General features: G+C 46.7%; 52 protein-coding genes (2 of these 52 cut by a window edge). 11 read left to right on the top strand and 41 right to left on the bottom strand.

What is annotated here, in order from left to right:
- The 15 genes from ACQ4MX_RS20155 to ACQ4MX_RS20085 form a co-directional block, all read right to left on the bottom strand.
- Positions 1-68, bottom strand: partial view of a nucleotidyltransferase-like protein gene (locus tag ACQ4MX_RS20155; RefSeq protein WP_431086991.1) — the 5' end (the start) only. It extends 811 nt beyond the left edge of the window; 68 of the gene's 879 nt are visible here — the first part of the coding sequence; it begins with the start codon at positions 66-68; the stop codon falls past the left edge of the window.
- 107 nt (positions 69-175) lie between these two features.
- Positions 176-1,894 (bottom strand): glycosyl hydrolase family 18 protein, encoded by a 1,719-nt coding sequence (locus ACQ4MX_RS20150; protein WP_431086989.1) that lies wholly within the window; start codon positions 1,892-1,894, stop codon positions 176-178.
- Between the two features lie 165 nt (positions 1,895-2,059).
- Positions 2,060-2,506, bottom strand: coding sequence for a peroxide-responsive transcriptional repressor PerR (gene perR / locus ACQ4MX_RS20145; RefSeq protein WP_149095138.1), 447 nt, complete (start codon positions 2,504-2,506; stop codon positions 2,060-2,062).
- Positions 2,507-2,615: 109 nt separating this feature from the next.
- Positions 2,616-4,019 carry a DUF4097 family beta strand repeat-containing protein gene (locus tag ACQ4MX_RS20140; RefSeq protein ID WP_431086988.1) on the bottom strand — a complete coding sequence of 468 codons (1,404 nt, stop codon included), beginning with the start codon at positions 4,017-4,019 and terminating at the stop codon, positions 2,616-2,618.
- Positions 4,020-4,026: 7 nt separating this feature from the next.
- Positions 4,027-4,680, bottom strand: a complete 654-nt coding sequence (locus ACQ4MX_RS20135) for a hypothetical protein (RefSeq protein ID WP_431086987.1) — start codon at positions 4,678-4,680, stop codon at positions 4,027-4,029.
- Between the two features lie 82 nt (positions 4,681-4,762).
- Entirely contained in the window at positions 4,763-5,476 is a 714-nt protein-coding gene (locus ACQ4MX_RS20130; protein ID WP_431086985.1) for an MgtC/SapB family protein, read from the bottom strand.
- Positions 5,477-5,538: 62 nt separating this feature from the next.
- On the bottom strand, positions 5,539-6,000 hold the full coding sequence (locus ACQ4MX_RS20125; protein WP_192511460.1) for a GNAT family N-acetyltransferase: 462 nt from the start codon (positions 5,998-6,000) through the stop codon (positions 5,539-5,541).
- Between the two features lie 161 nt (positions 6,001-6,161).
- Positions 6,162-7,607 (bottom strand): Asp-tRNA(Asn)/Glu-tRNA(Gln) amidotransferase subunit GatB, encoded by a 1,446-nt coding sequence (gene gatB / locus ACQ4MX_RS20120; RefSeq protein ID WP_431086982.1) that lies wholly within the window; start codon positions 7,605-7,607, stop codon positions 6,162-6,164.
- A 25-nt stretch (positions 7,608-7,632) separates the two neighbouring features.
- Entirely contained in the window at positions 7,633-9,090 is a 1,458-nt protein-coding gene (gatA, locus tag ACQ4MX_RS20115; RefSeq protein ID WP_431086979.1) for an Asp-tRNA(Asn)/Glu-tRNA(Gln) amidotransferase subunit GatA, read from the bottom strand.
- Between the two features lie 27 nt (positions 9,091-9,117).
- Complete coding sequence (gene gatC, locus ACQ4MX_RS20110; protein WP_025684464.1) at positions 9,118-9,405, bottom strand: Asp-tRNA(Asn)/Glu-tRNA(Gln) amidotransferase subunit GatC; 288 nt, start codon at positions 9,403-9,405, stop codon at positions 9,118-9,120.
- A 364-nt stretch (positions 9,406-9,769) separates the two neighbouring features.
- Positions 9,770-10,156, bottom strand: a complete 387-nt coding sequence (locus ACQ4MX_RS20105) for a hypothetical protein (protein ID WP_025684465.1) — start codon at positions 10,154-10,156, stop codon at positions 9,770-9,772.
- Positions 10,157-10,236: 80 nt separating this feature from the next.
- Entirely contained in the window at positions 10,237-10,446 is a 210-nt protein-coding gene (locus ACQ4MX_RS20100; RefSeq protein WP_025684466.1) for a hypothetical protein, read from the bottom strand.
- Positions 10,447-10,690: 244 nt separating this feature from the next.
- Positions 10,691-11,320, bottom strand: a complete 630-nt coding sequence (locus ACQ4MX_RS20095; protein WP_431086977.1) for an MBL fold metallo-hydrolase — start codon at positions 11,318-11,320, stop codon at positions 10,691-10,693.
- Positions 11,321-11,323: 3 nt separating this feature from the next.
- Positions 11,324-11,893: a thioredoxin family protein gene (locus tag ACQ4MX_RS20090; RefSeq protein WP_013311914.1), complete on the bottom strand. Its 570-nt coding sequence runs from the start codon at positions 11,891-11,893 to the stop codon at positions 11,324-11,326.
- A gap of 1 nt (position 11,894) precedes the next feature.
- The gene (locus ACQ4MX_RS20085; RefSeq protein ID WP_431086974.1) at positions 11,895-12,509 is read right to left on the bottom strand and encodes a DedA family protein; all 615 of its coding nucleotides are present in this window, start codon (positions 12,507-12,509) and stop codon (positions 11,895-11,897) included.
- A gap of 144 nt (positions 12,510-12,653) precedes the next feature.
- Here ACQ4MX_RS20085 and ACQ4MX_RS20080 point away from each other — a divergent pair, with 144 nt between their 5' ends.
- Positions 12,654-12,977, top strand: coding sequence for a dehydrogenase (locus ACQ4MX_RS20080; RefSeq protein ID WP_431091371.1), 324 nt, complete (start codon positions 12,654-12,656; stop codon positions 12,975-12,977).
- 120 nt (positions 12,978-13,097) lie between these two features.
- Here ACQ4MX_RS20080 and ACQ4MX_RS20075 read toward each other — a convergent pair whose 3' ends face one another.
- The 4 genes from ACQ4MX_RS20075 to yyaC form a co-directional block, all read right to left on the bottom strand.
- Positions 13,098-14,312, bottom strand: coding sequence for a class I SAM-dependent methyltransferase (locus tag ACQ4MX_RS20075; RefSeq protein ID WP_431086973.1), 1,215 nt, complete (start codon positions 14,310-14,312; stop codon positions 13,098-13,100).
- Entirely contained in the window at positions 14,299-14,955 is a 657-nt protein-coding gene (locus ACQ4MX_RS20070; protein WP_431086972.1) for a DUF6483 family protein, read from the bottom strand. Before ACQ4MX_RS20070 ends, ACQ4MX_RS20075 begins: the two co-directional genes overlap by 14 nt.
- 206 nt (positions 14,956-15,161) lie before the next feature.
- Positions 15,162-15,956 (bottom strand): alpha/beta fold hydrolase, encoded by a 795-nt coding sequence (locus ACQ4MX_RS20065; protein WP_431086969.1) that lies wholly within the window; start codon positions 15,954-15,956, stop codon positions 15,162-15,164.
- An 86-nt stretch (positions 15,957-16,042) separates the two neighbouring features.
- Positions 16,043-16,633: a spore protease YyaC gene (gene yyaC, locus ACQ4MX_RS20060; protein ID WP_431086967.1), complete on the bottom strand. Its 591-nt coding sequence runs from the start codon at positions 16,631-16,633 to the stop codon at positions 16,043-16,045.
- Positions 16,634-16,753: 120 nt separating this feature from the next.
- Between yyaC and ACQ4MX_RS20055 the strand changes: the two genes are divergently transcribed.
- Entirely contained in the window at positions 16,754-16,981 is a 228-nt protein-coding gene (locus tag ACQ4MX_RS20055; protein ID WP_044644451.1) for a DUF1128 domain-containing protein, read from the top strand.
- Between the two features lie 175 nt (positions 16,982-17,156).
- On the opposite strand, the gene ACQ4MX_RS20050 is transcribed toward ACQ4MX_RS20055, so the two are convergent.
- Complete coding sequence (locus ACQ4MX_RS20050; RefSeq protein WP_431086965.1) at positions 17,157-17,876, bottom strand: pirin family protein; 720 nt, start codon at positions 17,874-17,876, stop codon at positions 17,157-17,159.
- A gap of 232 nt (positions 17,877-18,108) precedes the next feature.
- Between ACQ4MX_RS20050 and ACQ4MX_RS20045 the strand changes: the two genes are divergently transcribed.
- From ACQ4MX_RS20045 to ACQ4MX_RS20030, 4 genes are all read left to right on the top strand, one after another.
- The gene (locus ACQ4MX_RS20045; protein ID WP_431086963.1) at positions 18,109-18,792 is read left to right on the top strand and encodes a phosphatase PAP2 family protein; all 684 of its coding nucleotides are present in this window, start codon (positions 18,109-18,111) and stop codon (positions 18,790-18,792) included.
- A gap of 187 nt (positions 18,793-18,979) precedes the next feature.
- Positions 18,980-19,237 (top strand): GlsB/YeaQ/YmgE family stress response membrane protein, encoded by a 258-nt coding sequence (locus ACQ4MX_RS20040; protein ID WP_134912704.1) that lies wholly within the window; start codon positions 18,980-18,982, stop codon positions 19,235-19,237.
- A gap of 42 nt (positions 19,238-19,279) precedes the next feature.
- Positions 19,280-19,684 (top strand): YtxH domain-containing protein, encoded by a 405-nt coding sequence (locus ACQ4MX_RS20035; RefSeq protein WP_431086961.1) that lies wholly within the window; start codon positions 19,280-19,282, stop codon positions 19,682-19,684.
- A gap of 97 nt (positions 19,685-19,781) precedes the next feature.
- On the top strand, positions 19,782-20,195 hold the full coding sequence (locus ACQ4MX_RS20030; protein WP_431086960.1) for a DUF5665 domain-containing protein: 414 nt from the start codon (positions 19,782-19,784) through the stop codon (positions 20,193-20,195).
- A 91-nt stretch (positions 20,196-20,286) separates the two neighbouring features.
- On the opposite strand, the gene ACQ4MX_RS20025 is transcribed toward ACQ4MX_RS20030, so the two are convergent.
- The 11 genes from ACQ4MX_RS20025 to ACQ4MX_RS19975 form a co-directional block, all read right to left on the bottom strand.
- Positions 20,287-21,255: a magnesium transporter CorA family protein gene (locus ACQ4MX_RS20025; protein ID WP_431086959.1), complete on the bottom strand. Its 969-nt coding sequence runs from the start codon at positions 21,253-21,255 to the stop codon at positions 20,287-20,289.
- A gap of 110 nt (positions 21,256-21,365) precedes the next feature.
- Complete coding sequence (locus ACQ4MX_RS20020; protein ID WP_013373041.1) at positions 21,366-22,139, bottom strand: sigma-70 family RNA polymerase sigma factor; 774 nt, start codon at positions 22,137-22,139, stop codon at positions 21,366-21,368.
- A complete protein-coding gene (gene rsbW, locus ACQ4MX_RS20015; RefSeq protein ID WP_044644457.1) occupies positions 22,136-22,588 on the bottom strand; it encodes an anti-sigma B factor RsbW in 453 nt (150 codons plus the stop codon). The genes ACQ4MX_RS20020 and rsbW overlap by 4 nt, the downstream gene beginning before the upstream one ends.
- Before the next feature lie 18 nt (positions 22,589-22,606).
- Positions 22,607-22,945 (bottom strand): STAS domain-containing protein, encoded by a 339-nt coding sequence (locus ACQ4MX_RS20010; protein WP_149095152.1) that lies wholly within the window; start codon positions 22,943-22,945, stop codon positions 22,607-22,609.
- A gap of 112 nt (positions 22,946-23,057) precedes the next feature.
- Positions 23,058-24,728 (bottom strand): response regulator, encoded by a 1,671-nt coding sequence (locus tag ACQ4MX_RS20005; protein WP_431086958.1) that lies wholly within the window; start codon positions 24,726-24,728, stop codon positions 23,058-23,060.
- 19 nt (positions 24,729-24,747) lie between these two features.
- Positions 24,748-25,617 (bottom strand): CheR family methyltransferase, encoded by an 870-nt coding sequence (locus ACQ4MX_RS20000; RefSeq protein WP_431086957.1) that lies wholly within the window; start codon positions 25,615-25,617, stop codon positions 24,748-24,750.
- A 79-nt stretch (positions 25,618-25,696) separates the two neighbouring features.
- A complete protein-coding gene (locus tag ACQ4MX_RS19995; protein ID WP_431086956.1) occupies positions 25,697-29,377 on the bottom strand; it encodes a response regulator in 3,681 nt (1,226 codons plus the stop codon).
- Positions 29,361-30,542 (bottom strand): PP2C family protein-serine/threonine phosphatase, encoded by a 1,182-nt coding sequence (locus tag ACQ4MX_RS19990; RefSeq protein WP_431086955.1) that lies wholly within the window; start codon positions 30,540-30,542, stop codon positions 29,361-29,363. The genes ACQ4MX_RS19995 and ACQ4MX_RS19990 overlap by 17 nt, the downstream gene beginning before the upstream one ends.
- Before the next feature lie 242 nt (positions 30,543-30,784).
- The gene (locus tag ACQ4MX_RS19985) at positions 30,785-31,126 is read right to left on the bottom strand and encodes a general stress protein (protein ID WP_025684488.1); all 342 of its coding nucleotides are present in this window, start codon (positions 31,124-31,126) and stop codon (positions 30,785-30,787) included.
- A 100-nt stretch (positions 31,127-31,226) separates the two neighbouring features.
- A complete protein-coding gene (locus ACQ4MX_RS19980; protein ID WP_431086954.1) occupies positions 31,227-31,745 on the bottom strand; it encodes a hypothetical protein in 519 nt (172 codons plus the stop codon).
- A 51-nt stretch (positions 31,746-31,796) separates the two neighbouring features.
- Entirely contained in the window at positions 31,797-32,318 is a 522-nt protein-coding gene (locus ACQ4MX_RS19975) for a DUF948 domain-containing protein (protein WP_431086952.1), read from the bottom strand.
- 260 nt (positions 32,319-32,578) lie between these two features.
- Here ACQ4MX_RS19975 and ACQ4MX_RS19970 point away from each other — a divergent pair, with 260 nt between their 5' ends.
- A complete protein-coding gene (locus ACQ4MX_RS19970; protein ID WP_134912682.1) occupies positions 32,579-32,746 on the top strand; it encodes a DUF1328 domain-containing protein in 168 nt (55 codons plus the stop codon).
- Positions 32,747-32,885: 139 nt separating this feature from the next.
- Here the strand turns inward: ACQ4MX_RS19970 and ACQ4MX_RS19965 are convergent, their stop codons facing one another.
- A complete protein-coding gene (locus ACQ4MX_RS19965) occupies positions 32,886-34,055 on the bottom strand; it encodes an SH3 domain-containing protein (protein ID WP_431086951.1) in 1,170 nt (389 codons plus the stop codon).
- A 191-nt stretch (positions 34,056-34,246) separates the two neighbouring features.
- On the bottom strand, positions 34,247-35,116 hold the full coding sequence (locus ACQ4MX_RS19960) for a cation diffusion facilitator family transporter (protein ID WP_431086950.1): 870 nt from the start codon (positions 35,114-35,116) through the stop codon (positions 34,247-34,249).
- 470 nt (positions 35,117-35,586) lie between these two features.
- Between ACQ4MX_RS19960 and ACQ4MX_RS19955 the strand changes: the two genes are divergently transcribed.
- Positions 35,587-35,772 (top strand): hypothetical protein, encoded by a 186-nt coding sequence (locus ACQ4MX_RS19955; protein ID WP_013311941.1) that lies wholly within the window; start codon positions 35,587-35,589, stop codon positions 35,770-35,772.
- Positions 35,773-35,949: 177 nt separating this feature from the next.
- Here the strand turns inward: ACQ4MX_RS19955 and ACQ4MX_RS19950 are convergent, their stop codons facing one another.
- From ACQ4MX_RS19950 to isdC, 8 genes are all read right to left on the bottom strand, one after another.
- Entirely contained in the window at positions 35,950-37,578 is a 1,629-nt protein-coding gene (locus ACQ4MX_RS19950; RefSeq protein ID WP_431086948.1) for an ABC-F family ATP-binding cassette domain-containing protein, read from the bottom strand.
- A gap of 258 nt (positions 37,579-37,836) precedes the next feature.
- Entirely contained in the window at positions 37,837-38,640 is an 804-nt protein-coding gene (locus tag ACQ4MX_RS19945; RefSeq protein WP_431086946.1) for an ABC transporter ATP-binding protein, read from the bottom strand.
- Entirely contained in the window at positions 38,630-39,613 is a 984-nt protein-coding gene (locus ACQ4MX_RS19940; protein WP_134912671.1) for a FecCD family ABC transporter permease, read from the bottom strand. The genes ACQ4MX_RS19945 and ACQ4MX_RS19940 overlap by 11 nt, the downstream gene beginning before the upstream one ends.
- 14 nt (positions 39,614-39,627) lie before the next feature.
- On the bottom strand, positions 39,628-40,563 hold the full coding sequence (isdE, locus tag ACQ4MX_RS19935; protein WP_431086945.1) for a heme ABC transporter substrate-binding protein IsdE: 936 nt from the start codon (positions 40,561-40,563) through the stop codon (positions 39,628-39,630).
- A 158-nt stretch (positions 40,564-40,721) separates the two neighbouring features.
- Complete coding sequence (locus ACQ4MX_RS19930) at positions 40,722-45,419, bottom strand: NEAT domain-containing protein (RefSeq protein WP_431086943.1); 4,698 nt, start codon at positions 45,417-45,419, stop codon at positions 40,722-40,724.
- 92 nt (positions 45,420-45,511) lie between these two features.
- The gene (locus tag ACQ4MX_RS19925) at positions 45,512-46,000 is read right to left on the bottom strand and encodes an NEAT domain-containing protein (protein ID WP_431086941.1); all 489 of its coding nucleotides are present in this window, start codon (positions 45,998-46,000) and stop codon (positions 45,512-45,514) included.
- Between the two features lie 32 nt (positions 46,001-46,032).
- Positions 46,033-46,500 carry an NEAT domain-containing protein gene (locus ACQ4MX_RS19920; protein ID WP_431086938.1) on the bottom strand — a complete coding sequence of 156 codons (468 nt, stop codon included), beginning with the start codon at positions 46,498-46,500 and terminating at the stop codon, positions 46,033-46,035.
- A 71-nt stretch (positions 46,501-46,571) separates the two neighbouring features.
- A complete protein-coding gene (gene isdC, locus ACQ4MX_RS19915; protein WP_431086936.1) occupies positions 46,572-47,087 on the bottom strand; it encodes a heme uptake protein IsdC in 516 nt (171 codons plus the stop codon).
- A 397-nt stretch (positions 47,088-47,484) separates the two neighbouring features.
- On the opposite strand from isdC, the gene ACQ4MX_RS19910 reads away from it, so the two are divergent.
- The 3 genes in view from ACQ4MX_RS19910 to ACQ4MX_RS19900 are tightly spaced (at most 3 nt apart) and all read left to right on the top strand, a layout consistent with a single transcriptional unit that may run on beyond the window.
- Positions 47,485-48,465 (top strand): ABC transporter substrate-binding protein, encoded by a 981-nt coding sequence (locus ACQ4MX_RS19910; RefSeq protein ID WP_431086934.1) that lies wholly within the window; start codon positions 47,485-47,487, stop codon positions 48,463-48,465.
- Between the two features lie 3 nt (positions 48,466-48,468).
- Positions 48,469-49,467 carry a FecCD family ABC transporter permease gene (locus tag ACQ4MX_RS19905; RefSeq protein ID WP_431086932.1) on the top strand — a complete coding sequence of 333 codons (999 nt, stop codon included), beginning with the start codon at positions 48,469-48,471 and terminating at the stop codon, positions 49,465-49,467.
- Positions 49,464-49,788, top strand: the 5' end (the start) of a protein-coding gene (locus ACQ4MX_RS19900) for an ABC transporter ATP-binding protein (RefSeq protein WP_431086930.1). 467 nt of this gene lie beyond the right edge of the window; the window shows 325 of its 792 coding nt (coding positions 1-325); it begins with the start codon at positions 49,464-49,466; the stop codon falls past the right edge of the window. The genes ACQ4MX_RS19905 and ACQ4MX_RS19900 overlap by 4 nt, the downstream gene beginning before the upstream one ends.

The raw sequence follows: 49,788 nt of genomic DNA, 5'->3' as shown, positions 1-49,788 counted from the left end.
GAAATAATGCCGATCGAATCTTCCTGCAACAATTCATCGTACATCAAGCTTAATTTGGTTAGCTGCACTTCACCCTCCATACCTGTAAGGCGGCTACTACCGCTAAATTTGGATATATGTGAACATTTCTACATAAGAAAGAAACTTCCTTCTTCAATTTTAAAAATTTTAAGTTTTATTTACTTATTTCTTTTAGCGTATTCCAGGCGGTCTGATCTGCAAAGGTTCGGTTCCATACACCGATTCCCCCGAGCTTCAATGACTTGGCAAGTTGCACCCTCGCTTCCAGAGACACACGATCCTCCAGCCAAATCTTTTTGACAATACCGTCTTCAGTATACTCGACATAATTCTGGCCTTCCGAGGCTCTGAATTTAGGCTTCAGCTTAAATTTCTCGATAATCTCCGCTGTTGATTCCATACCAAGCGACTTGGAGCTAACTTTGACGGTGTCTCCTTTAGGTGTTTCAGACCATACACGAGTGTATAACGGAATGCCCAAGACAACTTTTTGAGCTGGTACTCCATCCTCCTGAATGATTCGCTTGATCGACGCTTCCACCCACGGCAGTGAGGCGACTGAACCAGCCTTCGGACTAGCTGCCCAATGCTCATCATAGGCCATAACCATGAGATAATCCGTTATCGAACCCAATGATTTTCGATCCAGAAAAGCAGACCACATCTCACTTTGAGACTTAGGTGTTACGTCGATTGACAATATCAGATCATGTTCACGTGCCATCGGCTTAAGCTCTCGCAAAAATTGGGTGACATTGGGTCCATCCTTCGTATGAACATTTTCAAAGTCAATATTGATACCGTCCAGACCACTTTCCTCGGCAAGTGTAATCATCTGATCTATAATCGATCTGCGCCGTTCAAAGGTAGACAAGGCCTCTGTCGTTAATTCAGGATTAAAGCTGTTGCTCAACAAGCCCCATACTTCCATCCCCTTGCGATGCGCCCAACTGATATAGGCAGGGTCGGCTTTGCTTTGTACGGTGCCCTCATTATCTATGACACTGAACCAAGTGGGACTCACCACATTCACCCCAGGCATAGGGTCAAATTTGGAAGGATCGGGTTTACGGTTGTAAACAGCCTCCCAGGCGAGGTTAACTGGTCTTCCCTCCCAGTGCTTCTCCGAGATAGATGGAGTATCTTTAGCCGGGGCGACCGCAAGCTCCTCTCCTTCAGAGATGTTGGCCGCCTGCACATATCCAGCGTAGCCGTTATCCAGTTGAACAAAATACCAATCAGCCTGTTTGGACCAAATGCGCACCTTCGTTTGTTGAGGTATATCCGTCAAAATAAAAGACAGACTGGAGGCTTCTTTACGCAAAGCAATTTTGGCATCCTGTCGTCCATCCTTCTTCTCCACGTTCCCCTGTTCGACTTTCTCTCCGGCTTTCATCAGGATGACTGCACCCGTCACTGTGTCTTCATGAATAGATACACCATATACTTCACGGACAGCTTGCATAGGTATATAAACCGATCCACTAATAATCTGGGGAGCTGCGCTGAGCGTATATGATGTTCCATTCAATTCCCCCTGCGGCTTGGAAACGGTCATTTGTAGCAAATTTTGCCTCGTAGCCAAAATGACAGTTTGGCTGTCATCCTCATAACGAATCGCCGGATCGATTTTACTTTGCACAAATTTGAGTGGTACCAGCATGTTCTTGCCGGAGTTTTGAACTTCATACCCTGTTAGCTTTCCCTGGATAAAAATGGGGCGGATACTGCCTTGCCAATCGGGTTTTTCATGCAGTGGATTACCGAACCATACGACAGTAATTGCGCAGATGATCGCTGCGAACAACAGCAAGCTTGTAGCCCCTTTGAAACGTGAACGTTTACGGCGGCGTCTGGAATGATTTCTGGCCAATATTCAACCTCCATTGTCGGAACTTTGAATTACAGGATAACGTAAACTGAACTGGTTGCTGACAGACAAGTTATTTAAACAAAAAAACGCGGTAAATCCCCGCTTGTGGGGAATTTCTCACGTTTCCAACCCATTACAATATATACATACCGCACCGAAAAACTTCTATTCCTTATTTTGCTGAATTTCCTTGTTCATGCAAGCTTTGCACACTCCGTATAACTCCATACGATGTCCATGCACTTCGAAACCTGTCTCTAACGAGGCATGGTGTTCCACATCTGCCAAATACGGATAACTGAAATCTTCAATCTTTCCGCATTTTTCGCAAATGATGTGATAGTGCTCCGAAACATTGGCATCATAACGACTGGCGTTATCTCCATAGGTCAACTCATGTACCATACCCGCTTCTATAAACATCTTTAAGTTATTATAAACCGTAGCCACACTCATGCTTGGAAACTTGGATTCGAGCGCACGATATATTTCATCAGCGGTCGGATGTCCCATAGATTCCATCAAATAGTTTAATATGGCATGGCGCTGGGGTGTTATGCGTACACCTGTCTTCTTTAGAAGTTCCAAAGCATGCTGGACGCGAGCTGCCATATATGTCCACCGCCTTATCCCTTACTTACGATTTGCTTTATTACAACTATTTTACATTCTATTCACGTTGTACGTCTATTCACATTGTACGGTCAATTCAAGTTTCTTGTCAACGCGCCGCATTATCGCTGGATGACCCGTTAGAGGCTCCGGTAGCGGGAGATTCAGATGGAGCCGCAGGCGTTTCTGACGCATTAGGCACATTCGTTCCTGCCGACTCGTCCAAGCCAGGCAGCGATGGCAGAAGTAGCTTCTTGATCGATAAATTACTGTTGCCTTCCACGTTGATCGAGTACTTACCTGTCCCATTTTGGCCTGAGATACTTTTACTATCTATTTTAAAAGGGAAGTCTGATCGAAGGTTGCCGTAACTGCTGGACCCCTCCAACTGAAAGTCACCATTCGACGGAAGTTCCAACGCAATGTCACCAACAGCACTGTATATTTTCCAATCTCCACCTACCTGCTCGCTATGCACCTTGATCCCGCCATTGAGCGAATTTGCATTCAGCTTGGCTGTGGGATTCAGAACGTTCATGTCACCATTTTGGGTATCAACCGTAATATCACCTTCCGAGCGGGCAAGCTGAATGTCGCCTACCATCGTGCGTAGCGCAACCGTTCCTTCAATATCCCCTGCCTGCATATCACCGCGATTGGTTCGCATATCTACATCTCCGGTGATACGATGCAATTTGATCCGACCGTTCAAGGTGACTCCTTTGACATTGCCGATAGCATCATTAACTGTCAAATTCCCGTTCCCGCTCTCCAGCCGGATGCTGTCGATGGCATCTACTCCGTTGAGGGTAATATCCCCGTTGGAGGTTCTGATCTGCATATTAAATCGCCGATCCTCCGGCACTGTAATTAGCATGTTCGTACGGGGCTGACGTCTGCTCGATGCTCCGTATGACTGCACCTCTGGACGAATCTGAATAGTCTTGCCGTCAGTAGAAGTCAGCGAGGAAGCTTGAGCAATCTTGTCCGCTTCGGCAGCAGGTGCTTGATCCACCCACAGGGTCGCACGTACCTCTACATTGGACACAGGACGTCTGATCAGCGTTACATCGCCATTGACCGAATCAACTACCAAATCGGACGTCTGCATCGTTACAGGCACCAGTACGCCGCCCATATCATATCGGTTTCCTTTCGCCTGACTAAAATCCATGGACGCCGCGGTCAGATTCAAACTAACCCTGTTCCACAGATACATATAATGATTTTGCTGGGTCACAATAAAAACAGCGGCGACCACGACCAATGCGGAGACAATTCCCTTCAGATCAGGTCTGAAACGTCGTCCGTTGTCGGGCCTGCCCTCCTTACGGTAGTACACGCCAAAAAAAATCAGATACTCCAGTCCCCACAGCACAAAGATAACGGGCCACCATACGAGGAGCTGAAGCATATATTCGGTATGTTGGACAACATCCAAGATAAGCAGAGCGCCTACAGCCATCAACAGAAGCGAAGAGGTGTAGCGCCCGACTCTTATTTTGCGGTGCACGCCAGCTTCACCCTCTTTCCTTTACCTTTTTACGTTTGATCGACAAGCCGACTTCTCGCAAGAAGACTAATAGTCCGATCAGCATTAATAAAATAGCTAACGTCAAAAAGCCATAGTCCTCGAAAAAATTGCCCAGCCAGCGTGGTTTCATACGAAACAGAATCATAAGTCCGCCACCCGCCACGAGCAGCACGGCAAAAGACAAACCTCTCTCCCAGACATAAAATGGGCTGCTCTGCTGCCCTCGTGCGTCCATCTGTGTATAACGATCTGGCTTACGGCGATAGCGGACCATATAATCCGCTGATTGTAACACGTCATATACATTATAAAAATATAAAACAGGAATGAACAAACCGAGCAAAATAAGCAACGGAATGTTAATTCTCAAGCCGTCAGAAGCGACATACAGCATCGCAAAAATATCTAATAGAAGCAATACGATAAATGTAAGCCCTCTAATGAACAGCCCTAAAAAAAGATGACCCAGGCCGGGTAACAATGCTGCCATGATAATGGCAATCACTTTGCGAAATTTAGCGTATTTAAAACGTTTACCCTGTTTGGGGTGTTCCCGCTGCTCCAGCTCCGGTGACTGTTGTCCCTCTCCAGACAGTAACGGTTGTTCCGAGTTCATGCCATCCTCCCCTTTGAATTCCATGCGTGATCCGCAGCAAATGCTCCAATGGTTAGATAGTACCCCAATCGGATTCAAGAGTAACTGGAAAAAATGTGGTAAACCCTCATTCCACGGAAACTGCCGCTACATCCTCCCACTGTCGAAGATCGGCTGCAATACGCACTGGATTAAAATCGCGGCGAGCCAGCACTTCCAATGAAACCTCCATGCTCTGCCGATTTGGATGCAGTTCGTGAAAAGGGACATTCTCATGCTCTTTAATCACTATTTTACGTATTTCCACTTTTTCTTGCTCTAAATAAGTCGAAATTTGCTCCAGCAATCTATGGGATGACAATCCGTATAGTGTTATAAGATGACGTTGTCGTCCACGCATATACCGCAATTCAGCTTTGTTAAACACCCATAAATTCAAAAATACCAGTACAGTCGCTGCTATAGATGGAAAATAAAAGCCCGCTCCGACCCCGAGACCAATAGCTGCTACAACCCAGATGGAAGCAGCAGTCGTTAAGCCTGTAATGGATTTGCCTGTAAACATAATTGTTCCTGCGCCCAAAAATCCTACTCCAGTAATTACCGCCGTAGCCAAACGTGCTGGATCTATACGTACATTGGCCTCTTTGATAAAGTCGGCAAATCCGTAAATGGAGAGCAGCATAATCAGCGTCGAACCGAGACTAACCATAATATGAGTCCTCAAACCTGCAGCATGATTGGAACGTTCGCGCTCAAAACCAATGAATCCGCCCAGGAGCATGGATAGCAAAAGCCGTAAAATGATATGTGAATCGTTTATAATCCACGGGTTATCCAATCAAGCTCCCCCTCCCGGTGTATATCGTGCTTCCCTCTCCGGGGATGCAGTTTTTGCTAAGACTATTTCACGTTATGCAGGTGGTATGTGGTTAATTCCACGCCCGGAGCCACCTCTGCCGCCGATACGGGGCGAAAGCCGTGTTTTCGATATAGGGCCACCGCAGGAGCATTTAAAGTTCCTGTAGATACGATGAACAGCGGTATATGATGATATTCGTTCAAAGCATGCTTCATTAAGGAGTCGGCAATCCCTTTGCGAAAATGATCCGGATGAACCATCATACGTGTAAGAGTGAGTGAATCGGGTGACTCAGACTGCACCGCCAGCGCCCCTAACAGGTCGCCGTCCTCAATCCAGCCATAGAATGTCTCTCCGCAGCTTCGCAGCGTATCAAACGTATCCAAAAGGGGTGGTATTTCATCAAAACCGATTCGCTCGGCCTCCAGCCTGTAGGCGATGTGCTGAAGACGCCATATCTGGCTGACCATTTCATCGTCTTCCAGTGAACATATGCTAATCATGCTGTATCCCTCCTTTTATTTAGGGCAGCTATGCAGCTGTTTTCTATAGAAAAACTCGTAACATGTCATTGCGCTTCCAAACTCTGTACAGCAGCTCTCATCAGAGCCTATACAAAAAGGGGCCTGTCCCTATAAGACAAGCCCCTTTCAAATCTATGCCATTAGCGGTTTAGCACTTCCGTCAGCAGCTTGTTGGCGAGGCCAGGGTTTGCTTTGCCCTTGCTCTCCTTCATCACTTGACCAACCAGGAAGCCAATGGCCTTCTGCTTGCCAGCTTTGTAATCCTCAACCGATTGCGGGTTAGCCGCTACTACCTGTTCGACGATCGTCAGGATCGCGCCCTCGTCGCTGATTTGCACAAGCCCTTTTTCTTCAACAATTTGCTGCGGCAGTTTATCACTCTCCAGCATTTCCTTGAAGACCGTTTTGGCGATTTTACTATTGATCGTCCCCTTCTCCAGCAGTCCGATCATTTCACCCAAGCCTTGACCTGTCAGTTTAACCTGCGACAGCTCCACACCAGCACTATTTAAATAGCCGAGCAAATCCCCCATAATCCAGTTGGATACTGCTTTGGCATCCTTCGTGTATCGAAGACTATCCTCGAACAAATCGGCCAGTGGCTTGGAAGACGTAATGACCTGTGCGTCATACTCAGGCAATCCATATTCTGAGGTGTAGCGTGCTTTACGCTGGTCAGGCAGTTCAGGAATCGAAGTACGGATGCGTTCTTTCCATTCTGCATCAATATGCAGCGTAACGAGATCCGGGTCCGGGAAATAACGATAGTCATGCGCCTGTTCCTTACCCCGCATAGACAGAGTTTTACCTTGGGCCTCATCCCAACGGCGTGTCTCCTGTACAATCGTTCCGCCTTCCTCCAGCGTTTGTTCCTGGCGGAACTGCTCATATTCCAATCCGCGCTGTACGCCACGGAAGGAGTTCATGTTTTTTAGCTCTGCTTTAGTACCCAGCTCTTTCTGTCCATGCGGACGAAGGCTGATGTTCGCGTCGCAGCGAAGCGAGCCTTCCTCCATCTTCACATCGGATACGTCACAATACTGCATGATCGCACGTATTTTTTCCAAGTAAGCCTTGGCTTCTTCCGGTGAAGATATTTCCGGTTCCGAAACGATCTCGACCAACGGTGTACCGACACGGTTAAAATCAACCAAAGACGCATAGCCGCCATCGACATGTGTTAATTTACCTGCGTCCTCTTCCAGATGCAGTCGGGTAATGCCGATACGCTTAGTCTCGCCGTTCACTTCAATATCAATCCAGCCATGCTCGCCGATCGGCTGATCGTATTGCGAAATTTGGTAAGCCTTGGGTGAATCGGGGTAAAAATAGTTTTTGCGGTCAAACTTGCTCACATCAGCAATCGTGCAATTAAGCGCCATCGCCGCTTTCATCGCATAATCAACGGCTTGACGGTTTAATACCGGCAGTACCCCCGGATGCCCAAGACAAATAGGACATGTATGCGAGTTTGGCGGTGCTCCGAAGGATGTCGAGCATCCGCAAAATATTTTAGACTTCGTATGCAGTTCCACATGGACTTCCAGTCCGATGACCGTCTCATATTTGGATGTAGTTGTAGACATAAATGGTTCCCTCCTTTTCGGCAAATTACAGTTGCGGACGCTGCTTGTGAAATTGGGTATTTTGTTCAAAGGCATGTGCTACACGCAGCACGGAAGACTCGTCAAAGGCTTTTCCGATAATTTGCAGTCCAACCGGCAATCCATCCGCAAGGCCACAAGGGATGCTGATGGCCGGCACTCCAGCCAAACTCACCGGAATCGTCAAAATATCGTTCAAATACATCGTTAATGGATCATCCACTTGCGAACCGATTTTAAAAGCTGTTGTCGGCGCAGTAGGTCCGATAATGACATCATATTGTTCAAACACACGATCAAAATCCTGTTTGATCAGTGTACGTACTTTTTGTGCTTTCAGGTAGTAAGCATCATAGTACCCGGAACTCAGCGCATAGGTGCCCAGCATAATCCGGCGCTTTACCTCGGGGCCAAAGCCCTGCGTGCGGGACTGATGGTACAGATCCAGCAGGTTGTCCGGATTGTCTGCACGTACGCCATAGCGTACACCGTCAAAACGGGCCAGATTGGACGATGCTTCGGATGAAGCCAGCAGATAGTATGTGGCTACCGCATATTCAGTGTGTGGAAGAGAGACCTCTTCCCATACTGCGCCCAGTCCTTCCAGTGTTTTCAGCGCGTCCAGCACCTTTTCCTTGACCTGTGGATCGACGCCCTCACCCAGATACTCCTTGGGTACAGCAATACGAAGTCCTTTTACATCTCCGGTCAAAGCGTTCAAGTAATCAGGAATGTCTACCTTCGCAGAAGTGGAGTCCTTCTGATCATAGCCTGCAATGGCTTGCAGTACGTACGCCGAATCCTGAACATTTTTCGTAATCGGTCCAATTTGGTCCAAAGAAGAAGCAAAGGCCACCAAACCAAAACGTGATACCAGACCATATGTTGGCTTCAAGCCGACTACGCCGCAATAAGAAGCGGGCTGGCGAATGGAGCCGCCTGTATCGGAGCCGAGGGTAAAATAAGCCTCGCCCGCTGCTACAGCCGCAGCCGAGCCGCCGCTGGAGCCTCCGGGAACGCGTTCCAGATCCCAAGGATTTCGTGCCGGGAAGAACCTGGAATTCTCGTTAGAGCCGCCCATCGCGAATTCGTCCATGTTCATTTTGCCCAATGTCACGGTTTGCGCCGCACGCAATTTGCCGACAACCGTTGCATCGTACACGGGATCAAAATTCTTCAAAAACTGACTGCCGCACGTTGTACGCAGCCCTTCTGTCACGATATTATCCTTAATGCCGACCGGCAGGCCAAACAGCAGCCCGCGTTGCTCTCCCGAGATCAGATGATCATCAAGCTGACGTGCGGTTGCACGTGCCTGCTCCTCGTCAACCGTAATATAGGCCCTGATCTTGTCTTCCCGCGCACCAATCGTCTCCAGAGCGTGTCCTACCAGGTCACTCACGGAAATTTCCTTTTGATGCAGCTTGTTATGTATTTCCGGCAATGTATTATCAAACAAGCTCAATTTGCATCCTCCTTTCAAATGTGAAATCTATTCCAGAACAGCAGGGACTTTAAACTGTCCGTCTTCTTCTTCAGGTGCATTGCGCATCACTTGCTCATGTGTCAAACTTTCGCGAACTTCGTCGTCTCGCATGACATTGCTGACGTGCAGCACATGAGTGGTCGGTTTTACCTGTTCCGTATCCAGCTCATTCAGCTTCTCCGCATAGTGGAGAATGGCGTTCAATTGCCCTGTCATCGTGTCTTCCTCGGCTGCGGTCAGATTCAACCGGGACAACTTGGCTACGTGACGGACATCTTCCGTGGAAATGTTCATACAAAAACCTCCTCGTGTATAAGAGGATTTTACAAAAATCCAATAAGCGACTTCTAATGAACAATAAATAGACTGAAATGGTCTAGTTCGTCTATATATTGCACTTCGGAGCGACTGGAATCGAATTTTGCAAAACCCTGATATCAAAAATGCTGCACCGAACTTTGAAATAACGTTTTTAATTATAGGATAGAACCCTTTACAATTCAATCTTTGACGCGGTACAGAATCAAACTGTATAGCCGAGCGGTAAATGTTACTAAATGTATAAAAAAAAGCACCTCTCGGTGCTCTTTTGAAAAGCGATAGGAGCTAAGAACGTACTAACTATATATTCTTCAAAAGAGTCGGCATGAGCCGACCCCTATATCCAAGCACGTAAATTAACTTGTCTAATAAAATCAGCCTGTGACAACAATTCTGTCGCGGTTTCTTCTTCCTCAGCCTCTACCGAATCAAGACCACCGTTCATCACATGTCTGAACAGCTTCTCGTTATGCGTAGCAAGAGCATAATCTATCAGCGCTTCACGCTCAATCCGCTCGGCTTCCAGCTTTAAAATACTTTCTTCCAGCTCGATGTCCCCGGATGGTACGAAAAAATTTCGATTCACCTTCGGGACGCGAATGACATAGTCAAAAGCATTGTCCGCATTACGGTCGTAAGCAATGATATAACCATGTTCGCCCACAGGAAGATTCTGCTCAAAAGCATCCGCGACGATCATAATTCTAGTTCCTAAATGATGCATCGTTAGCCCCCCCGTTTGTCTGAACTTATCTACTAAGTCTACTAAAAAAAAAGTAGCTTGTCTATATCATCTATGTATCTTCAAAACTGTCCATCTCCACGTCCCAGCCTGTGCTCATTCAGCCTTGTATGCCAATTCTGTGCAATGGTTCCGCCTTGTTTTGTTACCTTTTTCCAGGTTATTACCTTCGGTTCAAAACCTTGCACAGAAGCTCTATCTCCTGTCTTTATGGAAAAATGGCGGCTATCTCCATTCTCACGATGTAACCCAGATATATACTTCCTTTTCATTCATGCTCCCCCTTGTGATCTGACGGCCAAATGCCTCTTTATCCTCTTAATGGGCAAAAAAAAGAACGCAAACCGGGATTCATCCACAGCTTGCGTGCTTCGCGAGTTTAGTATGTAACTTCAATATGTGTATGTTAACAAAAATAAAAACCTTTGTCTATACATTATTTATAATTTGTTGTCGAAATGGGGCAAAACCTGTCACAACCTTGACTATGCCCCAGCTGAAAACATTCATCACTTTTTATCGTATATACGGATTGTTGGCTTTCTCATACCCGATGGACGTTTTGGGACCGTGACCGGAATACACCGTAATGTCATCTCCAAGCGGGAACAATTTGTTCTGAATGGAATCGTACAAGTCCCGTTCCCGCCCACCTGTCAAGTCTGTGCGGCCGACACCCTGACGGAATAATACATCGCCGGAGAACAAGTCCTTACCACACAAAAAGCTGACGCTTCCGGGTGAGTGCCCAGGTGTATGGAACACCTTGAATGTATGCCCGATCAGGTTCAATTGCTGACCTTCCGCCAAATCATATTCGGCAGGCTCCGTCGAGATCGGCGGGGATGCCTCGGGCCACATCAAAGAGCCGTTTAATTTAGGGGATGCAAGCCAGTCCTGCTCCAAAGGGTGCAGATAAACCGGACAACCCTTCGCTTTGCGAATCTCATCTACTCCACCGATGTGATCAAAATGAGCATGGGTCAGCAAGATGGCTTCAATCTCCAGTGACTCAATGACTCTCAGTAAAGGACCCGGATTCATGCCAGGATCAATGATAACGGCACGCTGCGGGTCATCCCCCTGAAGCAAATATGCGTTCGTTTGGAGCGGGCCCAGATTAAAGCTGCGAATAGACAACGTCATATTTTAAAATCCCGAGATGAGCTCGCGCAATTCCTGAACAATCACAGGATGAACCTCGGTTCCCTCCCCATATTTCTCAGCCATTTCTTTACGGGCCACCGCAATTTTTTCTTGATAATCATCGGCTTCCCGATCCGGATTTTCACGCTTGAACCCGATCATAATTTGTTGGACATGTGCAGGACGCGGTCCCCAGTGACCCAGTACATGGCCCCCTGTATCGGCAAAAATCACAATCGGCACAGCACGTCCGCCCATCGTCAGGAAGTCGTCCATCAGCGCTTGATGATTTTCCAAAATCAATACTTCAGTCGGAATCCCGCTATTCTCCAGCGCGCGGAATACAACTGGCACGTTGCGAACTACATCTCCACACCAGTCGGCGGCCAAAATGAGTACACGCAGGTCGTCCCGATGGTTCAGGCTTTCAAAATACTCACGGTCCTCTTCACGGTTCCACACAAACTGATCATACCCGGAGCGGAAGGCTTCCTTGTTCTTTTCCATCCCCTCCATAAACTGTTCGGGGCTCAGACCTTTTCCAAAATATTGCGACACGTTAGTACGACTCATGTTATACACTCCCTTTCTTCTTTTTGGACACAATCCATTTGATAACAAAATAAATGATCAAGAGCGCAAGGGCAACCAGCAAAATCGGTTTGATGTAAGGTGCTGCCACTTCGTCAATTTGCTCCCACTTGTCTCCTAGCAGCATACCTAAATATATAAACAAAACAGACCAAGGTATAATCGCTAGCGTTGTCAAAATAGTAAAGCGCCATACGTTCATTCGAGCCAACCCGGCAGGGATGGAGATGGCATGACGCACAACAGGAATAAAGCGAGCTGTGAAAATGACCCCTGTGCCGTATTTGTTAAACCAGGCTTCAGCATGGTCGACATGACTTTTTTTGATAAGTATGTATTTCCCATACTTATCTAATACCGGTCTGCCGCCATAGCGTCCAATCCAGTAAATAAACAGCTGGGCCAGCACCCCGCCGATCGTTCCAAAAACGACTGCGCCAAAAAAATTAATATGCCCCGAGGATACTAAAAAGCCACCATAAGCGAGGACAATTTCACTTGGAATGACCTCAACCATCAAGCCTAGCATAATACCAAAATACCCAAGACTACGAATGATCTCAAACAAATAATTAATGATACTAGATATTTGGTCCAATTCTCTTTCCACTCCCTGCCTGTTTCTCTATTTTCATTAGTGTATCACAGCGGCAGAACAAGTCGCCACCTCGCCCAAACAGGGAGGTCAGTGACCCTCGCTCTTCTGCCCGCATAAGTTGTGAGAGAGAGGAGGGGATATGATATGCCTCCCGGCAAAATCCCCAAACATAACAATCCACAATCCCGCTTACCCACGGCTCGTGGTATCCGGCGCGCATGCAGCAAAGAGCTGTACCGAACCTGCAAGCGTCTGCCCGTTCACATCGCCCCCGATCTGGTCAAGCAGGGCGAGGAGCTGTACTGCCGCAAGGTCGCCGGACACCTCATCTGGATCGCCGAAAACCACAACAACCGCAGACTACTGTGCGACTGGTGGGATGAGGATGTCAGTGAGGAACTCGCGGCATTGTGGAAGGTGGATCGCGCCGTTTTGTGCACTGCCTTTAGAAGTGCCTATGGCGGATAGTTCTGCGCATCCAAGGATATGCGAAGCAAGGGAAGCATCTCAATCTGTAACTGCAAACTGTAAACTGTGATTTTTAAAAAAGTGGAGCCACCCCGCAGTGGCCCCACTTTTGCTATATCTCTATTCCTTTTTCTTCGTCTGCCCTGCTCCCTCAGGAAGCAAATCCGCACAAGCACGCTCCAAATAAGGATCAGCATGAATAAAATCCCGAAATGCCGTGTATTCACGCCATAAAACAGAACGTTCCCCTGCTTGGCCTTTGACGGCACGGATCAAAATATTTTTAGGCGTATGCTCCATGTCGATAAATTCCAGTAACTGTGTCCGGTATCCCATCATGTCCAGCAGCTTGGCTCGGATACCGTCTGTTGCCAGCGCTGAAAAGCGCTCCTTCAAAATACCATGGGAAAGCAGCGGCTCCAGCACCGGATTTTCCAGCTGGCTGAACAGCTCATGCTGGCAGCACGGAACGGACAAAATGACAGATGCATCCCAACGAATTGCCTTCTCCAACGCGGCATCCGTTGCGGTATCACAGGCATGCAAAGTCACAACCATATCCACCTGCTCCAGCTCGTTATAGTCCGCGATGTCACCAACCAAAAACTCCAATTGGCGGTATTGCAGCTTTTGAGCCAAAAGGTTACAGGTTTCAATAACATCTGCCTTCAAATCCAGACCCACGATCTGCAAAGGTCGTTTTTGCTGTACTGCCAAATAATGATACAGCGCAAAGGTCAAATATGATTTGCCGCAGCCAAAATCCACAATGGTTAACGGGCGGCCTTCAGGAAGGTTAGGCAGTACATCCTGCACCATTTCGAGAAAACGGTTGATTTGGCGGAACTTATCATACTTGCGGGCCAGTACCTTACCATCCTCATTCATGATCCCAAGCTCAATCAGGAAAGGAATCCGTTCTCCTTCTTCCAGCACATATTGCTTTTTGCGGTTATGAGACAGGTCGGCTGTACTTTTGCTCGGTGATTTTGTCAAAATGGAAACTTTATATTTTTTACTGATCAGCACCTGATAGTCCGCATTCTTCGCACACAAGAGCCCTTGACGGAACGTATTCTCAAACAAGGTAGTCATGCGCTCGTTAGCTTCATCAGGGGTCAGATTTTCATGAATGACCTTGTTGCTGTAATGAAAAGCAAACTGGTAATGCAGCTTGTTCTTCAATTCCACAGGCTTGATTTGCACTTTAGTAAAGGAAGCATCCTCCCGTTTACGAAGCTGACTTAGCGTCGCATTTATGAGGGATCCTCCTGTAGTTAGTTGGTATATAAGTTCACGCAGTGAATCCAAAAGGTACATCTCACTTTCTTTCATGTAGTTGGGTAATCTCGACCAAACCCTCGGTTACTTCCCGGCGTGAAAGTCCACCCCGTTGAAGCTCCGCATCAGTCTTATCTAGCAATTGATTATAAAATGCCTCTGCTTCCGGCAGCAGCTCCGGCTGCTCCCATGCCAGTCCAAACCAGACATCAGCGGCCTCGTCCAGTCTGTCCTCTCGCTCGTAATGGACAGCCAGCAGCTTGCTTGTATCGGCTGGCAACTCATATTCCCGAACCAAATTGACGATACACGCAATTCGCTCAGGCAGAACCTGAATGTCACGGGTCGCACCATTCACATCACTGTACAAATATAGATGAAGGGATTTTATCAAGATTCGTATGCCCTCGTCTGTTCTGTCGGTTTCCAGGTAAATAGCGGCTTCTTCTTCCAAAATGCGAGCAACCTGCTGAAGCTTGTCCGCTTCAATACCGGGGCCCAGTCGGAAAAGCTCTATAATTTGTTCCGGCGGCAATCGTCTGAGCAAATCTGAACGAAGGCGAAACTGCTTGTTAAGCAGGTCATCCAGTTGCTTCAGCGCTTCGACGTGTTTATTTTCACGCCTTAGACCGAACACCGATGCTACTGCCGATGTCATTTCTTCCATCATACTGAGCAAATAATCTTTTCTGAGCAAGCCGTTCCCTTCTTTCCATCCCGATGCCTCGACAACCAGGAACTATTTCACTTCTGATTGTAAGTCATCCTTGTGCAAAAGCCAAATGACTCGGTCAAGACGGAAAACGTTTGGTAACAATCAAAATCAATTTAAAACGCCAAAAAACCGGCCCCCCTCTGTATTGGTACCAGATGGTTCCGATTTTTTGGCTTTGTTGTTCAAGTTTACTGCTGGATGTTTTGTTGTAAAAATGCCAAGATGGCATGTGCCAGTTGTTCCGGCGCTTCGAACAGACTCATATGACCAGCTTCAGGTATTGTGACCTGAGTGACTCCGGCCCGATCTGTCGTAAATGTCCGGGCGGGCGGAACCGCCTGATCCTGCTCTCCCGCCACTAACAGAGTGGGCAAGGTGGATGCCGATAGCACATCACGGCGGTCAGAACGCTCACGCATCGCCAAAGATGTGCCTACGGCTCCTTGTGGCGGCGTTTTATAACCGATTTCTTTGACCTTGAGCACCTGATCCGACAAGGACTCTACGTATTGTGGAGCAAAAAGTCCGGGAACGAGTCCATCTACAAATGCGGTGATTCCCTCTGTTTGAATGGTGGATACGGCCTTGTTCCGTTTTTCTTTTCCTTCCTCTGTATCCGCATAGGCGGTGGAGTGAATCAGCGCGAAGGCTGTAAGTCGCTCAGGATGGCGCTGTACCGCAGAAAGCGTCAAATAGCCCCCGAGGGAATGGCCGAACCAGGCAGCCTGTGGAATGTCCAGTTGTTCTTGAAGCTTAAGCACATCATTCGCCATTTGATCAATCGTGTAGGCTCCAAGCGGAGCATCGCTACGTCCATGACCACGCAAGTCCGGAACAATGCAGCGATAGCTTTGGGACAGCAATGGAACAACCTCATCCCAATAGGAAGAGCTTCCACAAAATCCGTGCAGCAGGATGATGGGCTCTCCTTTTCCCTGTTCGGCATAGCAGATTGTCGTTCCTTCACATAGTACCTTTTCCATGTGGAACCCTTCTTTCTCTGTATATAATCTATTGGAGCGAATATATTATGATTTGAATATGCTGATGTATATTATTAAGCAGACCATCAATATCTGAAACGGTAGCTCTCTGGAAATTCTTGCGAATCTGCTCTTAAACCAAACCCGCAAGCCGCAGCATGGGCTATATGTGTAGCCATTGTCATGACGAGATGCAGTGATGTCATTTGCAATGTCCAGTAGGGTTTGGGACTGCGCTCGTTCACAATGGCAGCGACGCTGTAATCTCCGACAGACGGGAGTGCCAGTCCGACCGAACGTGCCGGAGTCAGCGGTTCACGGGCAACAAGAAACATCCCCGCCGAGCCTTGCTGCCCCAGACAAGCGTCGATGGCAATCACATGATGGTCCTGGGGAATACGCTTCAAATACGAAACCAGATGATCCGCGTCGCACGGCTCAGTCATGGTGCCTATCACATGTGAAAAGCCCTGTTCCATAAGCATGGTGCCGACCAGCGGTCCCAGTGAATCGCCTGACGATCGATCCGTGCCGATACAAACAAAGGTCAGCTTATTCACCTCATGAAGAGAATGAATTTCCCGAAAAAACGGTACGAGCCCTTTGCGATCTGTTTTTTCCGCAGTACTATCTAAAGGAGAGCGCCCGGATACGGAAGCCCGATTATACAAAGACACCTTCGTCCATCCTCCTTGATCCGGCCGTTGACCGATAATCTGACTTTCAGTACATTCTACAACAAAAACATGGTACAATACAGGCAACTTCCCCTGATATGAAAGGATGGAACATTAACGATGGATTTGTCTGTACCGTCTCATGCCAACATTGAACATATGATTGAAGGCATCAAAACCAAGCTTCGTATGGCGAGTGGCGCTGCTATGCAGTCCTCCGCTTTCTCTCTGGAGCAATACGAGGATCTTCGTGATGTCTATGATATGGTGATAAACAAGCCTAATCTGAGTATTTCAGAAGTCGAGGCCATCGTCTCCGAGCTGGGCAGATTACGTAACCCCTCCTGATCAGAAGACGAATGCACACCGTTTAGCTTACTTACAGCCTATCATCTTGGGTGACACTGTTCATGGTAGTGCCTCCCGTAAATAAAGCTCGTATCTCCGTTCGCATTAACAGACGCGTAACGGGATACGAGCTTTATTTTTATCCATCTCCTTATGCGTTTCTTCGCAGATGTCTTTAAGGTAAATCCGCCAACACCAGTTCAGACACATCCTCATTCCCTGTAGCTTGTAATTTTAAATGACAGCTTTTGTGGATTCGTGCGGCATCACCGGATCCCAACTGAAAATTGCCATCCTGGGAAGTAACCTCCACATGACCACTAACAACGTAAATATGAGTTCGCCGTTCCTCCTGCTGCGGATAATCAAGCTGTTGACCTTTTTCCAATCTGCTGAGATACAGATTTACATCCTGAGCGATGGACAGCGTTCCTTCAAGTCCTGATCCAGATACGGCGGGCTGTAAGTGATTTAGACGCTCGCTGTGTTTAAAGTTTTGCACCTGATAAGAAGGCTGAATACCGGGGTTCTCCGGCAAAAACCACATTTGCAAAAAACGAACCGGCTTCTCGTCCCCTGTATTTCGCTCCTCGTGTTCAATCCCTGTGCCTGCACTAAGAACCTGAATCGTGCCGCTTTTTAAATCCTGTTCATGACCCAGACTGTCACTATGGTGCAGATGGCCTTCAATCACGTAGGTGACAATTTCCAGATCATGATGCGGATGTCTTTTGAAGCCCTGCTGCGGTTTAAGCTCATTGTCATTATGGGCCAGCATACAACCGAAATGCGCGTTGCTCGGATCTTCATAATCCGCAAATGAAAAGCTAAACTCACTATGAATCCACCCTTTATTTGAGGTATGCCTCTCTGCCGATGCCACTATTTTAATCATATCTAACACCTCCATGGATTCCAGTTCCGCAAAGCAGCCCTTACTTCATTTTTCCTAAGCCACTTCCGGCCCGGCATTGTAAACGTGTGATACGATCCTTTTACCCTTGGCTTATAAGGGTCAATCAGAGCGGTGTTCCGTCAGGTTTTGCTCTCAGGTTCAATATTGGTTAAGTTTATAGTAAGAAAAGATAAATCGATGCACAAAGCCATAAGGAGGAGATTCTCTACATATGTGGTCCCAAGAACCCCACACATTCCATTTTTTTTCATACTATTTACGTCGCAGTCTGTACGCGTCCATCGTCATGATTGGCGTTTTGCTTCTTATTGCCTACACTGTTCGATGGATCGGTACAGCTCCTTTTCTATATTGGGATGAACGCATTCAGGCTGCAATCTTTCCAGACACAACGGCGGCTCATCACAAGCTCCTGCCTGTCGCTGTATTCATTACGTCTTTCGGTTCCTTCCGTGTCTCATTACTCACTGCCCTGGGTATTGCCACCTTGTGCTGGGTATATCTCCGTTCGAGAGCTTATGCCTTTGCAGTAATAAGCAGCTTTACGGCGATGTGGGTGTTGAACACGCTCATAAAAGAAGTTTTGCAACGGCAGCGCCCAGCACTTCAGCATTTGGTAGAAGTCGGCGGCTATAGTTTTCCCAGCGGGCACGCCATGATTTCCATGGGATTTTACGGCATGGTTTTTGCCATTTGGACGATAGAACGAAAAATTCATGAGCGCTCTATCTTCCTTCCCTGCGTTCTTGGCGCACTTTTGATTCTCCTGATCGGGCTAAGCCGGGTCTATCTGGGGGTTCACTTTCCAACTGACATCGTGGGTGGTTATATCGCCGGAATCATTTGGCTGGTGTTTACCGTTCCTGTTATCTATCAGCGAGCATATCTGCCGTAATCTTTGTTTTCATCGACTCCCGGTTCGTAAGTGGCTTGAGATGTTTTTTTGTTTCACACGGAGTTACGGCGTTTATATACGAAGTAAGCAACACAACGCAGCACTTTAAACTCACCACTCACAAAAAGCGTTATGATTCTGTTAGACAGACGTTTCTGCTAAACTGAAGATTAAGGGGGCGATCCTTGTGTGGGGAATTGTATTAAGTATTGTAATGGCTATTATTATCGGATTGATTGGCGACGCGCTCGCTGGCCATGAAATGCCTGGGGGTATCGCAGGCTCTATGATCGCCGGATTTGTAGGAGCTTGGCTTGGTGCCACGCTGCTGGGAAACTGGGGTCCGGTCATCGGTGATTTTGCAGTCATTCCGGCCATACTTGGAACCGCATTATTTGTGTTCCTGCTCGGACTTGTGTCCAGGCTTTTAAGAAGGGCTACCTAACATTTATATATTTTTTTTATTCTATAAGAGGAGTGATATGACATGAGTAACATTGATAATCAAGATACGGTAGGTAATACTTCAAGCTTTGCAAAGGGTTTATTCATCGGAGGTTTGATTGGTGCTGCGGCAGCCCTGCTGTTCGCGCCGAAACCAGGCCGCGATTTGCGTAGCGATTTGTCAGATAAAATTACAGTTGTTGCCGATAAAACAAAAGATGTTGCATCCGTAGTCAGCAGCAAAGCAACGGATTTGGCCAAAACGGTTTCCACCAAAACAGAAGATGTAGCTAAAACCGTATCAGGTAGCAAAGACATTATTTTATCCAGCGTAGCCAGAGCTTCTGCCGATGTTGCTGATGAAGCAGTCAAGGCTGATCAAGAAATTATGGATGCAACGGCCCAAGCTGCCAAGGAAACGCAAAAACAATTAAACACCACTTCCTAATGACGGGGAATTCTGTGTACAACAAGAATAGACCTAAAAACACTGAACAGCCAGCATGCACGAAGCTGGCTGTTTTTTAGATGACAGAAAGGCAGGGATGACGATGAGCAAGCCAAACTCGTATGGAGATGACATTAGCGTAAACAATAAACGGACCTTTCATCCCCGGCAGGGTCAGGATGAATCCAGGGATTTTGACGTGAATGAGCACCCTTTTGAACTGCGTCATGAAGTGAAGCGGCTTAATACCCGTTTAGATCAAATAGCCGACATGCTGGAAAAAGTAGAATTTCGCGATGTACTGGAGACCTATTCCAATCCCAAAAAAAGAATCATCAGTAACCTGACCGCAGGCATTGCAAGAGGTCTTGGCCTTACGCTGGGGACGGTTGTCATACTCGCGCTGCTCGCTTGGCTGCTCAGCTTCCTTGTACAACTGAATCTTCCGATCATCGGAGATTTCATTGCCGAGCTGCTAAGCTATATCAAAATGAGCCAAGGCGGAAATTAGACAGCAAACGATCCATAGTAACCGGAGGTTCGTGCGTACACGCAACCCATTACTATGGATCGTTTTGATCTGTACATTTTGGATGACTGCGCTAGAGCTTGTTGCGCTTGTTAGCTTTCAGCAAATCTCCTGTCCATCCCTTCATCATCAGCCAGCCGTACATCCCCACCATACTTAACAGGGTCGCTGCAATCACGGCCGTAAAACCCCAGCCTGTTTTGATCCAGGGCAGATTCTCGAAGTTCATGCCCCAAATGGCGCCCACTACAGTGGCTGGTGTAAATACAGCCGTTACAATGGTGAGCGTCTTCGTAATCTCAGTTCCCCTGAATGCTGAAATGGCATCGTCAATGGAGATCAGCGTGTCAATTTCCTTTTCATAATGCCGGAACAGCCCTTCCATTCGATTGACACGGTGAAGCAGTTGCTTAAAAAAGCGATTTTCCTCCAGTTCATCAAGATACGCCTCCCGGGAAGCCGTCACCAGCTCTGAAAAAGGAATGAACATATTGCTCCAATACAGCAGCTCAAAACGCGCATTCAATATAGAATCCATCAGCGTACGGGCATTTCTTTTCTCCATACCCTCTTCCAGTTTTCTGAGGTTAATCTCGAATTTGTCCATTCCCGTATGAAAATAATGAAGAACGGCCCTCGCCAGCACAAACATTCCATCAGCCGCACTTTCACATCGGTCAAGCATTTTTTGACGTTCAACCGTGTGCATGATTTCGCGGGTATTCTGATCCAGGTTTAAGGTTACTAATTTCTGGTCCAGCACGAGAAAATAGAACTTGTTACAATCGCGTTGACTGTTGATTTCCTCCTGAATGGAATAGATTAGCGAGCCACATATCAAAGGTTGATCGCCATCCGGAAAGCGTACAGAAATAAAACTGGACGGGATATCCTCTACTTTGTCCAGCCATTCCCGAGCGTCCGGGAGCTTATCCTTTAGCTCTTGTATGACGGGGGACTGCCAGCCTGTAGCGCCGATGTCCCACCATTCCCATCCTCCGCGAAAGGAGGAAATCTGTTCAAAAACTGTCGTGGATTTCACCCTTCCTCTCCCTCCTTTTCCGCTTTAAAAAAGGACACGCTTCCCTGATGGAATGGCGTGTCCTTACTATGTGACGTCCAGTAATCGAAACCATGAAGGCCGTCTTCCTATCATGAGATAGAAGAATTAGACATGATTTGTTTCAGCTTCTCGGTTGCCCGCTTCTGGATGCGGGATACGCTCATCTGCGATACGCCCAAGGTCTGCGCAATCGCACGTTGAGATTGACCATCCTGAAATGCCAGAAGAAGCACCTTCTGTTCCTGCTCTTTCAGTTGACTTAGGGCTTGCTGTAAATCCATTCGTTTTTCCACAGTGTCGAAGTCGTTGGCATCTGAGCTGATAAGCTCGCCTAACGTAGCCGCACTCTCCTCCTGGGATAAAGGGGAATCCAGTGACACATAATGGTAGCACTCACGACCTGCGAGCACTTCGATCGTTTCCTCTACGGTAAGGTCCAAATACTCCGCAATCTCGTTCACATTCGGCGAACGTTCCAGTTTAACGGTTAGTTCGTCGATGGCATGCTGAACGAGCGCACCCTTTTCCTTGATGCGGCGAGGAACCTGAATGTACCAGGATTTGTCGCGCAAATAATTTTTCATATGTCCCAGCATACTTTTCATAGCATACGGTTCAAAGGGGATTCCCAAGCTGATATCGTATTGCTGAAGCAGACGTATCAAAGCCATCTGACCGGTTTGGTATAAATCCTCGTATAAGTCCGGGCGGTTACGGGAGATTTTCCCGGCAGCCATCTTGACCATTGGCTCATACTTGCGGATCAGCACGGTAGCAATCTCGTTATCTTTGGTTTGCTGGTACTCCCAGATTAGACCAACGGCTTCATCCATCGACTCCGGGGGAGTTACCTTTTCATTCATACTTTTTCCTCGCTTCTGACCAGACGCTTTACAAGCACGACTTCCGTGCCTTTTCCAGTCTCATTCAAGATATGGACATCGTCCATAAGCGCCTGCATGAGATAGAATCCCAGTCCACCTACCTGCGCATCATTCAGCTCTTTGTCATGCAAGGATGCAAGTCGGGACGGGTTCTCCATTCGTTCAAAGCTCTCCCCTTCATCTTTGACACGGATGGACAGCGAAGCTTCGTCAAATTCGAACGTTACTTCCACCACTCCACCTTCATGACCGTAAGCATAAAGAACAGAGTTATTACAGGCTTCAGATACAGCCACTTTCATGTCTTCTATATCCTCGTAAGAGAATCCCATTTTCGCGGCAATTCCGTACAAATTTAATCTTACAATATCGACAAAGTCAGCAGTTGCCGGCAAATTAAGAACTACTTTTTGAATTTGAGCATTCATTTCTTTTTCTTTCCTTTCCTATTGGGAATTCTCCTGGGGGACAAAGAATTTGGCAATACCGGTCATATCGAACAGTTTTTGAATTTGAGGGGGTACCTCCTGAACGGCAAACCGGGACTCCATCCCATGCCTTGCCTTCAAAATAGATAACAAAATACCAATACCTGTACTGTCAATGTATTTAAGCTCTTTTAAGTTAATAATCAAGTCCTGGCCGGATTCCCCCACCAAAGGCTCCATCACCAGACGAAAATCAGGTGCCACCGAAAGATCCAGCTCTCCGCTAAGGTACACGGTATTTACTCCATCACTTGTTTCTGTAATCGCATTGAACTTCTCATTTTTATTAGTATTCATAGGCCTACTCTCCCGAAAAAAGATTTCCTTACATACTAACCCATTATACGATCGCTTGAATCACCGTAGGATGCTTTCTGCACCTTCCAAATGTCACCATCTACGCATCAGGCTACGCCTCGTGAATTTGGTCTTTGCCTGATTGCATTGGAAAATGATCCGGAGAATGCCGCAGTAGAGCCTGTTTTACACTGCTAATCTTCACGGGCTTGCTAATATAATCGTTCATTCCGGCTTCAATACATCGGGGCTGAATACCATCCATCACGTTCGCTGTCATGGCGATAATTGCAGGCTGTGACCTTCCCGCCAATTGTTCACGCACCTTGCCCGTACATTCTAATCCGTCCATCACAGGCATTTGCAGGTCCATGAAGATATAGTCATAATCCTGGTTAGCCATGACCATATCAAGCGCCTGTTGCCCGTCTGCTGCCACATCCGAAGCCAAACCGAGCTTATCCAGTATATTGACCATCAGCTTCTGGTTGATCGGGTGGTCATCCACGACCAGTACAGGTTTACGGCTTGAGGAGTTCTGATGGGGAATTTCCCATTCGTGACCGGATTCTCCCTCCAGTTCATTTTCCTGAGCAAAGCCAAGCTTCGTTGTAAAATGGAATGTTACCCCCTGCTCTCCACTTGTATCCACACGGATATCGCCGCCCATCATGTTCACCAAGGTTTTGCAAATAGCGAGTCCTAAACCAGTTCCACCATATTTGCGCGTCATCGAAGAATCAAGCTGGGAAAAGGGCTGAAACAGCCTTTCGACCTTGGCGGGCTCAATACCAATGCCTGTATCCTTCACGGAAAATTCAACGGTAAGTCCTTCGTCGCTAAGCTCTTTGACCGATGCGAAGACATATACACCACCACGATCTGTAAATTTGACGGCATTGGATACCAGATTAATGAGAACCTGACGCAGTCTTCCCATATCACCGTATAACACTGGCGGTAGCTGCTCATCCAGAAAATAATCCATCTCCAGCTTCTTTCGATTGACTTCCACCGTAAACAGGCTGAAAACTTCCTTGATACAGGAAACCAGATCAAACGGATATTCCTCTATCTCCATTTTGCCTGACTCCAGCTTGGTAAAATCTAGAATATCGTTAATGACCGCTACGAGCGCATCTGCACTGCGGCGGATGATATCGGCATATTCCTGCTGATCGCTTTGCAGCTCTGTTTCCATCAACAGGTCAATCATGCCAATCACACCATTCATAGGTGTCCGAATTTCATGGCTCATCATAGCTAGGAACTCCGTTTTGGCATTGGCTGCGATTTCGGCTGCCTCCTTGGCGGCAATCAGTTCGCTATTCATCTTCTCCAGCTCATGCGTCTTCTGATGAAGCAGCATGGACTGTGTTTTCAGGCGTTTGTTGGTCAGATACATTTGCACAAAGCCTTCAATTTTGGACTTGAGAATTTGAGGGATGAATGGCTTCACCATATAATCAATACCACCCGCTGAATAACCGGCAAACAAATGCTCCGCTTCCTTACTGTTAGCGGAAATGAAGATGATCGGAATATCTTTCGTCTTCTCTCTGGCCTTAATCAGCTTTGCAGTCTCAATTCCATCCATACCCGGCATTTGCACATCAAGGACTACCAGTGCGAATTCATCTTTTAACAGACACCGCAGTGCTTCTTCCCCGGATGTTGCCTTTACCAAATTATATTTTTCACTCTCCAGCACCGCTTCAAGAGCGAGCAGGTTCTCAGGTCTGTCATCTACCAGCAGTATATGAATCGGTTCATGAAGCCCCATGGGATCCTCCTAAGCACCTCTATTTAATCTTCCGGTATATTTTTTCTATCCGGTCCAGCGGCTCGTAGGAATCACTATAATCGGTAAAATGTACGGATTCCTTAGCCCCAAGCACCAATACACCGAAATGGCTCAAGCTATCATAAAACAACCCGTGTACATGGTTGCGAAGTTCATCGTTAAAATAAATCATGACATTCCGGCAAAAAATAACGTTGAACTCGTTAAAGGACCGGTCTGTCGCCAAGTTGTGCTCCGCAAAAATAATGTTTTTACGTAAAAAAGGATGAAACATCACTGAATTATACTTGGCTGTGTAATATTCGGAGAACGATTGCGTACCTCCTGACTCCAAATAATTTTTGGTATACAGCTTCATTCGATCAATCCCGTATACGCCTTCCTTCGCCTGCTGTAAAGACAGGTTATTCATATCCGTCGCATAAATACGGGCTTTATCATATAAGCCTTCCTCATGCAACATGATCGCCATGGAGTATACTTCCTCACCTGTCGAGCAACCTGCATGCCATATTCGAATATACGGATATGTCCGTAAAATCGGTATTATTTTCCGCCTGAAATTCAGAAACAGCTCAGGATCACGGAACATCTCAGTCACTGGAATCGAAAGGCTTTGCACCAGTCTGTCGAAGGCGCTGCGATCATGCAGCACCTTCTCCTGAAGCCCTGATATCGTGCTAACATTCTCGGACTGTGCATGATAATAAATACGCCGCTTGATCGAAGGCAGAGCGTAGTTACGAAAATCGTAGCCGTACAGCCGATGAATGCCTTCCAGCAACAGCTCAATCTCAATCATTTCCCGCTCCGTTTCATTCGATTTCAGTTCAATAGCAGCATTATCCGCCGTATCCTTTGATGTCATAATCTCTCTCCAATTCCTGAATAGGTTTTACCAGTACCGCTCCAATCATGTGTTGATTTATATTACCCATTTTTTCGGGCTACGAATACAGCCATACCCGCATTAATGACAAAAGCTGTTCGGTTTGAATCGGCTTCTTCACATAATCGGAAGCGCCTGCCTCAATACACTTGGAACGATCATCCTTCATAGCCTTGGCTGTGAGGGCAATAATAGGCAGCTTCTCGAATTGCGGCATCAGCCGAATTCGCCGCATGGCTTCATATCCGTCCATTTCTGGCATCATCATATCCATCAGCACCAGATCAAAATCAGGTGTCTGTTCCAGCATTTCCAGCGCTTCTCTACCATTTTCCGCAAAGGTAACCTCCATGCGGTAGCTTTCCAACACACTGGACAGGGCGAATACGTTCCGGATATCATCATCCACCAACAATATTTTTTTACCTTCAAACAATTCTTCCTTGTTATATAGCTTCTGCAAAATTTTACGTTTGTCCTCAGGGAGATTTGCTTCGACACGATGCAGGAACAGGGTCGTTTCATCCAAAAGCCGTTCGGGCGATTTGACATCCTTAATAATAATGGACTCCGCAAATTTGCGCAGTTGCGTTTCTTCTTTGCTGTCCAGGTCTTTACCCGTATAAATAATAATCGGCAGATCGGTCAGTTCCTCATTGTCCCGAATGCGGTCGAGCAATTCAAAGCCTGTCATATCGTTAAGCATAAGATCCAGCACCATACAGTCATATCGCTGTACCCCCAGCTCATTCAGTGCTTCTTGCCCGGTGGACACCGCCGTAATAGCAACATCGTCATGGTCAATCAGCTCAATAATGGATTTACGCTGATTCTCGTCGTCCTCGACCACGAGAAGACGTTTCACCATTTTATCTGTATATGATTTAATATGTGAAAATGCCTTATCCAGACTTTCCTTTGAAGATGGCTTTTTGAGATAGGCAATCGCACCCATCAACAAGCCTTGCTTCACATCGTCGATGACCGAAATAACATGTACCGGAATATGCCGCGTAGATGAATTTCCTTTCAGCTCGCCCAAAATGGACCAGCCATCCATAACAGGCAATTGAATATCCAGAATAATGGCGTCCGGCAAATAGGATCTGGCCATGTCCAGCCCATCGTCTCCCTGTAGAGCGATAAGTGCCTTAAAGTCACGGCTACGAGCCATATCGTACAGGATTTTAGCGAATTTAACATCATCCTCTATGATCAGTAATACCTTATCCTTCGAGGCAATCTCGTTCCGGTCGTCGCCCGGGTGCACGATATTCTCCAATTTTTCCTTTGAAGGCATCTGATACATAGGCAACTGCTCAGCGGGAACAAGCATAGGAGAATTCGACTCTGCGGATGCTGCCACACCACCAATATCCAGTTCCGCACCCTCTGTTGTTTGCGTTTGTTCCGGCAGATACAACGTGAAGCAACTACCCTGCCCCTGCTCGGATTCTACTGTAATGACACCGCCCAGTAATCTTGAAAGCTCGCGGCTGATCGACAAGCCAAGTCCGGTTCCACCGTATTTACGGCTGGTTGTTCCATCTACCTGCTGAAAAGCCTCAAAAATGAGATCCGTTTTATCCGAAGCAATGCCGATGCCCGTATCATGTACAGACAAGGCCAGATAGGATTTATGCGGATTTAGAAAGCCGGGAAGCTGGTCACCAGTTGCCCTTGAAACACTAAAACGAATAGATCCCTCTGTCGTAAACTTGAATGCATTGGACAATAAATTGCGTAAAATTTGTTTAAGACGATACCCGTCACTGATAATGGCTTCCGGCAAGTTTTCTTCTATCTCGGTATGAAGTTGAAGTTCACGCTTGGCTGCGATTGGAGCAAAATTTTGCTCCACAAACATCTCCAGTTCTTTCAGATTGACGGCTTCATGGTTAATATCCATTTTCCCGGCGTCCACTTTGGATAAATCCAGAATTTCATCAATCATTTTCAGTAAATCTGCGCCTGACATATAAATGGTCTGTGCATATTCAACCTGCTTGGGCTTAAGATTGCCGTCCTTGTTCTCAGACAGAAGCTGGGAAAGAATGAGCAAGCTATTCAGCGGAGTACGCAGTTCATGCGACATATTCGCCAAAAACTCAGATTTGTATTTGCTCGTGATGCCCAACTGCATCGCCTGCTGCTCCAACTGGGCACGCGCACGTTCGATCTCGTCGTTCTTTTCTTCCCCTTCCCGAACCTGCTCTTCCAGCGCTCTCGTCTTGGCTATCAGTTCGGTGTTAAAATGCTCCAGTTCCTCCTGCTGACGCTGTAACAATTCCTCCGAACGCTTGAGCTCCTCTGTTTGCCCCTCCAAATTTTCGTTGGAGCGCTTGAGTTCCTCTTGCTGAGTTTGTAGCTCCTCGGACTGGCATTGCAATTCCTCAGTAAGTGCCTGGGATTCGCGCAGCAATTGCTCTACCCGCATCCGTCCCTTGATGTTGTTCAAAATAATCCCCAAGCTCTCGACTAATTGAGCAAATAGCTTCGTTTCCAGATCACTAAAGCGGTCCAGCGACGCTACTTCCACAGCACCGATACAATCGTCCTCGAACAATATAGGAAAAATCATAATTCCCACCGGCTTACTCGCCCCCAATGCTGAGCCGATGGACAAGTACCCATCAGGAGCTTCTGTAATCAGGATCGGCTTACGATCCTGAACACTTTGTCCAAGCAAGCCTTCGCCAACATGGATAACGTCCTTGATCGAATCTTCACCAGACTCCTTCGCATAGGAGCCGTACAGCTTAAATTGGGCATCCTCCACTTCCTTGCCTTGCAAATAAATCGCTCCGTAGCTGCCTCCCAAAATGGGCGTAAACTCACTGATAAACATCTGTGCGACCTGCTCCAATGAATTCACGCCTCGGAACAGCTCTGTTACTCGTGCCGTGTTGGCATTAAGCCAGGTTTGATCCTTCTGCGTCTGAAGAACGGAATGCTCAAATTTGCGTTTTTCCTCCAGGTCTCCAGCCATTTGTTGAAATACGCGGGCAACCTCCCCGATTTCATCCTTGGAAGCAACACTCATCCGGCTGATGGCCCTGTATTTCCCCTTGCCAAAACCGTTAATCATGAGACTAACGATATTTAGACCTTTGGCAATGCTTGGGAGCACCCACAAAATAACGAGTAAGCCCATCATCAGACCGGCTGCCATCAGGATTGTGGTAATCTGCACGGATTCCTCATAGGCCAGATTGGCTTGCATCATGTCGCTATCTATTTCCCGATCCTGAAAAACGGCCAGGGCATTAATGCTGTCCATCGCCTCCTCTTGAGCAGGCAAACCTGTGCTATTGCGGAAAGCATTCGCCTCATCAATGCGATCTTGCCCCAATAAGGAAACGAGCCTCTCTTCGTAGCTTAAAAATTCTTTCCATGCGACAGCTACCCGATCGACTTGCTGCTGTTCTTCGCTGGTACCGGAACTGTTTTGCAGACTTGCCAGCACTTTCGCTCCAGAAGCAGATATATCATCGAGCTCGCCTTTGGCCTCACTGACGGAGGACCCTGGATTCAAGATCAGGTTGGCCATAACTTTGGCCATATCATTCACCTGACCGCGAATGGCCGTCGTTTTTCGGACCTTCATATAGCGGTCCTGGTAAACCTGATTTAGCTGCTCATTCAGACTCCCCATTCGATCATAGCTAATTAGCGTCAGCACAAGGAGGATCGCCATTAGCGACCCGAAGCCGATCAGCAGTTTATTTCTGATTTTCATGCAAGCTCTCTCCCTCTTTCAATGCAATCCAGATCAGGCACTTATCATCATCGCGATCCTTCGGTGCCTCTTTACGAAAAAAAGCATCCAGCATCGCTTCTTCATTCCATTCCTCATGCTTGCGCAGACATGCGGTCAAATACTCCAGTTGTTCTTCATATTCACCCTCTACGGCCTCCAGCAAGCCGTCGGTGTACAAAGCGATATGCCCCGTTCCTTCATAATGGACCGTGTGCATTTCCGCATCAATTTTATCAAACAAACCTACCGGACTGCACGCACGGTCAAATTTGGTGATGCTGCCATCCTGACTGAACAATAAGCCGGGCGGATGCCCTGCATTCACATAATCAATCCGCCGAGAACGGGTATCAATGACCATATAAATCGCCGTAAAATAATACTGTACGAGTTGCTTGCCCAAATCCAGTTGGTTAAAGCGACGATTCAGCTCCTGAATCACCTTTTCCGGCTCTACGTAGGTGGTCACGGTATCCTTGAGCACAGATGCAATGAACATGCAGAACAGTGAAGAAGAGATGCCATGACCCATCATATCCAGCAAAATGATCGCATATCTTCCTTCCCCGAGCGGATACCAGGAATACAAGTCTCCCGCCAGTTCAAAGGAAGGCTGATACAGGGCATTGACTTGCAGTACAGGATCTTGGATGGCAGGACTAAGCACCGCCTGCTGTACCATCGCGGCCAGCTTCAGTTCGTCCTGAATCCGCTGGTCCCGATCTTTATGCCAGTCCTTTTCCTGCTTGAGACGCAAGGCAAGCCGTATTCTGGCCATTAATTCTACCTTATTAATAGGCTTGGTGACATAATCGACGGCCCCCACGTCCAGTGCCTCTGCCAGTTTCTTGGAATCGCCTACAGCAGTTACCATGATGATGGGTATATCTTTCAAATGCTCGTACTCCTGCACGATGCTGCAAGCTTCGATACCATCCATTTCAGGCATCATCATATCCAGCAGAACCAAATCAATATCGGAAGGTCGGGGGCGCAGACTAATGGTACGGTCGCCGATCCCCAAATGCTCCAACATTTCTGCGGCTGAGCTGGCAGAGATAACATCCCTATAATTTTCTTTCTTTAATATTTCGCGAATAATAATGACATTGGTCGGATTATCGTCAACAATTAGGATTCTCATTTCTCTCTCCTTATCTGTAACCCATGTATTATACTATACCTGTTTAAGCGGCAACTCCCTTATGGATCTGAACCTGAAATAGCGTCTCCATAAGAAGGCATTCCAAAAACATAGATAAGGAATGGGGCTCTCGCCCCATTCCTTATCTATGTTTTTGGAGGAACCGCGAAGCACTTGTGCGGCGGTCAACATCCTCTTTTTCAGCTCTAACGCCAGTCTATTTTCCTGTTCAACCGGCGTTATCAAGCTTTTTTGGCAATGACCAGAACTTTGCCCTGATCCAGTTCTTTTTCGTAAAAATCAGCTTCCGTATCTGTAAATCCCAAGGAAGTAATTTTAGCGCGAAGCTCGTCGCCACGGGAACGGAACAGATTGGCTAATGAGTCAAAAACGCCCTCTTCCTTAATCCCGATTTCCTTGGCATCCACCGTATCTGCAATACGATCTGTCCGGTCCTGATCATGAGCGAGCACGAACACATCCTCATAACGATAGCCCGTGTTGCGCAATTCATTCACCGCTTCGACGGCTTGTACACCGTTCTCTACCACTTTGGCATAAGATTTATGATGGGTCTGATTCATGTTTCTCACGCTCCTTATTAGGATTGACTTCTCTGACTATTACACGCTGTACATTCGTTTGAAACTTCCATGTTATGTCATGCTCTTAAAATTAGAGACATTACCACTCCGTTTCATCAAAAAACTCAACATATTTGGGTTGATCGGACGATTCATCCATAAACACTTTGATCGCACGCTGTCCACGAACGTATACCTCGCCATCCTCCGCTGTAAATTGCGAGCCACCCAGCGCCTTATCCAGCGTTTGCCGTTTCAGCGGCAGCCACTCGTCATTGACCTTGATCCGTCCGGCAGCAGGATCTACATGCACATAAGAAACCATATCATCTCGCAAACCAACCACCACGTCAGGATATTGATATTCCGTAGAAAGCAGCAGCATATCCTTTTTCACTCGAAGGGGCTTGCCCATTTTTTTCAATACATCCATACGTGTATCGTCCAGAGATATGCCGTTTAACGTATGAAAATCAGCCGGTACGGCATTTTTGGCGGGAATCGTCTGCACAGCCCTTACTACATGCCCCGCCGTATGCGGGGAAACGGCTTGCTGAACCGTATCCTGTCCGGAAAAGGGAGTGAGCAAACCAGCAGTTAGCAATAAAATCTTCATCATAATTCTCACCCTTTCAATGAATTTCCTATAGTTTACGGTTCAGTCGCTATGCTACTGACGCATTTTCTGCCACACCCCGGCAGCGATATCTACATAACCCAACCAATTTTTAGCCGGCTTTGCCGCAGGCTCCTCGTAGGTCGCATTGTAGCTCTGAACCGTCCGTTCCGTTGAAGTTAACGGCCTGTTCGAAGCAACTGACTTGATCGCGGTTTCCGTACCTGTCTTTTTATCCACTGTATGATGCGGCTTCTGAAACCGGGTGATTAATGCCGCGGAAGCCTGCTTCGCAGCTAGAGTGACTTCGTTAAGCACCTCGCCCAAGTTTCTAACCGATTCCATCACAGGCTCCACCTGCTTCAATTTATGATCAACGTCTGCGGTAATGTCATTGGCATGTCGAACCGTTTGCTTTACTTCATAGCTCAGTTCATCTACCGTTTTTTGTACATCCTGGAGAGTCTGAGTTACCTTTTCAAGAGAGCCTTGTGCTGCTTTAAGTGTTCTAATGAGGAAAATAACGAGAACTGCAAATGCGATAGCGATAATAAAAATACTGACCTGTGTTAACATGGCCTAACCTCTCTTTCGTTTTTCACGATGATGTTTATGATTACTGCATAGTTACCCCTTACGTTCAGACACGAAACAACGTCACAGCTCGCTTTTCCTCCACTCCTTACGCTATGTTTCACGGATTAGGGCACGGTTTAAAACAACATATAACGATGGCACAGCCACGAAAGATTCAAATGATTCAGCCATCATTCGCAGCCATGCTCTATCGGGCGTGAGTATGCCACATTATATACAATTGAAGGAGGATGCAGAACATGCTGAAATGGTCCGCTTTATTTTTAGTTTTTGCCGTGATCGCCGGGATTTTAGGTTTTTTTGGTATTGTTGTATCCATAGCTGCTACAATCGCCAAAATATTGTTTGTGTTATTTCTGGTGTTGTTCGTCATTTCACTCTTTACCGGAAGAAGACGAGCGTCATAGGCGTAATAGAAGAAGCCTGAAACAAGTGTAGTGAAGATATATCATTATATAGCTTTAAAAATAGGATGTTCCCGCCCCAATTACAGGGTTGTGGAACATCCTATTTTTAATGCGTAATTTTTTAAGGCTAATGGCGCTTTTATTGGATTACGCTACCCCCGAACAGGAAACGATCCTGCCAAGGCTTGCTGAAATCCGTAACTTTCACACCGCCACCCGCTACAGAAAAGGTATGAAGAAGCTTGTTGTCTCCCAAATATACAGCTACGTGTGTAATCGTTTGGGAGGAATTATCCAAGGACGTATACGCCCCTGAAGACGCGTTGTAATTAGTAAAGAAAAGCAGATCGCCACGCTTCAGCGTGGTCATGTCTGTGTTTGGCTGACTATTCTGCTTGATCCACTCACCCTGTGAACGTGAATCCGCCGGAAGCTGAATACCTGCAGCCTGACGGAAAATTTGACGGGTAAATGCCGAGCAATCAAAAGTAGCCGTACTGTTACGATCCGAACCATATTCATATGGAGTACCGAGATAAGTCATCCCTGTGTTAATAACCTGTTCAATGGCAGCCGCTGCGTCACCAGAAGGCAAGTTTATGGTTTCCGCAGGAGATGCTGCAGCAGGAATCACGGTAGTGTCAGGAGCAGATGTTACTGGAGCAGCCACAGGCTGCTGCACAACAACGCCCTCGCCAATACGAATATACTGTGGAGACGAGCTGACATAGCCCACCGTGCCATCAGCATTGGTAATCTTAAACCAATAGGCGTTACTTGGATCTGTAATGGTGACGATATCTCCTGCATTCAAAAAGCCCAAAACCTCGGATGAAGTGGATGCCTCCGCCCGCAAACGAACGGACGTTTGAATCGTAGCTTTCGTTTGACCGGCAGAACTATTCACTGAGGCTGGAGCCTCTTTGGCTGAACTGTTAGTTTTAAGCACTTCTTTGGCTTCCGGTTTACGGACGGCAGGCTCGGTGACAGCAGCAGCGACGCTGGTAGCGCCTACTTTTATGTACTTGTCGGAGCTGCTTGTGTATCCAGTTACCCCATCAGACGTCTTGATCTTATACCAATAGCTGTTTGTTTTCTCCAATACCGTTACGGCCTCTCCCTGCTTCATAAAGCTGACTACATCTCCCGTAGTCGAAGGGCCGGATCTAAGCTTTACAGCCGCCTGAATAACCGCCTTCTGTCCCGTAGATGCTGTCGATGCCGCTGCGTCAACCTGACCCGGCGCCATATGAATTGCTGCCAACAGCGCGGCTGACGTCATGAGCATTCCCATCACGCGTCTTCTCAATGTTGCACCTCCTGGCTGTTTTTACGAATTTGAAGAGCAAGTCCAATTCCGACGAATATAGCCGGACATGCTTTCATTATAGTAAAAGCAACAGGAAGAGAGATATAATCCAAACGTCACAAAAGGCAGCGCATACACCTTTTATACATAGGTCTAAAGTCATTTTTACCACTAATTATTAAATAAATAATCTATAATTTGGGTTCCACATGGACATGAACATGCATCGTATTATGAACCTCTTGCAGGCGTTCCTCAATCCGGTCGCTGATCCGATGTCCTTCAATCAGGCTGAGTTGCGGGTTCACCTCTATAACAACATCCACCAAAGCATGATTGCCGTGTACCCGTGCCTTGACATCACGAATCCCCTCTACACCGGGTATATGAGCAATCGTGCTACGTAAGTCTGACAGCTCCTGCTCATCAAAACCATCCGTCAGGCTGTGTGTAGAGTCCTTAAAAATATCCCACGCCGTTTTACAGATTATAAATCCTACCGCTATAGCCGCAACCGTATCCAGCCATGGCAAACCAAACTGTGCACCAATAATACCAACCGCTGCACCGATACTGACGAGCGCATCTGACAGGTTATCCTTCGCTGCCGCCAGTAACGCCTTGTTGTTAATTTTCCGGGCCAGTCTGTTGTTGTACATGTATACTCCCAGCATAATGACTGCACATATTACCGCTACTCCTGCGGAAGTAACATCAGGCGTCTGCTTGCCCCCTCTGAAAATACTTCCGATTCCGTCAATAAGCACCTGAAGACCGACGACAGTCATAATAAAGGATGCCAGCAACGCCGCTATCGTTTCCGCTCTAAAATGTCCATAGGCATGGTCGGAGTCCGGCGGTTTTTGAGATATTCGCAGACCGATTAGTACGGCAATGGACACCACAATATCAGTGACATTGTTAAATCCATCGGCCAGTAACGCACTGGAAGCAAATATATATCCGCTAATCAGCTTAAAGGCAGACAGAAAAAGGTAGGCGATAATGCTCACCCATGCCCCTTGCTCACCTTTTCGTATTTCATCATACACATTCACCACAACGGGAACACTCCTTCAAAATTAGAGTTCCCGACAGAACGATCTCACCATCATAGTCACGGGAGAACCATAAAAGTCAGGATAAACACTTATACCATTCCATGCTGCGCCAACCCAAAAATAAAAATAGCAGCATAGCTGCCCTAAAAATAACCATTTGCCTTTGGATAACGGCTATTTCTAGGATAGCAGACGTCCTTTGTGTGGGTCTAGAGAAACAGTCTTTCCGCTCCGCATTGCTGTAGGAACAACGAAAAATTATTGCCAAGCTCCATTCCTGTGGGGTGTATAAAACATTTTTTCCTTTATGCAAAAAATAGGCATTCCCTCTTCCCACCCGCCCCGTCGTCATGTTATCATTGTCGCCCTTGTCCCATCTTTTAAAAACGTATAAAATGGGGACACAGCCGCGTTTTCCTTCAATCCAGCATGATTGACATGAATTTGGCGGCAACAGGAGGAATTTATTCATGAGCGATGCTAATGAACCACGTAAAGTTAATCTCGCAGATGCCATTCGGGAAAAGCTGGCACAAAAAAAACAGCAGTCCGGCGCTTCACAGCAGGGCGGCTTTCAAGGCGGTTCCGCCAAAACACTGAAAAGCCAAAATACGAAGAAGCCGAACAACCAACGCCGTCGTACAGGCGGATCATAAGCCAACCCGTTAGGCTAACTGCACCGGACTCAGGCAGGATTATCTTAGCCCTGTAGCCTTGGCGGTGTAAGCCATTGGTAATGGCGCAAACGAAAAAGAGGAGTCTCCCCCGCCATCATAAATGGCCTGAAGGAGCTCCTCTTTTTTATTTATCGATTTACTGAAGGTTAGCTGGTTTTAGACGATTTCTACCGGATACATACTTTCACGCAATTTCGTGATTTCATCGTTTTCCAAGTATTCATCATAGCTCATCGTACGGTCGATTACACCGTTCGGCGTAATTTCCACGATGCGGTTTGCAATGGTTTGAATGAACTGATGGTCATGCGATGTGAATAATATGGTACCGTCAAAGTCGATCAGACCATTGTTCAGCGCTGTAATGGATTCCAGATCCAAGTGATTGGTCGGTTCATCCAGCAGCAGCACATTGGCGCCATTGAGCATCATCTTGGCCAGCATACAGCGAACCTTCTCGCCCCCGGACAGCACGCTTGCTTTCTTGAGCGCTTCTTCACCTGAGAAGAGCATACGCCCCAGAAACCCACGCAGGAACGTTTCGTCCTGGTCCTTGGAATATTGGCGCAGCCATTCCACGAGATTCATATCCACACCTTCAAAATAGGTGGAATTGTCTTTCGGGAAATAAGCCTGAGTGGTGGTAATCCCCCAAGAGAATTCACCGCTATCGGCTTCAGTTTCGTTCATCAATACCTGAAAGAGCGTTGATTTAGGCAAACCGTTCGGGCCGACAAACGCGATTTTATCGCCTTTGTTCACAACCAGACTGAACTCATTCAGCACTTGCTCGCCTTCAATGGATTTGCTGAGACGGTCTACCGTCAACAACTGTTTGCCCGCTTCGCGTTCGGGCTTGAAGTTCAGGAACGGATATTTACGGTTCGACGGACGAATATCGTCCAGCGTAATTTTATCCAATTGTTTTTTACGTGAAGTAGCCTGTTTGGACTTGGAAGCATTTGCGGAAAAGCGCTGAATAAAGGCTTGCAGTTCCTTGATCTTCTCTTCCTTTTTCTTGTTGGCATCACGAGTCAAGGCAAGCGCAAGCTGGCTGGACTCATACCAGAAGTCGTAGTTGCCGACGTACATCTGGATTTTCCCAAAATCAATATCCGCAATATGTGTACATACCTTGTTCAGGAAGTGACGATCATGGGATACGACGATGACGGTGCCTTCATAGTCCATCAAGAAATTTTCCAGCCATTGAATGGATTCCAGATCCAAATGGTTGGTAGGCTCATCGAGCAGCAAGTTATTCGGACGACCAAACAACGCTTGAGCCAGCAAAACACGTACCTTGTCATTACCGCTCAGCTCAGACATGTTCTTGTCATGCAGGTCGCGTGGGATACCAAGACCGATCAGCAATGAAGCCGCATCCGGCTCGGCATCCCATCCGTTCAGCTCCGCAAATTCACCTTCAAGCTCGCCGGCACGCAGGCCGTCTGCCTCTGTGAATTCTGATTTAGCATACAGCGAATCTTTTTCCTTCATGATTTCATACAGACGCGTATGGCCCATAATAACGGTTTCCAGAACCGGGAATTCATCGTATTCGTAATGGTTCTGCTTGAGCACTGCCATCCGTTCACCCGGTGTCATGTGAACCTCGCCTGAATTGGCTTCGATTTCGCCGGAAAGAATTTTCAAAAAGGTAGATTTGCCCGCGCCATTGGCCCCAATCAGGCCGTAGCAGTTCCCAGGAGTAAATTTGATATTTACGTCTTCAAAAAGTGGGCGTTTGCCATAACGAAGCGTTACGCCGCTTGTACTGATCATATGAGCATACCATCCTTATCATTAGTAAAGTGCTAATCACAAAATTACCGACGGCAATAGTATAACACACAACGGATCGGAATCGAACCGTGTGTCAACCGAACAACCCTGGAACCTCCGTCGATATTCTAAAAATAAAATAAAAAATGCTTCCATCCCCACGATTGTCTCCTGACAAAAACGTGGGCCAGAACCATTTTTTCTTGTTTCCAGATTCGATGCCACCAGGAGACAGACGAGCCATTCAGCAGGCAGTATCTACACTCCCTGTGCTTGTAAATGTACGGAAGCTCCCACACCTATCGGAATAAGATACATTCCCGCCTCTGCGTCATGTCTTACGACTACTTCCACGCCGTATACTGCCTGAATCATGTCGGATGTGACGACCTTAGCGGGCGGACCGTTCGTTATAATGCGCCCTTCCTTCATGGCAATCATAACGTCGCTATAACGAATAGCCTGATTGATATCATGCAGCACCATTACGATCGTCAGGCCGTGTTCGTGATTTAACTGCCGTATGAGTTCCAAAATTTCAAGCTGGTAGTACATATCCAGATAGGTGGTCGGCTCATCCAAAAATAAAATCGGTGTCCGTTGTGCCAAGGCCATTGCAATCCATACACGCTGCCGTTCTCCCCCGGACAGCTGGTCCAGCGTGCGTGTTCTGCGTTCCTCCAGATTCGTACAGGCTATCGCCCATTCGACCGCCTGCTCGTCCTCGTCACGTCTCGCTGTGAACATGTTCTTATGCGGGAGTCTTCCGAAGCTGACGAGCTTTTCTACGGTCAAGTCAGAGGGTGCCTCATTCTGCTGATGAACCACCGCCAGTTGACGGGCCAGCTCCTTGGGCTTGTAGTGGGCAATCTCTTTACCGTCCAAAATCACTTGACCCAGGCGGGGAGCCGCATTGTTCGACATGACGCTAAGCAGCGTCGATTTGCCACAGCCGTTGGGACCAATGATGGTCGTAATCCGTCCCGGCTCAATGACAGCATTGATGGCGTGAAGACGATCCGTTTTCCGGTCATATGAAAAGGTAATATCCTTAATGTCCATAAGTGCGATCCGCCTTTCTGATCAGGAATATCAGGAACGGCCCGCCAATGACGGCCATAATAATGGAAGCCGGAATTTCATTGGGAGCAAGTACCGTCCGGCCCAGTGTATCCGCGAGCAGTAGCAGTAACCCTCCGCATAAGGCAGAGAACGGAATCAGCCATTTGTGATCCGAACCCACCAAGTAGCGAGCACAATGCGGAACGAGCAGGCCGATAAAGGCAATAACTCCAGCAATGGCTGTAGCCGTTGCCGCAAGCAGCACCGCAATGACGGAGATCAAAAGCCGCGCACGCGTCACATTGAATCCCAGGTTTTTAGCCGTTTTATCTTGCAAAGACAAAAAGTTGCACCAGGAGAACACGAGCATAGCTAAAATCAGCCCAATCCCGCCATAGGTCACAATAACCTCGACATCGACCCATTTTTTCATGGACAAGGTTGAGGTTGTAACCTGATTAATACTGGTGACCGCATAACTCCCCCGATAATTAAACGACTGCCCCAGACCCGAAAAAATCGCATTCACAGCGACCCCGATCAAGATCAGACGAATCGGATGCAGGCCGGATTTCCATGAAAATCCGTAAACCATCAGGCAGGCCAGCGCACCACCAATAAAAGAAAAGAAGGGCATCCAGAAATAGAGCGCCGGAAAGATCGTAACGGCTATCAGCGAAACCAGAGCCGCCCCCGAAGAAATACCGATAACCCCGGCATCAGCCAGCGGGTTTTTCATCACGGCTTGCAGCAAAACACCCGCCACCGCAAGCGCGGCTCCCGCCATCACAGATACGATAATTCTCGGTAGCCTCAGATCCTTGACCACATTGACCTGATCATCCGTACCTGTCCACAATCCGGTCACCAATTGGCTCAAATTCACCTTGAGACTTCCTGTCATCGCTGAATAGAGAATGACACCGATGAGCAAGGCGATTACAACGATAAAACTCCAACCTTTTTTCGACATGTCATCAGCTTCCTTTAATTCGAAGGATACAACATTTTTACTAGCTCATCCAGCGCCGAGTTTGCCGCCAAATTTCCTGTTGTTCCAAACAGCGGCTCTGGCAGATCATAGACGTGTCCGTTTTTCACAGCGTTAAAATGTTTCCAAATATCGTTAGTTTTGAACTCTTCGTCGAACATTTTGACCACTTCATCCGGCATCCCATGTGCAGCACGCAAAATAATATCCGGATTGGACTGTTGCAAGGCTTCTGTATTGTGGGCAATAAATTCAACCTTCTCACCTTGGACTACGTTCGTCCCGCCTGCAATTTTAACCAGATCCCCAATATAGGAATGCTCGGTAGCCACCAGATAGCTTCCCGGTACCCCCAGCAAGATCAATACTTTAGGGGATTTCTTCCCTTTGATCTTTTGTTGAATCTCGGCTACTTTAGCATCCAAAGCTCCATTAATCTCCTTTGCCTTTTCGGCTTTGTCAAACGTGTCTCCCAGCTTTTGAATTTCTTTTTGCATATTCGCGAGACTTTCAAAATTCATAAATTCGGTATTGATTTTCAAATCTTTAAATTTAGGCTCCAAATCATATTTCAGTGTCGTAACCGACAGTACGTCCGTCGGCTTCAACGACATCACCTTTTCCATATCAGGACTCATCGGATTACCCACATCAGGGACATCCTTGTAACGGTCAGGCAGTACCTTCATGCTTGTCGGCTTGCCTGCCAAATCCAGACCCAGCGCATCCGTAATTTCCGTAATGGCTACCGTTGTAGCGACAATACGCGGCTGTGTTTTATCACCGGACGTTGCTGCTGATTTTGCGCCTTCATTATCGTTCTGTCCAGCCGTTGCTCCTCCCGAGCATCCGGCGAGCAACAAAAACACCAGACCCATCAGCATATAAAAGCAGAATGATTTCCCTTGTACCAACGCTGTATATCGTTTCATGAAAGCCAAATCACCTCAATTCAAAATATAGAAGCTGCATGAGCCTCAACTTTTCGGGTAATGAAATGCTGACAAGTCTTGATGCCAGGGCACCAAGACTTGCTTGCATACAAGCTATTCTGTTATTGAAGCAGGTATGATGCTCCTGCGCCCTGATGTTATTTTGCTTTCAGGCTCGCTTCGTCAAATTTGAATTGAACGGTATACCAGTGATCATACGGCACGCCGCCAAGAACCAATCCTGGCACAATGACGTGGGTGTAGGCACTGATTTTCTGAGACAAGTCCCCGACTTCAAATTGAACGACACGCGTATCGCCAGATGTCGAGATGACCTCCACATCTTTCAGGCTACCGTTCTGCTCTACTTGAAGAACAGGCATCCAAGAGCTATTTTTCAAAGTAACTTGAATATAACGCTTGTCTCCCTTTTCAATCAATGTAGCAGGCTTATCGAGGTATCCATCCATGACGGAAGCTTCGCTCGTTTTATCTTTAAATACGTTGTAATTGATCGTGTATTGCTTTTTGGAAGTGACTGTTTGAGCTGATTGCTCCAATACAGGTTTCGTTTCAGCCACAGGTGTAGTCGGTTCTACTGCCTTGTCCGTAGAAGCTGCTGTCGGTTCAGTAGCGGTTGTAGTTGCAGTTGCTCCTTCACCTTTAAGCGATGCACGGTCAAATTGAATTTGTCCGCCGAATTTTTCATTCAAAATGAATTTCTCAGGCAGATATACCTGTGTGTACACGCTCAACTTTTTGTCCAGATCAGGCACTTCAAAAGCGATGGTACGCGTGTCACCCTTCGTGTTGGAACCCACAACGGTTGGATTGGCATAACGGCCTTCAAAATCCGTTTGGAACAACTTCAGAGCCTGATTGTCCGTAACGGTCAGATGTGCTTGCACTTTGCCATTCTTCACAACCAGCTTCGCGAGACTCTGTACAAAAGGAGCCACAAGGGATTCCTTGTCTGTTCCGTTCGCCAGCAAACGGAAGTTTGCTGTATACTCTCCATCCGCTAAATTGCTTTTCCCTTTTTCAACTTCGCTCGTCTTTTTATCGTTGAAATACGTTACATCGCTAGTATCGAATTTGAATTCAAAATCGTATACCTTCTCTACACGATCCTCAGCTTTGAAGACCATAGGAGTAGCACTCGCTACCTTCGGAGCTTCGTAAACAACCAGTTGTCCTTTTACGTAGTTCTTAAAGTCGCTTACGCCAAAACGAACGTTCTTGGTATTACTTGCTGCATCTTCCTGGGTCACTTCTGCGTCTTTGTAGCCTCCGCTTGCGTTATCCCAAATGCGCAATGCCTTCACTTCATTACTGTTTTGCAGCTTCAGACCAACAAACCGTTTGTCGCCTTCCACGACTAATTGCGCTGGTTCATTGGTGATAAAGCGTTGAGCCGGAGAATTCTCTCCTGTTGTTCCATCAGACAAAACAATGCTGAATTTCAAAACATATTTACCGTTGACGAGCTTGTCAAAATCCAATTTAACGATTGGATCTGGGGCCCCTGTAGAGGACGGTTCGACAAAGCTGCGAATGGTAGCAGGCTCAAATTGATACTGTACATCATATACATGGTCATAAGGGATGCCACCCAATTCCAGACCCGGTACAATGACATGTGTATTAACCGTAACTTTATCTGATAGATCTGCGACTTCAAATTGGACGGTTCTTGTATCTGCAGAGGTCGATTGATCAATAACCTGAGCCTCTGCACCGTTTACCTTGAACGTTTTAATCCAGCTGCTCTTGTCCATTTTGATCTGGATCAAATTTTTGCCGGATTGCTTCAATAGAGTGGCTGGTTTTTGCATATAGCCATCCATCACAGATATTTCATTGCTTCCGTTTTTGAGTACAGAGAAATCAATGCTGTATCTGCCGTTCTCAGCTCCAGGAGTTGTACCGCCATCCGTTCCTTTAACCGCAATGCTGCTACGGTCGAATTTGAGGCGGATCGCATGATCCATTTCATAAATGGTTCCGTTGTAGCTGGTACTTACATGAACTTGCGCGTTTAAAATGGTATCCACATCTGCCACTGAGAACTTCACAATGCGAGTATCGGCTGCTTTATCCTCACTCACAGTGCCTGCGTCCGTTAACGTTCCGTTTTGTTCGGTTTTAAACTTCGTTATCGTTGCACTGTCCTTGATCTGGATGGACACTTCATATTTGCCTTTAGTCGCTGTCAGTGTTGCCGGCGACACCAAGTATCGTGCCATCGCGGATGCTTGATCCTTGGTAGCATGCAGCGCATCAAAGTTGATTGAATAAGTTCCATCAGCTAAGGCCTTTCCGGGCGTACCTGGCGTTCCAGGGTCAACCGGGGTTGTTGCCGCTCCTAACTGGAGATCGACATCATAGGTATTCACATAGTTCAATTCAGGCCAGTTGATGCTTACCCATGCGTTCAGCTTGGCAGGCACTTCTTTGACTTCAAACTCAACCACACGTGTATTGGCCGTTTTGTCTTCTCTTACTACGATCGCGTTGGTCAACACTCCATTTTGTTCTACTTTGAAGCCATCAATTTGCTTGCTGTTTTTCAAAGTGAACTGTACATATTTCTTGCCACTACGTTCAACCAGAGTACCTGGTTTTTCAGTATATCCATCCATCATGGACTTTTCACTTGAACCATCTTTTAACAGCGTGAAGTCCAGATTTGATGTTACCGGATTTGAACCATTGTCCGTTCCCGGCAGGCTACTTTTGTCAAATTTAAGGCGGATATTATGATCCATTTCATACGGAGTTCCATTAAAACTCGTGCTGATATGCACCTGTGCATTCAAAACGGCATCCAAATCGGCTACTTTGAATTTCACTACGCGAGTATTCGCTGCTTTATCCTCACTCACAATATCCGTGTCCATCAAAGTTCCATTTTGTTCTGTTTTCAGCTTCGTTACTGTAGTGCTGTCTTTAACAGTAAAGGAAGCTTCATACTGACCCTTTTGCACCGTCAATGTTGCAGGAGACACCAGGTATCTTGCCATCGAAGATGCTTCTTCCTTGGTTGCATGAAGCGTATCGAACTTAATCGAATACGTTCCATCGGCCAAGTCTGATGGGGTTGCAGAACCCAGTTGAAGATCAACATTATACGTCTGCACGTAGTTCAATTCAGGCCAATTGATGCTAACCCATGCATTCAGCTTGGCTGGCACTTCTTTGACTTCAAATTCAACAACGCGCGTGTTAGCATTTTTGTCCTCACTTATCGTGGTAACATTCTCTAATACTCCCTTTTGTTCTACTTTAAAGCCATCAATTTGCTTGCTGTTTTTCAAGGTGAAACGAACATACTTCTTACCATCACGTTCAACCAAAACGCCTGGTTTTTCCGTATATCCATCCATCATGGACTTTTCATCTGTTCCATCCTTCAAAAGGGTGAAGTTCAAATTAGAACTCGTTACTGGAGGAGATGTACCCGTTTCAGTAATACTACTCTTGTCGAACTGGAGACGGATCTTATGATCCATTTCATACACAGTTCCTTGAAAACTTGTGCTTACATGTACTTGTGCATTCAGAATAGCGTCCAAATCCGCTACCTTGAATTTCACAATGCGAGTATTGGCTGTCTTGTCCTCACTTACAATATCTGCATCCGTTAGCGTTCCGTTTTGCTCTGTTTTGAACTCCGTCACTGTCGTGCTGTCTTTGATGGTAAAAGAAGCCTCATATTGACCCTTCGTTACCGTCAAAGTCGCCGGAGACAACAGATATTGCGCCATTGCCGAAGCTTGATCCTTGGTAGCATGCAGAGCATTGAAGTTAATGGAGTATGTTCCATCTGCCAAAGTTGATGGTGACTGTACTGCAGCCAACTGAAGATCTACATTGTAGGTACCTACATAGTTTACCTCCGGCCAGTTGATACTTACCCATGCGTTCAGCTTGGCAGGCAGTTCCTGGACTTCAAATTCAATAATTCGTGTATTTGCAGTTTGATCTTCACTTACTACGGAAGTGTCAGTTAACACTCCGTTTTGTTCTACCTTGAAGCCATCAATCTGCTTACTGTTCTTCAATGTAAATTGGGCATATTGTTTACCGTCACGCCTAATCAGAGCACCCGGTTTCTCTGTATACCCATCCATCGTAGACTTTTCATCCGTTCCATCCTTCAAAAGGGAAAAGTCCAAATCGGATAGTTTTTCTCCTCCACTAGGAGGCGTTACCGGTGGTGTTACTGGTGGAACGGTTGGATTCTCCGTTGAGTTTTTAAATCTCAGACTGGAAGGATCAAACTCAATCCATTCCTTCACCGAATAGTCCGGATCGGTATCTACATACCATGGAGAACTGCTATTAAATCCAAACTCCGTATTTACATTTTGATGAAAATCATAAACATCGAAACTTACAGTTCCCGAAGTTTTTCCGGAATCTACTTCTATTTTTGCGGGAACCGTTTCCCCGTTTTGTTCTACTGAAAATTTCGAAAGACCTTGAGCTTCCGCAAACTTAAATGAAAAATGATATTTTCCATCTTGGATTGTCAAATCCCCAGGGAAGGTATAGTTCGTTTTAAAACTCGAATCCCGAGTGCTTCCAGTAGAGGTCTTTCTTAAAGGCTTGTAGTCGATAAGATATTCCCCATCAGCATAGGTAGCCGTTGTGGCATTAGCAGGTTCGGTATATGTGCTAGGTGCTTCCTCATAGGTAGCATAGGTTGCACTAGTTACTGTAGTGCTGGAGCTAGACTGATTAGTTTGAGATGACTCATCCTCAGACGCCGCCAGTACATACGGGGAAAATAAAGAAAACAACATTATAATAGCGGCAAATGTCGTAAAATATTTGTTGAATCGGCTTTTCAAAATGATGTATCCCCCTACTTAAAATATACTCATTTGGAGCTTTGAAACTCCAAATGAGTATTCAGTTCAAATCAATATTTTTACAAAAAAACTTAAATATCGCTGTCGTCAAATTGGAATTGAACCACATAATCATGATCGTATGGAATACCACCAGTGTATTCTTTAGGCACACTTACATGCAGTTTAACGTTCAATTTTTGGGACGAGCTACTTACAGGGAACTCTACTATTCTTGTATCTCCTGATGTGCTTACCACAGTCGCATTCACATATTGACCGTTTTGTTGTGTTTTAAACTCAGTTACCCAAGCACTCTTCGTAATAGCAACTCTAACTTTGTTTTGACCATTAGAAACAATTAAAGTAGCAGGTTTTTTAACATAACCATTGGTATCCATGTAGGATTTTTCAGTGGTTCCATCTTTATAAACCGTATAAGGTAACTGATACGTACCGTTAGGCAAAGCCGCATTCGCTTTATTTGCAGAAAACGGAGCTAGTACAACAAATACCAGAGCAGCCATCAATACAGTAAGCATTACTTTTTTCAAATCCATACGGTTCATGATCATGTTCATGTTCTCAGTCTCCTTCTACGTTTTATTGTGGATTAGATTTCGTCGAATTGCAGTTGTACGTCATACTTGCCTGTGTAGCCAATGACTGGAATGGTGATTTCAGCGTAAGCGTTGACTTTAGCATTCAGGTCAGCAACTTCGAATTCCACTACGCGAGTGTTGTTGGCAGTATCAGTGCTTACCACAGTCGCATCTTGCAGTACGCCGTTTTGCTCCACTTTGAACGTTGTGATCAGATTGCTGCTTTTCACAGTCAAACGAACAACATTTTTGCCATTAGCTACAATAACCTGAGCTGGTTTCGTCAAATAGCTATCCAGACGGGAGGTTTCATTCGTTTGATCTTTCAGAACGGTATAGTCTACTGCATACGTGCCGTCGACTGCTGCCGCTTTAGCAGAGAACGGAGCAATAACTGCAAAAACAAGCGCTGTCATGATCAATGCAACGAGTACCTTTTTGAAAGAAAACTGCTCAAAGTGATTCATTACCATATTCATATTTACACACACTCCTCCATTTTTTATGCTTGAATTTATGTTGATTTCATGAACAATAAGATTGCTTGAATTTACTTCTTAGAAGATTTCGTTGATTTCGTAGACTGGACAACTGCTACTTTTTTGACACTTTTGGAATCAAAAGCGAAGCGAATGGTATAGTCATGATCGTAGTTATACGCAGGGACGGTAACATGAATTTTTGAAATCAGCGGGCTGTTCACAGTTGTTATTGGAAATTGTACAGTGCGGGTATCGGTTTTGGTGTCCTTGTGAATGACCTTTGTGTCGATGATTTTGCCTTTGTAATCCACTTTAAACCCGGTTGTCCATTCGCTGTGATTCAGCTTAATTTGCATGGTCATTTGGCCTTTTTTCACATACAGCTTGGCTGGCTTCTCAAAATAGTCATTAGCCATGGATACAGAATCGTTTTCGGCCTTGAGAATATTGTATTTAAGCGTGTATGTACCATCCGTCAATTTTGTAGAAGCCGTAGCGGCTACCACAGATGATGAAGTTGGCCAAAAGCTCAGCACACTGACCAGCAGAAACACAACAATCATTGCAGAATAACCCTTCTTCATTTTGACAGCAGTCCCTCCCCACGAGAATATAAGTAATTGATTATCATTCTCAATTGAATTTTTAAAAAAATAGCTCTTCTTGAGCTTTTCCTCCCCACCTTCCCATCCAGAAATTCGCAAAACCAAGTGAACCCATCACCAATATATCTTACACTTTTCGAAAATGTCAATATGTATTTGCGTGTATATAACCCCTTGATATATGCTATTTTTTAAGAAAAATTTAGGATACCTTCCTCTATACCATGAATCCCATCTACTCCATTTCAGTAAAAAAATTATTTAAAATTTTGGTTTTTTCAATTGACAATTCCTATTGATATTCATTATCATTCTCTTATGTATAAATGAAAATGATTATCATTATTGTTTAACTTAAAATTGCAGGAGGAATGACATGAAATCTTATGTGTTGTGGTCATCCGCAGCGCTTTTATTGGCAGTTACCGGATGCAGTAATGGTACTCCGGCCGCAGATCACAAACCAGCCACTGCATTTGTATCTGCCACTTCCGGCACTACAAGCGGTGCAGAGATTCAGGTTACTGATTTTTCAAAACGGACGTTGGCGTTCCAAGGTGTCCCTCAACATATCATTGCGCTCAGCAATGGCGATCTGGATATCATATATGCTTTGGGCGGGACAGCCGTTGGTAGACCCAACTCGAATGGACCTTCCGTCGTGCCTGCTGCTGAAAACGTTCAACAAGTAGGCTCTACTCATGAAGTCGATCTGGAGAAAATTACGATGCTCAAACCGGATATCGTATTGGGCAATTACCCTATGAATGAGAAAGACATTCCAGCTATTGAAGGTGTTGGTTCACAACTGCTGCTGACAGGGGCCAATTCAGTCAAAGAGATTCAATCGCAAATTACACTCTTCGGACAATTACTGCAAAAGCAGGCTCAGGCCGTGAAGCTGAATCAGCAAATTGACCAACAGGTAGCCACATTACAAAAGGAAACAGCCTCTGCCTCCAAACCTAGAGTGCTGCTTGTTTACGGAGCCCCGGCCACATATATGGCGGCGTTGCCGAATTCATTAGGCGGAAATATTCTGGAAATGGCTGGCGGTGCCAATATTGCTGCTGATTTTCCGGGCCTGCAAAATTTCCCGCAATACGCGCAGCTAAACACGGAACGCATCGTACAGGCCGACCCTGACTACATCCTGATTATGACCCACGGCAATACGGATGAGGTCAAAGCCGCTTTTATAAAGGAAATGCAGGAAAATGCAGCTTGGAGCGGAATCCGGGCAGTCAAAAACAATCAGGTTGAAGTATTACCCTCTGATCTGTTCGGAACAAATCCGGGCACACGGGTTACTAAAGCGCTGGATTTGATGCATCAAAAGCTGTATCCGGCGAAATAAGCGATGAACAAACTACAACGCGCCAGAAGACGCACCATCGCCTGGATTACGCTTCCGATCCTGCTGCTAGCCGTATCCGTGTACGGCCTGGCTTACGGATCGGTGTCGATTCCACTACGAGAAATCAATCAGGTTTTGCTGTATAACGATGACTCAATATATCGCACAATTCTGATGGATCTCCGGCTCCCCAGAGTATTAGTGGGTCTGCTCGTAGGAGCCTGTCTGGCAGCTTCCGGGGCACTTCTTCAGGGAGTGATGAAAAATCCCTTGGCTGATCCCGGCATTATTGGCGTATCGGCCGGTGGTGGACTCGCTGCGGTCATCACGATGGTCATGCTTCCGCAGCTCAGTTATCTTCTTCCGGTAACGGCCTTTTTGGGAGCTTTTCTTAGTGCTATTGTCATTTACCTGCTGGCTTGGGACCGGGGGGCTTCTCCAGTCAAAATCGTGCTGGCTGGCGTTGCGATCAACGCACTGCTGGGCGCGCTCACCAACGGCGTGATGGTCATGTACAGCGACCGCGTGCAAGCAGTTCTGCCTTGGCTATCCGGCGGATTGAACGGACGAAGCTGGCATCATCTGGAGTTCATGGCGCCTTACGCCATCATCGGCTTAATCGCCTCCCTGTTTGCGATCAAGCCTGCCAATTTGCTGCTGTTGGGCGACGATTCAGCGCAACTGCTCGGACAGCGTGTAGAGCTTCAGCGGCTGCTCATTATTTTGCTCTCTGCCCTGCTCGCCGGTACGGCAGTCAGTGTAGCGGGGCTGATCGGTTTTGTAGGACTGGTTGTTCCTCATGTCATCCGACTGCTGATCGGGGAGGATTACCGTTTCCTCCTTCCCCTTTCCATTCTGGGCGGCGGGACACTGGTCGTACTGGCAGATACGGTGGCACGGTCCTGGTTTGATCCGATTGAACTGCCTGTAGGTATTTTGCTGGCCGTCATCGGAGCGCCGTTCTTCTTAATCCTGCTCAAGAAACGGGGGAATTTCGGATGACAGCCATTCAGGGTGATCATATCTCCTTGCAGCGCGGGTATTTCAAGCTGGACGATGTAAACATTACCTTACCCGCCAGACAGCTCACCGCGATTGTCGGGCCCAACGGTTCGGGCAAGTCCACGCTTTTGCGGATTATTACACGGCTGCTCAAGCAAGATCAGGGGCAGGTTTCCGTACTGGGCAAGCCGGTTCAGGAATACAAGCGGCGCGATTTTGCCCAGACGATTACAATGCTGCCGCAAATGAAGGATATGCTGCCGTTATTAACGGTTCGTGAGCTGGTCGCTTACGGAAGATCCCCTCATGCCAAAGGCTTGA

Source organism: Paenibacillus sp. 8b26 (assembly GCF_050626875.1).
In the GTDB taxonomy this organism is placed as follows: Bacteria; Bacillota; Bacilli; order Paenibacillales; family Paenibacillaceae; genus Paenibacillus.
Note: the sequence above shows the minus strand (reverse complement) of the source record. Positions and strands in the feature narration are given on the sequence as shown.

What these genes read in the sequence shown, in the direction of transcription:
- perR (WP_149095138.1), bottom strand. Translation starts at nt 2,506, where the DNA reads ATGGCAGCTCGCGTCCAGCATGCTTTGGAACTTCTAAAGAAGACAGGT.
- ACQ4MX_RS20135 (WP_431086987.1), bottom strand. Translation starts at nt 4,680, where the DNA reads ATGGAATTCAAAGGGGAGGATGGCATGAACTCGGAACAACCGTTACTG.
- ACQ4MX_RS20125 (WP_192511460.1), bottom strand. Translation starts at nt 6,000, where the DNA reads ATGATTAGCATATGTTCACTGGAAGACGATGAAATGGTCAGCCAGATA.
- gatB (WP_431086982.1), bottom strand. Translation starts at nt 7,607, where the DNA reads ATGTCTACAACTACATCCAAATATGAGACGGTCATCGGACTGGAAGTC.
- gatC (WP_025684464.1), bottom strand. Translation starts at nt 9,405, where the DNA reads ATGAACATTTCCACGGAAGATGTCCGTCACGTAGCCAAGTTGTCCCGG.
- ACQ4MX_RS20105 (WP_025684465.1), bottom strand. Translation starts at nt 10,156, where the DNA reads ATGCATCATTTAGGAACTAGAATTATGATCGTCGCGGATGCTTTTGAG.
- ACQ4MX_RS20100 (WP_025684466.1), bottom strand. Translation starts at nt 10,446, where the DNA reads ATGAAAAGGAAGTATATATCTGGGTTACATCGTGAGAATGGAGATAGC.
- ACQ4MX_RS20095 (WP_431086977.1), bottom strand. Translation starts at nt 11,320, where the DNA reads ATGACGTTGTCTATTCGCAGCTTTAATCTGGGCCCGCTCCAAACGAAC.
- ACQ4MX_RS20090 (WP_013311914.1), bottom strand. Translation starts at nt 11,893, where the DNA reads ATGAGTCGTACTAACGTGTCGCAATATTTTGGAAAAGGTCTGAGCCCC.
- ACQ4MX_RS20080 (WP_431091371.1), top strand. Translation starts at nt 12,654, where the DNA reads ATGCCTCCCGGCAAAATCCCCAAACATAACAATCCACAATCCCGCTTA.
- ACQ4MX_RS20075 (WP_431086973.1), bottom strand. Translation starts at nt 14,312, where the DNA reads ATGAAAGAAAGTGAGATGTACCTTTTGGATTCACTGCGTGAACTTATA.
- ACQ4MX_RS20065 (WP_431086969.1), bottom strand. Translation starts at nt 15,956, where the DNA reads ATGGAAAAGGTACTATGTGAAGGAACGACAATCTGCTATGCCGAACAG.
- ACQ4MX_RS20055 (WP_044644451.1), top strand. Translation starts at nt 16,754, where the DNA reads ATGGATTTGTCTGTACCGTCTCATGCCAACATTGAACATATGATTGAA.
- ACQ4MX_RS20050 (WP_431086965.1), bottom strand. Translation starts at nt 17,876, where the DNA reads ATGATTAAAATAGTGGCATCGGCAGAGAGGCATACCTCAAATAAAGGG.
- ACQ4MX_RS20045 (WP_431086963.1), top strand. Translation starts at nt 18,109, where the DNA reads ATGTGGTCCCAAGAACCCCACACATTCCATTTTTTTTCATACTATTTA.
- ACQ4MX_RS20035 (WP_431086961.1), top strand. Translation starts at nt 19,280, where the DNA reads ATGAGTAACATTGATAATCAAGATACGGTAGGTAATACTTCAAGCTTT.
- ACQ4MX_RS20030 (WP_431086960.1), top strand. Translation starts at nt 19,782, where the DNA reads ATGACGATGAGCAAGCCAAACTCGTATGGAGATGACATTAGCGTAAAC.
- ACQ4MX_RS20020 (WP_013373041.1), bottom strand. Translation starts at nt 22,139, where the DNA reads ATGAATGAAAAGGTAACTCCCCCGGAGTCGATGGATGAAGCCGTTGGT.
- rsbW (WP_044644457.1), bottom strand. Translation starts at nt 22,588, where the DNA reads ATGAATGCTCAAATTCAAAAAGTAGTTCTTAATTTGCCGGCAACTGCT.
- ACQ4MX_RS20010 (WP_149095152.1), bottom strand. Translation starts at nt 22,945, where the DNA reads ATGAATACTAATAAAAATGAGAAGTTCAATGCGATTACAGAAACAAGT.
- ACQ4MX_RS20005 (WP_431086958.1), bottom strand. Translation starts at nt 24,728, where the DNA reads ATGGGGCTTCATGAACCGATTCATATACTGCTGGTAGATGACAGACCT.
- ACQ4MX_RS20000 (WP_431086957.1), bottom strand. Translation starts at nt 25,617, where the DNA reads ATGACATCAAAGGATACGGCGGATAATGCTGCTATTGAACTGAAATCG.
- ACQ4MX_RS19995 (WP_431086956.1), bottom strand. Translation starts at nt 29,377, where the DNA reads ATGAAAATCAGAAATAAACTGCTGATCGGCTTCGGGTCGCTAATGGCG.
- ACQ4MX_RS19990 (WP_431086955.1), bottom strand. Translation starts at nt 30,542, where the DNA reads ATGAGAATCCTAATTGTTGACGATAATCCGACCAATGTCATTATTATT.
- ACQ4MX_RS19985 (WP_025684488.1), bottom strand. Translation starts at nt 31,126, where the DNA reads ATGAATCAGACCCATCATAAATCTTATGCCAAAGTGGTAGAGAACGGT.
- ACQ4MX_RS19980 (WP_431086954.1), bottom strand. Translation starts at nt 31,745, where the DNA reads ATGATGAAGATTTTATTGCTAACTGCTGGTTTGCTCACTCCCTTTTCC.
- ACQ4MX_RS19975 (WP_431086952.1), bottom strand. Translation starts at nt 32,318, where the DNA reads ATGTTAACACAGGTCAGTATTTTTATTATCGCTATCGCATTTGCAGTT.
- ACQ4MX_RS19970 (WP_134912682.1), top strand. Translation starts at nt 32,579, where the DNA reads ATGCTGAAATGGTCCGCTTTATTTTTAGTTTTTGCCGTGATCGCCGGG.
- ACQ4MX_RS19955 (WP_013311941.1), top strand. Translation starts at nt 35,587, where the DNA reads ATGAGCGATGCTAATGAACCACGTAAAGTTAATCTCGCAGATGCCATT.
- ACQ4MX_RS19950 (WP_431086948.1), bottom strand. Translation starts at nt 37,578, where the DNA reads ATGATCAGTACAAGCGGCGTAACGCTTCGTTATGGCAAACGCCCACTT.
- ACQ4MX_RS19945 (WP_431086946.1), bottom strand. Translation starts at nt 38,640, where the DNA reads ATGGACATTAAGGATATTACCTTTTCATATGACCGGAAAACGGATCGT.
- ACQ4MX_RS19940 (WP_134912671.1), bottom strand. Translation starts at nt 39,613, where the DNA reads ATGTCGAAAAAAGGTTGGAGTTTTATCGTTGTAATCGCCTTGCTCATC.
- isdE (WP_431086945.1), bottom strand. Translation starts at nt 40,563, where the DNA reads ATGAAACGATATACAGCGTTGGTACAAGGGAAATCATTCTGCTTTTAT.
- ACQ4MX_RS19925 (WP_431086941.1), bottom strand. Translation starts at nt 46,000, where the DNA reads ATGAACATGATCATGAACCGTATGGATTTGAAAAAAGTAATGCTTACT.
- ACQ4MX_RS19920 (WP_431086938.1), bottom strand. Translation starts at nt 46,500, where the DNA reads ATGAATATGGTAATGAATCACTTTGAGCAGTTTTCTTTCAAAAAGGTA.
- isdC (WP_431086936.1), bottom strand. Translation starts at nt 47,087, where the DNA reads ATGAAGAAGGGTTATTCTGCAATGATTGTTGTGTTTCTGCTGGTCAGT.
- ACQ4MX_RS19910 (WP_431086934.1), top strand. Translation starts at nt 47,485, where the DNA reads ATGAAATCTTATGTGTTGTGGTCATCCGCAGCGCTTTTATTGGCAGTT.
- ACQ4MX_RS19905 (WP_431086932.1), top strand. Translation starts at nt 48,469, where the DNA reads ATGAACAAACTACAACGCGCCAGAAGACGCACCATCGCCTGGATTACG.